Source organism: Streptomyces sp. NPDC006655, assembly GCF_040703965.1.
GTDB lineage: Bacteria > Actinomycetota > Actinomycetes > Streptomycetales > Streptomycetaceae > Streptomyces.
Genome location: NZ_JBEYJU010000075.1, coordinates 1 through 45,401, shown reverse-complemented (window position 1 = coordinate 45,401; position 45,401 = coordinate 1). Strand labels below are relative to the sequence as shown.

Here is a 45,401-nt window from a genome sequence, read left to right as displayed (position 1 = left end):
GCCGTCGTTGTTGCGGTCGGCGCCGGTGTGGTCGGAGATCATGAAAAGACCGCCGCCGTTCTTCACGAAGTTCATGATCGCGGTCTTCTCGGCGGCCGTGAACTTGGTGTTGGGCTCGGGCAGCACCAGCGCGTCGAACTTCGAGAGGTCGGTCGTCGAGGAACCGCCGTAGGTCAGGGCGCTGGTGGCGGTCTTCAGGCTGTAGCCGCCGGTCTTCTGGAGGGCCACGCCCCAGGACGAGAGGGCGCCGGTCCAGTCGGTCTCCGAGGACGGAGAGGAGTTCTGGGCGAGCGGGTCGGGCTTGCTGGTGGAGATGATCCAGTCCGCGTTGCCGGCCTCCTCGGCGTGGCCGTCGTCGAACAGGACGCGGTAGGTGGTGGCCGCGTGGGCGGGGGCCCCGGTACCGACCTGGAGGGCGGCTCCGGTGACGAGCAGCCCGAGCCCGGCCAGGGCGGTGGTGAGTCTGTGGCGGGATCTGCTGGATCCAAGCATCCGGCGAACCTCCGTGAAGGGGTGGGGAAGAGGCGGTGCGGGCGCCAACTCTGCGCGCGTAGAACCTGCTCGAGATTTCTACACGCGTCGACTCATTGAAAGGTACATGGCATGTCGGGGTGGTGAACAGAACGCCGCCGCATCAACCCGGCGGGACTGCCCGCGACTTCAGCGGGCAGATTTGAGTGCAGCGAAGTACCCACGAAGAGGGGCGGACATGGAGATCTCGGGCATCATCAGTGCCATCGTCATCGGAATCATCATCGGTGTGCTGGGACGCCTGGTCGTCCCCGGCCGCCAGCACATCGGCATCCTGTGGACCATCGTCGTCGGCATCGTCGCGGCACTGCTGGGGTCGGCGATCGCGGCGGGCTTCGGCGTGGCCGACACCAAGGGTCCCGACTGGATCGAGTGGTTCATCCAGATCGCGCTGGCCGCGGTGGGCGTGGCGGCGCTGGACCGGGCGAAGGCCCGCCGGTAGGTGCGGCACCTGCCCCTGCCCGAGAACGCATCCGGCACCCGTGGGGGCGGCGCGCGCAGGCGCCGCCCCCACGACGGCGCGCCGACGGTCAGCCCAGTTCGAGCGTGGTGACCCCGAAGACCCGCTCGCGCGCGTACTCCCGGACCGGGCCCGTGTACATGCGGGCCGTCTCGAACGAAGGCGTGAACCCGGCCGACTCGGCGAGGGCGAGGCCGGCCGTGCTGGTCTCGGGTACGTCGATGGCGACCTGGGCGCCGGCCGCCTCGGCGGTGAGGGCCGCGAACAGGGCGTGGGCGTCGGCGGCGGTGTCGGCGAAGAGCGGGCCGATGCGCAGGCTGTCGTGGCCCGGGCGGAGCACCCCGTAGCCGGTGAGACGGTCGCCGTCGTGGTGGACGAGCACCGTGTGGCCGGGGGCGGCCAGCCAGGCGGCGAGGAAGCGCGGGCGGGGGGCGGGGTGACAGGTGGCGTCGTACGCCGTGACGGCCGTCCGGTCGGCGGGGCGGGCCGGGCGGACGCCCTCGGGTATCTCCGCCGTCGGGGCGACGCCGGTGAAACGGACCGTGCGGTAGGCCGGTTCGAAGCCGGACTGGCGGTAGTTGTCCTGCTGAGCCACGACGCCGTCCAGTCCGACGGTGCGGTCGCCCGCGTGGGCCAGCGCGGTCTTCCAGGTGGTGAGGCCGTGGCCGCGGCCGCGCAGGTCGGGGCGGACCAGGTAGCAGCCCAGGAAGGCGTAGTGGGCGTCGTAGTTGACGACGGAAATGGCCGACACCGGTTCCCCGTCGATACGGCCGAGGAAGAACCCCTCGGGGTCCTGGGCGAAGAAGGCGGGGCCGTCGGACAGCCCCGGGTTCCACCCCTCGTCCGCCGCCCAGCCGCTGATCACGGGCCAGTCGTCGAGCGTGGCCTGCGTGACGACGAGGTCCTGGGGGGCCGGAGAGGTCATCGATGCGCTCCCTTGCGTGGCGGGGTCGGAGAACGCGGCGGCCGTCACCGCGCCCCGCACCATCCTTCCCGATCACCGAGCCCGACGCCACGCCGGGATCAGGTCGCCGGCATGCTCAACGGGTCACCGTGGAGAGCTTGTTGAGGACCGCGCACCGCGCACGACCCCACCGACCGGACGGGAGCCGCCGCCCGGACTTCGCCGCCGGGCGCCGTGCCGGGTTCGGAGCGAGCCGCCGTGCCGGGTTCGGCGCGAGCCACCGTGCCGGGTTCGGAGCGAACCGCCGTGCCGGGTTCGGAGCGAGCCACCGTGCCGGGTTCGGAGCGAACCGCCGTGCCGGGTTCGGAGCCGGGCGGCCCTCCGGGCCGGCACGGTTCGACCGGCGGGCTCCGGTCGGCCGATGGTCGGGGGTCGGGTGCGGTGGGTGTGGCGCAGGCCCCACCCGGCGGGGTGGGGCCTGTCGGTTCGGGTCGGCTCCGGTCGGCTCGGTGTTTCACACGGGGGCGGTCAGCGGGACCGGTTCGGGCGGAAGCGCCGGTGCAGAGCGGTTCCGGTGAGCAGCAGTGCCGCGGCCGCCGCTGCGGCGGGGCCGGCCAGGTCCGTACCGGTGTGGGCGAGGGCGGCGTCCGTGACGGGCGGCGCCGCCGGGTGGTGCGCCTCGGGGGCCGGGTGCTTCTTGGGCGGCTCGGGAGCGGGCGGCTGCGCGGTCGGCGGCGAGGTCGACTTCGGCGGGCTCGGGTGGTCCCCGGAGTCGTTCACCGAGGTGTTGCCGAGAGCCGGGTTGAGGACGCCGACCACGTCGACGCTGTTGCCGCTGACGTTCACCGGGAGGTCGACCGGCAACTCGATGCCGTTGCCCGAGACCACCCCGGGCGAGTCCTGCTCCGTGCCCCGCGCGTTCGCGCCGCCGGACGTGGCGGTGCCGCCGGACGCACCTCCGGCGGCGCCGCCCTCGCTCGCGCAGGTGTTGCCGGCCGCCGGATTCAGCAGCCCCACCACGTTCACGGTGTCCCCGCACACGTTCACCGGGACGTGCACCGGCAACTCGATGCCGTTGCCGGAGACCACGCCGGGCGAACCGGCCGCGATTCCGTCCGCGCCCGCGTCGGCCCAGGCCGGGACCGCCACAGCCATCGCCCCTGAGGCGGCGGCGACGGCGATCACACCGTTTCGGGTAACCCGTTTCATAGGTTCCCTGCCTTCCAGACATGATTGCGGGCGCTCGCCCGCAACGGTTAAAACGCGGTCGAGCCAGGCGAGTTATGGCTTGCCCACCTTCCACCCCATCGAGTGACATCGATATCGAACCCGTGGCAAAGGTGTGCAAGGGAACGGAAGCGCACGAGCCGTAGCGAAGCAGGGCACCCGGGCCTGCCCGCCCGCCCGGAGGCGGCCCCCGCACAGCCCGCTTATGGTGGGCGAAAGCCCTGTACCCGGTCCGTCACGGAGCGTCCCTGGAGGCCCCCGATGCCTGCCGTGCCCCGTACCCGGTCCGTCCTTCGGCACTGCGTCGGTGCCGGAGCCGTCGCCCTGGCCCTGCTCGGCGCGGGGCTGCCCGCGGCCTCGGTCCCGTCGGCCGACGGCGACCAGCCGGACCTCTCCCGGTTCTACCGACAGAAGGCCAGGTGGACGGCGTGCAAGGACGCCGACCTGCCCAAGGACATGCAGTGCGCCAAGGTCACCGTCCCCCTCGACTACGCGAAGCCGGGGAAGGCCACCCTCGACCTGGCGCTGTCCCGCTACCGGGCGACGGGCAGGTCGCGGGGCTCCGTACTGCTGAACTTCGGCGGGCCGGGTGGCTCGGGCGTCAGCCAGCTGGGGCTGGCGGGCAAGAAGTTCATGGGTCTCACCAACGGCTACGACGTGGTCGGCTTCGACCCGCGCGGCGTCGGCCGCTCCTCCCCCGTCAGTTGCGGCGACGGCACCCCCGAGGCCCCGGACGAGCAGAGCGCGGCCGAGCCCCCGGACGCTACCCACCCGCAGGCCCTGATGAAGCATATGGAGCAGCTGACGGCCCGGTGCACCAGGAACTCCGGGCCGGTGCTCGCCCACATGGGCACCGTGAACGCCGCCCGTGACCTGGACGTCATCCGCCAGGCGCTCGGCGACAGCAAGCTCAACTACCTGGGTTTCTCCTACGGGACCAAGCTGGGCGCGGTGTACGCGGCGCAGTTCCCGCACCACGTGGGCCGGATGGCGCTGGACGGCGTGGACACGCTGACCGAGTCACTGGCCCAGCAGGGCGTGGCCGGCGCCCAGGGACAGCAGACCGCGCTGGACGACTTCCTCGACTGGTGCGTCACCGACCTCGGATGCCCGTTCGGGCAGGACCGGCGCAAGGCCGGGGAGGCGGTCGTCCGGCTGGTCCGCTCGCTCGACAGGGACCCGGTGCCGTCCGACTTCGGCGCCCCCTTCACCGGCCAGGACCTGGTGGGGGCCATCGCGGAGGGGCTGTACGGCAAGGAGCTGTGGCCGCTGCTCGCGCGGGCGCTGGCCTCGCTGATGGAGGACGGGGACACCCGAGGGGTGGAGAACTTCGCGTCCGGCGGCTACGCGGTGCCGCTCGTGCGCAAGACGAAGGCGGGTGCCCGCGGCGGCGGTGGGCTGGTGGCCGGCTCGGACATCCCCGTGGACAACCTGTCGGCGGCGCTGATGGCGATCAACTGCGCCGACGACCCGGACCGGCCGGGCGCCGAGCAGCTCACCAAGGACGTCGCCCGGCTGGACCGGGAGTACCAGCAGGCGTCCCCGGTCTTCGGCAGGTTCCGGCTGACGCAGCTGATGCTGTGCTACGGCCGGCCGCGCGGCACGTCCTTCATCCGGGACCAGGTGAAGGACGTGCCCACGGCACGGATGCTCCTGGTGGGAACGCGCGGTGACCCGGCGACGCCGTACCGCTGGACGATCGAGACGGCGAGGCGGCTCGGGCCGTCGGCCGTGGTGCTGGACAACCGGGGCGACGGCCACACCGGGTACACGTCTTCCCGGTGCGTGCACGGCAAGGTCGACGACTTCCTGCTGTACGGCACGCTGCCGGCCGACGGCAGCTCCTGCCCAGCGGACGACGACACGAGCGGCGCGAGCTCGTCGGGCTGACCGCGGGGTCCGTGCCGGGGAGTTCCGGATGCCTCAGGAGAGGACGAGTTCCGGATCGTAGAGGTCGAGCCAGGCGGCCAGGTCGAGGGTGCGTTCCAGGCCGCGCCGGGAGGCCTGGTCGGCCAGGTCGGGCCGGTGGGCGGCCCGGTCCGCCTTCTCGCGGTCCACGAGTTCGAAGACCCGGTGGCCGGGGCGCGCGAGCAGGTCCTTGACCTGGGCCTGGAGGGCGCGGCCGTACTCCGGGTCCTGGGTGGAGGGGTAGGGGCTCTTCACCCGGTCGTAGACGGTCCCTGGGAGGACGTCCCGGGTGGCCTCGCGGAGCAGGGTCTTCTCGCGGCCGTCGAAGGACTTGAGGGCCCAGGGCGCGTTGTAGACGTACTCGACCAGCCGGTGGTCGCAGAACGGCACCCGGACCTCCAGGCCGACGGCCATGCTCATCCGGTCCTTGCGGTCCAGCAGGATGCGTACGAAGCGGGAGAGGTGGAGATGGCTCATCCGGCGCATGCGGTACTCGAAGTCGCTCTCGCCGTCGAGGCGCAGGACGGCGGAGGCGGCGGAGTGGTACGAGTCGGCGACGTAGGACTCCAGGTCGAGCGACTTGGCGAGGTCCGCGCGCAGGACGTCGGAGTCGTCGCCGAAGTGCCGGGTGAACCGGAACAGCCAGGGGAACGTCTCGGCGTTGCGGGCGCCCTCGTCGAAGAACTGCAGGTAGCCGCCGAACACCTCGTCGGCGGACTCCCCGGACAGCGCGACGGTGGAATGGTCGCGGACGGCCTTGAACAGCAGCAGAAGCGAGGCGTCCATGTCGCCGAAGCCGGCCGGCAGGTCGCGGGCCCGGATCACCCGCTCGCGCACGGCCGGGTCGGCGAGGCTGCCCGCGTCCAGGACGATGTCCTGGTGGTCGGTGCGGGCCAGGCGCGCCACGTCGTGCACGAAGGGCGTGTCGGGGGTGCCACGCAGTTCGTCGGCGACGAAGTTCTCGGTCCGGCCGACGAAGTCGACGGCGAAGCTGCGGACCTTCTCGCCGTGGGAGGCGAGCTGCCGGGCGGCCAGCGCGGTCATGGCGGAGGAGTCGAGGCCGCCGGAGAGCAGGGTGCAGCGGGGCACGTCGGCGACCAGCTGGCGGCGCACGATGTCATCGAGGAGTTCGCGGACGGTGGCGACGGTGGTGTCACGGTCGTCGGGGTGCGGGCGGGTCTCCAGGCGCCAGTAGGTCCGGGTGCGCAGGCCGCGGCGGTCGACGGTGACGACGGTGCCGGGTTCGACCTCGCGCATGCCCTCCCAGACGGCCTGTCCGGGGGTCTTGACCATGGTGAACAGCTCGCGCAGTCCGGTCAGGGCGACGCGGGGGCGGGCCAGCGGGTGGGCGAGGATCGCCTTGGGTTCGGAGCCGAACAGGACGCCGTCCGGGGTGGGATACAGGTAGAAGGGCTTGATGCCCATCCGGTCGCGGATCATGACGAGTTTGTCCTGGCGACCGTCCCAGACGGCGAAGGCGTACATGCCGTTCAGCCGTTCGGCGATGGTGTCGCCCCACTCCAGGTAGCCGCGCAGGACCACCTCGGTGTCGGAGTCGGTGGTGAACTCGTGGCCCTTGGCGAGGAGTTCGCGGCGCAGTTCGGTGAAGTTGTAGGCCTCGCCCGAGTACACCATCGCGACCGTGCCGGCCGGGGTGCGGACGGTCATCGGCTGGCGGCCGCCGGGCAGGTCGATGATCGCGAGCCGGCGGTGGCCGAGGGCGGCGGGCCCCTCGCTCCAGGTGCCCCGGTCGTCGGGGCCGCGGCAGGCCATGGTCTCGGTCATCGCATCCAATGCGCGCGTCTCGGTGGTGAGGTCACGGTCGAAGGAGACCCAGCCGGTGATGCCACACATGCGTTACCTCCTACTGCCGGTTCGCCGGACCACCCACGCCACCTGCGGTTTTACGACGCAACAGATTGCCCGAGCGAACCACTTGTATTCAGCACCTATGCGACGAGCGTGCGCCCGGGCGCCCGGCCGGTCAACCTGGCTGTAACACGGAGCGGCGCTTGTGCCCCTCTCTTTCGGCCGCGCTTTGCCCGCCCGATGACCGCGGACCCGCCCGCACCGGGCCCCGCCCGCCGGGAACCGGCCAAGCGCAAAAAGTTCCCCAAGCGGAACCGGCGCCACGGCTCGCGCCGGGCGCCGGTCATGTGGTGCGCGCCGCCGTCGGGACGGCGCGCTACGCGGCCGGTGTCAGGAACCGGTCGAGCGCCGCCGTCAGCTCGGCGGGCCGCTCCACCGGGAGTTCGTGGCCCGCGTCGATGATCCGGACCTCGGCGTCCGGGTACGCCTTGGCCATCCGCAGCATCTGCCCGACCGGAAGCTGGATGTCGTGGTAGCCGTGCACCATCAGGGTGGGCGCGGTGATCTCGCCGACCCGGTCGAGGACGTCGAAGGCCCGCATGGCGCCGTACAGGGTCATCACGACCTCGCGCGGGGTGCCGGCGGACGAGCGGACGTACTCGCGCACCCGCTCCCGAGGAAACCCCGGGGCGAAGGCACGCTGGATGTTGGCGGCGACGAACAGCCTGAACGGCACCAGCGTCGAGGCGGCCATCAGCAGCCCGCGGCCACGGCTGTACGCCATCCGCCCGATGGAGTTGACCAGGACCATCCGCTCGACCCGCGCGGGGTGCGTGAGCGCGAGGGTCTGGCTGATCATGCCGCCCATGGAGTGCCCGACGGGCACGAACCGATCCACTTCCAGGTGGTCGAGGAGAGCCGTGACGTCCTGCGCCAGCTCGGCGATGGTCCGCACCCCGGCGCCGGTGCTCTCGCCGTGGCCGCGCAGGTCGAGCCGGACCACCCGGCGGCGCGCGGCGAAGTGCTCGGTCTGGTGGTCCCAGCGGTGCCGGTCGGCGGTCCAGCCGTGGATGAGGACCAGGGGCACGGCGGCACCGTCGCGGGGACCCTCGTCGTCGTACGCCAGCACCGCTCCGTCGACTTCGAACTGCGGCATGGGGGCCTCCTGGGGCGCGATCCGGTTACTGCCCGGTACGGTAATGCGCCGCGTGACCCGTCGTCACCGGTCAGCCGGCCTCGACACGGTCACGGAGTGCGCCGGACGGCAGGGCGGAGCAGCACGTCACCCCCGGCCTCGAATTACCCCAAATGCCGCACCGGCGATTCCGCCCTATGGTGCTGGTATGGAGCACGCACTCAGTCCTTCGACCCTCGCCGAGCTGCGCCGCCCGCGCCCCTATCCCGCCGTCTCCGTGCTGACGCCGACGCACCGCCGCGAGCCCGACAACGCCCAGGACTCCGTCCGGCTGCGCAACGTCGTGGCCGAGGCGAAGAAGCAGTTGGAGGCCGATCCCGCGGTCACCCGGGAGCGGCGCTCCGACGTCATCAGGGAACTCGACCGCGCACTCGCCGAGGTGGACCTCACCTACACCGAGGACGGTCTGGTGATCTTCGCCGCGCCGGGCGAGCACCAGGTCTGGTCCCTGGCCCGCAGCGTGCCCGAGCGCGTGGTGCTCTCGGACACCTTCCTCACCCGCAACCTGGTCTCTGCGCACGCCGCGGAACGGCCGTTCTGGGTGCTGTCGATCTCCGCCGACCGCGTCACGCTCTGGGACGGCGGGATCGACCGCGTCACCGAGAGCCGTTGCGGCGGCTTCCCGCTGGTGCGCCGCCAGGTGAACTTCGACGCCGAACGCCTCCAACGGATCGGCGACATGCCCAGCACCTTCCGCGACGAGGACACCAAGCACTTCCTGCGGGACGCGGACACCGCGATGGCCGCGCTGTTGCGCGACGAACCGCGGCAGCTCTACGTCACCGGCGAGCAGGCCGCCCTCTCGCTGTGGGAGGAAGTCGGGAACGTGGCCAGGCACAGCGTCCCCGTACGGCACGGCGGTCTCTCGCACGCCGGTCCGGACGCGGTGTGGCAGGTGATCCGGCCGCTGCTGGAGGCCGAGTCCCGGCGGAGCACCGCGTCGGTGGCCAGGGAGCTGGCGTCCGCGCGCGGTCACAAGACGTTCGCGGCCGGTGTCGACGAGGTCTGGCACAGCGCCCGCGAGGGCCGCGTGCGGCTGCTGGCGGTCGAGGAGAACTACCGCACGACGGTCCGCGACGACGGCGACCACTTGGTCCCGGCGGTGAGCGGCGACCTCGACTCCCGCGAGGACATCGTGGACGAGATCGTCGAACAGTGCCTGGAGACCGGCGCCGAGGTCCGCTTCGTCCCGGACGGCACCCTCGGCGACCAGGACGGCATCGCCGGAGTACTGCGCTACTGACGGCCCCCCTCGCTCGGCCGGCGTCTAGCTAGGCTCTGGGAGCGTGATCGTCGGCCGAAGAGGGAGTGGGGACGTGGCTGAGCTGTTGGGCGTCGCGGTGCTGGGTGCCGGACACATGGGGGCCGACCACGTACGACGGCTCGACCACGGGGTGAGCGGGGCGCGAGTGGCGGCCGTGGCCGATCCCGACCTCGACCGCGCGAAGGACGCGGTGGCCGGCCGGGACGGCGTCACCGTGCACGCGGATCCGCTGGCCGCCCTCGACGCGCCCGGCGTGCAGGCCGTGCTCATCGCCTCCCCCGGCCCGGCCCACGAGGAGCCGCTGCTGGCTGCCTTCGAGCGCGGGCTGCCGGTGCTGTGCGAGAAGCCCATGGTGCCGGACTCCGCGGGCGCGCTCCGGGTGGTGGAGGCCGAGGCCCGGCTGGGCCGCAGGCTGGCGCAGATCGGGTTCATGCGCCGCTACGACGCCGAGTACCGGCGGCTGAAGTCGCTGCTCGACGGCGGCGGTCTGGGCCGCCCGCTGATGCTGCACTGCGTGCACCGCAACGTCTCCTCGCCACCCGGCTTCACCAGCGCCATGCTGATCGACAGCTCGGTGTCGCACGAGATCGACGCGGCCCGCTGGCTGCTCGGCCAGGAGCCGACCGCGGTGACCGTGCTGCGCCCGCGACCCTCGTCGGACGCCCCGGAGGGGCTGCTCGACCCGCAGCTGGTGCTGTTCGAGACCGACGGCGGCGCCCTCGTGGACGTCGAGGTCTTCGTCAACTGCGGCTTCGGCTACCAGGTGCGCTGCGAGGCCGTCTGCGAGCGGGGCAGCGCCCGGATCGGCGAGGACCACACCATGCTGGTCACCTCGGCCGGCGGTGCCCGTGAGGAGGTCGCCCAGGACTATCTGGTGCGGTTCGCCGACGCCTACGACCGCGAGGTGCAGGACTGGGTGGACGCCACCCGGCAGGGCCGGGTCACCGGGCCGGGCGCCTGGGACGGCTACGCGTCCTCCGCCGTCGCCGAGGCGGGGGTCAGGGCGTTGGAGACCGGCCGCCGTACGACCGTCGAACTCGCCCCGCGCCCGGACCTGTACGCGCGCGACGCCGACCGCTGACGCGCGCGGCGCGGCCGCGGTCCTCGGGCGCCGCGGTCGACGCGACCGCAGGGGACAAGCCGGTGCCGTCCGCCCCTTCCTCGTCACCGCGGCGCCCCCCTCACACGCCCCCGAACAGCGCGCTCAGGCCCTCCTCCACGACCGCCGCGACGTCCTCCTCCCCCGGGGCCACCACCTCGTGGGTGCGTTGCAGGAAGCGGAACAGCGCCTGGGTGTCGAACTGGAGCAGCGCGAGACCGTGCGGCGAGTGGAACTCGACGGCCGTACGGCCGGGGCCGCAGGGCCAGATGTGCACGTCCCCGCGCCCGGCGGGGGCTCCGAGGCCCTGGTCGAGGAGCGAGCGGGCGAAGGTCCACGTCACCTCCTGTCCGCCGAGCGTGACCTCGGCCGGGAAGTCCACGAACACGGCCAGCGGGTCACCGGAGGTGTACCGGAGCGTGGCGGGCACCGGGATCTCCTGGTCCTCGGCGGTGATCAGCCGGGCGCGGGCGGGTTGCTCGAAAGAGATGTCCATGCCTGTAGGACTCCGCGGAGGACCTTCGCAGGACGTCAAATCCGGCCAAGGTTGCCGCGGTTGGCCGAGACCCCGACACTGTGAACACAGGCACGTCGAACAACCGCCCGAGCGCGACACGAACGCCCCTGAAAATAGGTCAAGTCACGTAGTCGGCCTACGACGTACCCCCTCCCGCGCGTACGTCTTCCAGGGGGTCCGACCTGCCCGTGAAGACTCTGGCATATGCCAGAAGCACCACCGTATCGTGTGTTGCCAAATCCCTTACAGGGCGTCGCAGGCTGTGCAACAGTCGTAACCGGTCCCCCGCCCGTCCCCGGCCCCGCCGTCCCCGCATCGGAGTGCGTCATGCCGTCCCATGTCTCCGCGGACCGCCCCGCCGCCCAGCCGCCCGGGCGCGGCTCGGTCGAGGCGTTGATAGCGCAGACGCGGCGGCTCAAGGGTGACGTGGACGCCGTACGACGGGACACCCGCGGCGACGGGGCGGACCCCGAGGAGCGGTGGCAGCGGGCGTTGTACGACCTGGCGCTGCATCAGCTCGACGACCTCGACGGGCACCTGGCCCAGCTGCGGGACGGACCGGCGCCGCTGCCGGCCGAGCCGGACCCGGCCGCCGTGCCGCCCTCCCCGTCCGGCTCCGGCTCACTGCTCAGCCGTGTCGGCAGCGCGGAGTGGAACCTCCTGACGGACGAGGCGAGTTGGTCCGCCGAGCTCTACCGGATCCTCGGCCGCGACCCCTCGGCGGCCGCCCTCACGCTCGATGAACTGCCCTCGCTGGTGCTGGACGAGGACCGGCCCCGGCTGACCACGATGGTCACCGGCTGCCTGGTCGACGCCAAGCCGATCGACGGCGAGTTCCGCGTCGTACGCCCCGACGGAGGCGTACGGACCGTCCACATGATGGGCGAGCCCGTGCTCGGCGGCGACGGCAGCACCGCCTCGATGTGGGCCGTCGTGCGCGACGTCAGCGAAGTGCGGCGCAGCCAGCGGACGGTGCACGAGACCCGGGACTCGCTCCAGCGTCACCGGCAGCGCGTCCGGACCGAGCAGCAGTTCGCCGTGGAGCTCCAGGAAGCCGTGCTGCCACCGGGCCGCGGCGCTCTGCGGCTCCCGCGCCGCGGCCCGGGATCCCTGGAGATCGCGGCCCGCTGCCTCCCGTCCGGGAGCAGCGCCCTACTGGGCGGCGACTGGTACGACGCGCTGGAGCTGCCCGACGGCGACACCCTGCTCAGCGTCGGCGACCTCACGGGGCACGGGGTCGCCGTCACCTCGGGGATGGCGATGCTGCTGGGCGCCGTACGCGGGATGGCGATGGCCGGCGCCCCGCCCGCGCACCTCATGTCCCTGCTCAACCAGTTACTCGACGCCACCGTGCAACCCGCGCTGGGCAGCGCCGTCTGCTGCCGCTACCGGCCCGCCACCCGTGTCCTGACCTGGGCACAGGCAGGACACCCCGCCCCGCTGCTGTACAGCGGCGGGACGGGGTGCGTGCTCAGCGCGCCGGACGGCGTGCTGCTCGGCGCCACCTCGGGAGCCGGTTACGGGCAGGCCGAAGTGACCCTGGAGCCGGGCGACCTGCTGCTGCTGTACACCGACGGACTGGTGCCCGGGCACAGCGGCTCGCTGGACGCCCTCCTCGGTCTGGCCCCGCGGTTCGGGGCGGCGCGCACCGCCCAGGACTGTGTCACGGCCGTGGTCGAGGAGTTCGGCGAGTGCGAACGCACGGACGAGGCCTGCGTGCTGATCGCCAAGGTGGGTGAGTAGGGGCGCGGGCGGAGCGGGTGGGTGAGGCGCCTACGCCGGTGCGCTGTTGCCTGTGCCCTTGCCCCTGGTCCTGGGCAGGGCGAGCTTGATCTCCTCCCGCAGTTCCTGGATCTTCGGATAACCGGCGTACTCGGCGGTGAGCCGGTACATCTGGCGCAGCCGGTCCCAGGTGCGGTGGGAGGAGTTCGATCCCATCGACACCAGGGCCAACCGCGCGTAGTGACCCGCCTGTTCGGGGTCGTCCGCGATGAAGCAGGCGGAGGCCATGGACAGGAAGTCGAAGATCTTCGACCGCTCCTGCTTGCTGCCGGCCCTGAGTGCCAGGGCCTTCTCCGCGTAGTGCCGGGCGTGCACGGCGGCGCTCGGGTCGTGGTCGGCCAGCGTCCGGTAGGCCAGGGCCTGCATGCCGTACAGATCCGCTTCGTTGAACATCTGCATCCAGCTCGGCGGCGGCACGTCGCTGCGGTCCGAGACGAAGAGGCTCTCCGCCTGACCGAGGGTGCGGCGCATGGCCTGCCCCCTGCCCATCGACGCCTGTGCCCAGGCCTCGACGGTGTGGAACATCGCCTGGGTGCGCGGCAGCACCTCTTGGCCCGAACCGGAGTGGGCGAGCTTCATCAGGTCGAGCGCTTCGTCGGGCCGGCCGATGTGCACCATCTGGCGAGCCGCTCTGGAGAGCGCCTCCCCGGCACGCGGCCGGTCGCCGCCCTCACGGGCCGCGTGGGCGGCGATGACGAAGTACTTCTGGGCCGTGGGTTCCAGGCCGACGTCGTGCGACATCCAGCCCGCGAGGACCGCGAGGTTGGCGGCGACGCCCCACAGGCGCCGCTGGAGATGGTCGGGGTGACGGTAGGCGAGCATGCCGCCCACCTCGTTGAGCTGCCCCACCACGGCCTTGCGTTGCAGCCCGCCGCCGCGGGCCGCGTCCCAGGCACGGAACACCTCGACGGAGCGCTCCAGTTCCTCGATCTCCTCGGACCCGATGGGGGCGGCCTCGTAGCGGTCGAACCCGGCGGGGTCGGCGTGCAGGGGGTCGTCGAGGACGGGGGCGTCGGCCCGCAGAGTGGGGTCGGTGTGCAGCCAGTCGTACATGGCGGTGGTGAGTACGGATCCCGCGGTGAGCGCGGCACCCGCGCCCACCAAGCCGCGTCGGTTGAGCATGAGGTCCATTCCCGTGAATTCGGTGAGGACCGCGGCGGTTCGTTCGGGCGCCCACGGCATGCCGTCGGGATGTTCCGCTTTCCCGTCGTCCGGCCGTTTTCCCGTACGCCCGTGCCGTACCAGACCGAGGTCCTCGATGGTCACGACACGGCCGAGACGCTCGGTGAACAGGGCCGCCAGCACCCGCGGCACCGGATCGCGCGGGATCTCTCCCGTGTCGATCCACCGCCGCACCCGGGAGGTGTCGGTCGACAGCTGGGGGTGGCCCATGGCCGCCGCCTGCCGGTTGACCAGCCTCGCGAGTTCGCCCTTGGACCAGCCGGCCAGGCCGAACAGATCCGAGAGACGGGTGTTGGGTTGTCCGCTCACGTCAAGCCCCCAGGTTCTCGGCTGAGTTGACAGTAGCCCCGTGCAAGTTGCCGGGCGACTATTCGCCACGGTTCGCCAGGGTGCGCCAGATGGTGTGCCACTGGGCGACGGGTGTCAGGTAGGAACGCGCCACCCCGACCCGGTCGCCACTCGACGGGCCCACTCCCCAGGGCGGGCCCGGGCGGCCGGGACGGGTGGGGCGTGAGAACTTCTCACAGGACTTCTCAGGCAGGCACCGCAGGTACACGAAGGGATCTGTATCACCCATGTACGCAGCATCGTCCTCCGTGTCCGCCCCGCCCCGGCCGCTGCGCCCCCGACCGGCGGGCGGCGGACCCTACCTCGACCCCGCCCGTACGGGGGCCGCCGTCCCGGTCGTGGGCCGGCCACGGCGCCCGGCGGGTCTGGGCACCCAGCCGCTCAGCGGAAGACTCGACCTGTCCGGCCCGCAGGGCGCGCAGCTGCGCACCGCGATCGCGTCGGTGCACCGGATCTGCCCGGAGTTCGCTCCGGTCCAGGTGCTGCGACGCACCGGGCGGTCCGTGATCCTCGTCGGCACGACGGGGCGCAGCACGGCCGTGGCGAAGTGTCTCCTGGACCACTCCCCCGCCTGGGCGGAGCGGAACCGTCATGAAATAGCCGCATACCGCTCGTTCGTCCGGCACCGGCCGCCGATCCGGGTGCCGAGGCTGATCGCGGCGGACCCGGACAACTGCACCCTGGTGATCGAGCGGATGCCCGGCCGGGTGGCGGCGATGCAGCGCCACCCCGCGGAGGCCCCGCCCCGGGCGGACATCCGGGCCGCGCTGGGCGCGATCTGCCGGCTGAACGCGTGGCGGCCGCCGTCGGGCACCTTCGACGCCCCGGTGGACTACGCGGCGCGGATCTCCCGGTACCACGAGCTGGGGCTGCTCACCGACCGTGACATGGGTGACCTCCAGAAACTGCTGCACGGCATCGCGGTCGCGGCGGGCCGCCAGGGAATGGGCCAGTTCTGCCACGGCGACGCCCTGCTCTCGAACATCCTGTTGTCCCCGGCCGGTCCAGTGCTGGTGGACTGGGAGCACGCGGGCTGGTATCTGCCGGGGTACGACCTGGCGACGCTCTGGTCGGTCCTCGGCGACGCCCCGGTGGCGCGCCGTCAGATCAGCCAGATCGCCCAGTCGGCGGGACCCGCGTCCCGTGACGCCTTCCTGGTGAACCTGATGCTGGTGCTCACCCGGGAGATCCGGACGTACGAGACCGCCGTGCAGCGTTCGATGCACGACGCGACCCCGGCGGCGCCGGGCACCTCCCACCCGGGCGCCGCGCCGACCGGCGAGGAACAGCGGCTGCTGCTCCGGCGGCTGCACGACGACTGCCAGCTGGCCCGCCGGGCCGTACGCGCGGCGGTCGGCACTCGCTGACGGGGACGAGGATCCGCGGTGCGCTCAGTGCAACCGCGCACCGCGGATCCCCTGTGTGCCCCCGCGTTCCCCGGGGTACGTCGGAACGGCCGGATGCCTCCGGTGCGAAACTCCCACGATCATCGGATGACATGGGAATTGTCCCTCCTGCGGGCATGATTGACGGGCCGTCGGCAAGCCGGTACCACGCCCCAGGAGGCCGCATTGCGAGGATCCGTCAGCGAGCCACTCCCCGCCCACCACGGCAGACGTACGCGCAGGACGGCGGGCGCCGTCGCCGCCGCGGCGCTGCTGCTGCCGTTGCTGGGCGCGGCTCCGCCCCCGAGCACCGCCGCGTCGCCCGCCGAAGCGCTGCAGCGCGCGTTCGCGTCCGCTGCCACCGAGTACCGCGTGCCGCAGAGCGTCCTGCTGGCCGTCTCCTATCTCCAGTCCCGCTGGGACGACCACGGCGGCGCACCGAGCGTGTCCGGCGGCTACGGGCCGATGCACCTGACCGATGCGCGCACCGCGCTGGCCACCGCGACCGCGCACTTCGCCGACGGCACCGAGGACGCCCGCGGCGACAGCGCGCGTCCGGCCCTGCACCCCCGGGTCAGGGTGCCCGCGGACGCCGTGCTGCCGGCCCGCCTCCGGACGCTGCCGAAGGCCGCCGGGTTGACCGGCATCCCCGCCGAGCGGCTGCGCACCGACCCGGCGGCGAACGTGGCCGGCGGCGCCGCCCTGCTCGCCGCCGCCCAGCGGGAGATGGGCGAACCGCTCAGCGCCGACCCGGCACACTGGTACGGCGCGGTCGCCCGCTTCTCCGGCGCCGACGACACGGCCACCGCGGCGGCGTACGCCAACGACGTGTTCGACGTCCTGCACGCGGGCCAGGCACGCACCACCGACGCCGGTCAGCTCGTCGCCCTGGCCGCGCAGCCGGGCGTCCGGGCCGACACCGGGCAGCTGAGGCTGACCGGGCTGCGCACGACCGCGGCGGACGACACGGAGTGCCCGACAACGGTGTCATGCGAGTCGATCCCGGCACCGTACGCGCAGTTCGGCACCGGCGACTACGGCAACCACGACCTCGGGGACCGACCGGCGTCGCAGGGCATCCGGTACATCGTCATCCATGACACCGAAGGCACCTGGGACGAGACCGTGAAGCTCGTCCAGGACCCGGCCTACGTGTCCTGGAACTACACCGTCCGCTCGACCGACGGTCTGATCGCCCAGCACATCAAGGCCAAGGACGTGGCCTGGCACGCCGGCAACTGGTACATCAACTCCAAGTCGATCGGCATCGAGCACGAGGGCTTCCTCGCCGCGCCGGACGCCTGGTACACGGAGGCGATGTACCGGTCCTCGGCCCGGCTGGTCAGGTACCTCACCGACAAGTACGGCATCCCGCTGGACCGCCAGCACATCCTCGGCCACGAGAACGTCCCGGGCCCGACGACGTCCTCGATCCCCGGGATGCACACCGACCCGGGCCCGTACTGGGACTGGCGCCACTACTTCGAGCTGCTCGAACACCCCTTCAAGCGCACGGCCGACAGGACGGGCGGTCTGGTGACGGTCCTCCCGGACTACACCACGAACCAGCCCGCGTACACCGGCTGCGTCAGCAAGGGCCAGCCGTGCGCCGCGCACGGTTCCGGCGAGGTACGGCTGTACGCCGACCACGACGAGAGCTCGGCGCTGATCAAGGACGTCGGTCTGGGCACCACGCCCACGACCGACGTGAACGACCTCTCCTCCCGGGTCTCCACCGGTCAGCAGTACGCCGTGGCGGACACCTGGGGCGACTGGACGGCGATCTGGTACCTGGGACAGAAGGCGTGGTTCAAGAACGCCGCCACGGATCCGACGGCGGTGAGCGCGGCGGGCCTGGTGGTCACTCCCAAGGCCGGGCTGAAGAGCGTTCCCGTGTACGGCCGTGCCTATCCGGAGGCGTCGGCCTACCCGTCGGGGGTGCCCGCCCAGTCGATCTCCCCGCTGCCGTACACGATCCCGGCGGGCCAGGAGTACGTGGTCGGGGACGCGGTGCCGGGTGAGTACCTCTACGCGACCACCTTCGCCACCGACTCGCACCGGGTCGTGGTGGGCAAGGACCTGTACTACGAGATCCAGTACGGCCACCGGGTCGAGTTCGTCCGGGCGGCCGACGTGGACGTGGTGCCGTCCCCGAGGATCGGACGGCACCCGCGCGGCTGACCGGTCTCAGCCCTGCTGGAAAAGCTCCGCCGGGAGCGGCTTCAGCAGGGCGTACAGGTCGTCCGTGATGGGACGGTCCCAGGCGGCGATGGTCACGAGGACCCCGTCGCTGCGGTCGAACTGGACGCAGGAGACCCGGCTCTCGGAGAGCTTGAGCCGCCGCACGATCAGCAGGTTGTCGCCCTGGAGCACCGGCATGTCCTCGGTGCCCACGACGGTGACGTCCTCGTCGTTCTCGAGGGCGAGGAGGAGCTGGCCGACCTCGAACGGGATCTCGCCCTCCGCCACCTCGCGGGCCGGGGAGCCCTCGGGGAGGTTACCGATGATCATCGCGGGGCCGCGGCCGCCGAAGAGGTCGTAGCGCAGGAAGACGCCCTGGCAGGTGCCGTCGGGAGCGGGCAGCAGCCCGGCACCGAGGTTGCCGGGCCAGTCGCCCGGGTCCATGGCCAGTACGTCGAAGTCGGGGCCGGCGGGAGTGGCGCTGCGGCGACGGAGGAACGACATGCGCTCCATGGTACGGGGCCGCGCGGGCGGCGGGGCCGCGCGGAGGGGTCGGGGTTTCAGTGCCGGGTGCGGGTGGGCGGGGGCTTGTCGCGCAGTTCCCCGCGCCCCTGGGGGACGGCGCCCGATGTCTGCTTCCTGGTCGAGGCCAGTTCGGCGCGGGCCGTGGCCGCCAGGGTGTCCGCTCCGCACCGCTCGGCTGCCTGCAGGCCCTTGCGCAAGTGGTCTGTGTCATGGAGTTCCGCGCCCAGGGCTACGAGGGCGCAGGCCAGTTCGTAGGCGGCCGGGGAACGCTCCAGGTGGGTCACCGCCTCCTCCAGGTACCGCACGCGCGCCTCGCCCGTCGAGACCTCCGCCGCCGTGCGCAGGGCCTGGCCGACGGCCGACGGCGCGCCGAACTGGCGGGCCCGGCGCACCGCCTCCAGCGCCGTGGCGAGGGCGCGTTCCGGTGCCTCGCGGGCTTCGGCCCGGGCCAGGTGGAGCTGCCAGGGGCACCACGCGGGGTTGCGGATGCCGCGGGGTTCGAGGCGGCGGCCGGCCGCGGCGAGCTCGGCCGCCGCGGCCTTGGTGAGTCCGCGGGCGAGCAGCAGTTCGCCGTGGACCGTCTGGGCGTCGGGGAAGACCACGGCCGCCGGGAAGGGCGCCCGGAAGGAGTGGTCCTCGGCCAGCCGGGTGGCCTCCTCGGTGCGGCCCCGCGCGATGAGGGTCTGGATGAGGGTGCCGAGGGCGTACCAGTGGGCGGGCGTGCCGGGTCCGACGCGTTCGGCGAGGCGCAGTCCGGAGCGGGCGAGGTCCTCCGCCTCGGCGAGGCGGCCGCGCCGGTAGCGGAGGTAGCCGAGGAGCGTGTAGGCGAAGGAGAGGTGCCCGCCGCGCCAGCCCTGGCGTTCGTAGTCGGCGATCCCGGCGGCGAAGAGTTCCTCGGTGCGGTCGGGCCGGTCGGCGTACATGAAAGCGAGCGCGACCAGCACCGGCACCTCGAAACCGCGGTCCGCCTCCGCCCAGCCGAGGCCTCCGGCGAGGGCGCGCTCGGCGTGGTGCAGGGCGGTGGCCGCGGGTTCGCCGCGCTGGATGGCGTCCCAGGTGCGCAGTCCGATGATGTACCGCTCGGTGAGGTCGCGGCCCTGGAGGCGGTCGGCGAGCCTGGCCAGGCGGCGGGAGCGGGCGGGGTGGTCGGGTTCGTCGGCGCGGAACGCGTCCCACATGAACTGTTCGGAGAGCATCCGCAGCCGGACCCGGGCGTCATCGGTCAGCCGGATCTCGTGGGCGAGGGTCTCGGACGCCTCGGCGAGGCGGTCGCTGTGGGCGAGGACCTGGGAGAGGCGGTAGACGATGCGGTGCCGCAGGGCGGGCTCGGCGATGGGTTCCTGGAGGGCGGCGCGGAGGTGGTTGACGGTGGTGGCCGGTTCGGTGAGCAGGGAGGCGCTGCCCAGTTCGTGCAGGACGGCGGCACGCTCCTTGGCCGGCGGCGGTTCGCGCAGGGCGCGGGCGAGGTAGCGGCGGGCCGCGTCGGGGGCGCCCGCCCGGAGGGTCTCGCCGGCGGCGGCGCGCAGTTGCCGCACGACCCAGGCGTCGCCCTCGGGGTGGGTCTCCAGGAGGTGCCGGGCGGCGGCGGTGGCGCCCTGGCCGTCGTCGGTCACGCACCAGGCGGCCTGACCGTGCAGGGCGACGCGGGTGGCGGGCGGGATGGCCCGGTAGACGGCGGTGGCGATCAGCGGGTGGACGAACTCCAGGGTCTCGGCGCCGGTGAGGACGCGCGCGCCGCGCAGGGCGTCGGCGGCGTCGGCGGCCTCCTCGTGGCCGAGTCCGGCGACGGCGGCGGCCAGCGCGGGGTGGATCTCGGTGCCGAGGACGGCGCAGGCCCAGGCGAACCGGACGGCTGAGGGGCCGAGACGTTCGATGCGGGCGATCAGGCCGCTGCCCTTGACGGCGGCGGCGAGGTCGCGCAGCAGGGGTGCGCCGGCTTCGGTGGGGTCCAGGCCCCGGTCGTGGACCTTGGCGGTCAGTTCGACGGTCTCGAAGGGGTTGCCGGAGGTGACGGCCCAGCACTCGTGGCAGAAGGCGTCGTCGGCGTGGTCGCCGAGGCTCTCGCGGACCAGACCGGCCACCGCGTCGGCGCTGAGCGGCTCCAGGCCGTGCGGACGGCCGCCTGCCCGGCCGGGCAGGCCCCGGAACGCGTCGGCGTGGTCCGGGAGTTCGTCGGGCCGGTAGGCGACGACGACGAGCAGCGGGAGCTGTTCGGCGCGGGGCGCGAACGCGGCGAGCCAGCCCAGGGATTCGGGGTCGGCCCAGTGCGCGTCGTCGAGGACGAGGACCATCGGGGCCTGGCGCACGACGAGGTGGGTGAGCACCCAGTCCAGTCCGTCGCGCAGGCCCTGCTGGTCGGGCGGGGCGCCCTCGGTGGGGGCGCACAGGCCGAGGGCGGGGCCGACGATGTCGTACCAACTGCCGAGGGAGGCACGGAGTTCCGCTTCGGGCGCACCGGCGAGGCGGGGTTGCAGGAGCTGACGGGCGACGTGGAAGGCGACGCGCTGTTCCTGGTCGCCGCCGCGTGCGGAGAGCACGGTGCAGCCCCGGGCGGCGGCACGCCGGCGGACCTCGGCGAGCAGGGTGGTCTTGCCGATGCCGGCGCGGCCCGCGAAGGCTAGGAGCGCCCCGCGCGGACGGTCGGCCGGTGGTGCGCCGTCGGGGCTCTGCCCGGTGGGCCCGGCCCGTCCGGTGAGCCCGGTGAGTTCGGCCAACGCCTCGTCGACGGCGGCGAGTTCACCCTCTCGCTCGTAGAGCGTCCGTCGGTTCCGCAGGACCCGCTGTCCCATGACCACCCCCCGCCACGGTGGGACGCGAGCGCGGGGAGCCGGCGCGCACCGTGGCTTGCAGGCAGCTCAGCGTACGCCCGACGGCGGTGATCCGCTCCCTACTGACGGTAACTGGCTCAGGGGCTTGACATCACTGCTCGGGTGGCGAAGGAGGTACCACGGCGACCGGGCAGGCGGCGTGCAGCAGCACGGCGTGGGTGACCGAACCCAGCATGCGGGCCGGAGCGAGCAGGCGCCGCCGGTGGCGGCCGACGACGACCAGTTCGGCGCCCTTCGAGGCGGCGACCAGCAGACCGGCCGCGTCGCCGGGCAGCGCCAGGATCTGGGTTCCCACGTTCGGGTGATCCTTGAGGTGGGGGGCGAGGAAGCCCTCGGCGAGGGTGCGGGTCTCCCGTGCGATCTCGCCCTGGTCGACGGCCGGCGGGACCAGGTTGCCGACCGCGATCCAGGACTGCACCGGCCAGGGATAGCCGGCGATCACCTGGAGCGGGGCGCGGCGCCAGGCGGCCTCCGCGTAGGCGAAGGCGAGGGTCGCCCCGTCGGGGCTGTCCACGTCGAGGCCGACCACGACCCGGGGCCCGGGGTCGGCCGGCAGTTCCTCGTGCACCTCCCGGCCGGGCCGCGGTACGACGACCACCGGGCACCCGGCGTCGCGGGCGGCGGCGATGCCGTTGGAGCCCAGCAGCAGGCCGGTGAAGCCGCCGCGGCCCCGGGAGCCGAGCACGAGCAACAGGGCGTCGGCGCCCAGTTCGGGCAACAGCGCGGCGGGGGCGCCCTCCAGGGCGACGTACTCGACGGCGGGTGTCCCGGCGACGGCCCGCAGCCGCTCGCGGACCTCGTCCAGCACCGGGTCGCCCGCCGCGTCGGGCTCTGCGGCGACCAGGACGTCGGGCTGTCCCCAGGCGGCGTACTGACGGACGTGCACCACGCGCAGCGGCGCGTCCCGCTGCCGGGCCGCGGTCACCGCCCAGTCCAGGGCGCGCAGGCTGTCGTCCGAACCGTCCACCGCGGCGATGACCGGCGCAGTGCTCATCGTCCCTCACCTCCGGAATGCGACCTTCCGTTCCGAGGTCAGCCTGTCGCAGGCGGCGGCCCCGGAACGGCTCTGCCGGTCACGTGTCCGGAAATCCTTTGCTCAGGTGAGGTCGAACTCGCCCTCCCGGGCGCCCGACACGAAGGCACCCCATTCGGCGGGAGTGAAGATCAGGGAAGGGCTCTCCGGCCGGCCGCTGTTGCGCATCGCGATGAATCCCTCGACAAAGGCGATCTGGACATCCCCCCGGCCACGGCTGCTGGACTGCCAATCGGCCCCGCTGAGGTCCAGCTCCGGCTTGTCCCAGCCCCGTGCCGGCTGCTGCTGGATGGTGCTCTCGGCCACGTCCGTGCTCCTCCCGAATTCGTCGTCCGCGGGCCAGCCTAGCTTTCGGTTCCGGCACTCAACAGGCCACGTCGACGGCTCCTTTCAGGAGTCCGGGGCCTCCGCGCCCACCAGCCACATCGAGAAGAACTGCGAACCGCCGCCGTAGGCGTGCCCGAGCACCCTGCGCGCGCCGTCCACCTGGTGTTCTCCGGCCTGGCCGCGGACCTGGAGGGCCGCCTCGGCGAACCGGATCATGCCGGAGGCGCCGATCGGATTGGTGGAGAGCACCCCGCCCGACATGTTGACGGGGAGGTCACCGTCGAGTTCCGTCACCCCCGATTCGGTGAGTTTCCAGCCCTCCCCCTCGTCGGCGAAGCCGAGGTTCTCCAGCCACATGGGTTCGTACCAGGAGAACGGCACGTACATCTCGACGGCGTCGATGTCCCGGCGCGGGTCGGCGATCTGGGCCTGCCGGTAGACGTCCGCCGCGCAGTCCTTCCCGGCCTGCGGCGACACGGCGTCCTTGCCGGCGAACAGGGTGGGCTCGCTGCGCATGGCACCGCCCAGCATCCAGGCCGGCGGTTTCGGGGAGCGCGCGGCTCCGGCGCGGTCGGTGAGCACCATGGCGCAGGCGCCGTCGGAGGACGGGCAGGTCTCCGAGTAGCGGATGGGGTCCCAGAGCATGGGGGACGCCTGGACCTTCTCCAGGGTGATGTCGTGCTCGTGGAGGTGGGCGTAGGGGTTCTTGAGCGCGTTGCGGCGGTCCTTGTAGGCGACCAGCGAGCCGACGGTGTCGGGGGCACCGCTGCGGCGCATGTAGGCCCGGACGTGCGGCGCGAAGAACCCGCCCGCTCCGGCCAGCAGCGGCTGCTGGAAGGGGATGGGCAGGGAGAGGCCCCACATGGCGTTGGACTCGGACTGCTTCTCGAAGGCGAGGGTCAGCACGGTGGAGTGGACGCGGGCGGCGACGAGGTTGGCCGCGACCAGCGCCGTCGAGCCGCCCACCGACCCCGCCGTGTGGACCCGCAGCATCGGCTTGCCCACCGCGCCCAGCGCGTCCGCCAGGTACAGCTCCGGCATCATCACGCCCTCGAAGAAGTCGGGGGCCTTGCCGATGACGACGGCGTCGATGTCGGCCCACGTCAGCTCGGCGTCGTCCAGGGCGCGCAGCGCGGCCTCGCGGACGAGTCCCGCGATCGAGACGTCCCGGCGCGCCGCGACGTGCTTGGTCTGGCCGATCCCGACGACGGCCACGGGTTCCTTGCTCATCGCGGATCCCCTTCCGAGGCGGGGTTCTCGACCGGATCCCCTTCGAGTACGGCGACCAGGTTCTGCTGCAGACAGGGCCCGGAGGTGGCGTGGGCGAGGGCGCGGTCGGACTCGCCCCGGTGGATGCGGGCGGCGGCCTCGCCGATGCGGATCAGTCCGGCCGCCATGATCGGGTTGGCGGCCAGCGCCCCGCCGGACGGGTTGACCGACACGTCGTCGCCGAGCCGCAGCGCCTTGCGCAGCACGACCTCCTGGGAGCTGAACGGCGCGTGCAACTCGGCGGTGTCCACCGGCCGTTCGAAGGCACCTGCGTTCTCGGCGGCGAGCCGCGCGGACGGCGAGTCGGTCAGGTCGCGCACGCCGAGGCCGTGCGCCTCGATGCGGTGGTCGATGCCCCGGATCCAGGCGGGCCGGGCGCACAGCTCCCGGGCCCGGTCCCCCGCCGCCAGGATCACGGCGGCGGCACCGTCCCCGATGGGCGGGCAGTCGCCGGTGCGCAGGGGGCGTACGAGGTAGTCCCCCTGGGGCACCGGACCCCGCAGCTGCGCATGGGAGTTGGCGGCGGCGTCCGCTCTGCTGCGGGCGCCGACGGCGGCCAGCGCGGACTCGTCGGTCTCCCCCGTGTCGATGAGCGCCTGTGCCTGGAGCGCGGCGAGGGCGACGGAGTCCGGCCACAGGGGCGCCACGTAGTAGGGGTCGAGCTGCCGGGTGAGCACGTCCCGGACCGAGCCGGGCGAGGACTTGCCGTAGGAGTAGACGAGGGCGGTGTCCGCGTCCCCGGTGAGCAGCTTGGTCCAGGCCTCGTAGAGGGCCCAGGCGCCGTCCATCTCGACGTGCGACTCGGAGATCGGCGGCCAGGCCCCCACCCCGTCCAGGGCCAGGGTGAAGGAGAAGGCACGGCCGGCCAGGTAGTCGCTCGAGCCGGAGCAGGTGAAGCCGATGTCGGCGGTCCGCAGGCCGGTCTGTGCGAGGACGTCGTGCAGCACCGGCATGAGCATCTCCACCTCGGAGAGCTCCTCGCTGGTGCGCCGGTGATCGGTCTGCGCGAAGGCGACCAGCGCTATGTCACGCGTCACAGCAGCTCCTTGTACGTGTCGTAGTCCGCGTCGGGTTCGCCGGTGGGCCGGTAGTGGTCGGGATAGCGGGCGCCCTCGGTCCACACCGGCTCGACCCTGAGGCCCATCCGCACCTGGTCGTAGGGGATGCCGCCGATCCGGCCGTGCAGGGCGAGGCCGGCGCCGTCCAGGGCGATGTGCGCGTAGACGTACGGCACCTCGATGTCGAGGTTCTTCGCCTTGATGTTGACGATGCAGAAGGTGGTGACCGTGCCCCCGGGACCCACCTCGACCTGTTCCGACGTGGCCACCCCGCAGGTGGGACACGCGCCCCTCGGCGGGACGTACACCTTCCGGCAGGAGGGGCAGCGCTCCCCCACGGTCCGCTGCGACGAGAGGGCGTTGATGTAGGCGGTCTGGGCGCGACCGGGCGAGTAGGTGTAGTCGAGGCGGGCGTGGGCGACGATGCCGGTGACCGGTTCCTCGAACTCCCCCGCGTGGACGGTGACGGTGCGGTCCGCACTGTCGTACGGCTCGAAGCAGGCGATGTCGGTGATGGCGCCGGTGCGCTCCTCGGCCCAGCGGATCCGGACCCGCATGCCCGTGTGCACGGCGTCCGGTCCCGGCACGTCGAGGGCGTGCAGCAGGGCGGTGTCGGCTCCGTCGAGCCGGACCAGCACCCAGGCGAAGGGCGTGCCGAGCGGCTGCCCGCGACGGGGTCGGTGGTTCCAGGCCCAGGTGGTGACGGTGCCGGTGGCGCCCACGTGGACGAGGTCGCGGATCTCCTCGGCGGTGACGGGGTCGTACTCGACGGGTGGGACGAGGGTGCGTCCGTCGCCGGTCCTCACTCCGAGGACGACGCGCTCACGCAGCCCGGTGAGAAAGGCGCTCTGCACGGGACCGAGGGAACGGGTGAACGGGAACTCGACGACGAGGGGGGCTTTGAGCACTTCGGGCATGGGGCCGCCTCCTTGAGAAGGTCGATGTGGAGCGCCCCGTCAGGGGCGCTGGGGGTACCCCCGGCCGAAGGCTGGGGGAGGAACTGTGCGACCAGCCACATCCGGCCCGCAGCCTGCGACGCGACTACGACGGCGAACTCACGCACGCTTGTAATCGGGCGCCCGCTTCTCCGCGAAGGCACGCGCCCCCTCCTTCGCATCGGCCGTGTCGAAGATCGGCCACCCGCGTTCGAGCTCCGCCGCCAGCCCGTCGGCCTCCGTCATCTCCGCCGTCTCGTACACGGACGCCTTGACCGCCTCCACGGCGAGCGGCCCGCACGCGTTGACCTGCTCGGCGATCTCCAGCGCCTTGTCGAGGGCACCACCGTCGGGCACGACATGGCCGACGAGCCCGATGTCGGCGGCCTCCCGGGCCGTGTACCGGCGCCCGGTCAGCAGCATCTCCAGCGCGTGGGTGCGCGGGATCTGGCGCTGCAGCCGGACCGTGGAGCCGCCGATCGGGAAGAGCCCCCGCCTGACCTCGAACAGCCCGAAGGTCGCGGACTCGCCCGCGACCCGGATGTCGGTGCCCTGGAGGATCTCGGTACCGCCCGCGACGCAGTACCCCTCGACCGCGGCGATCACCGGTTTGCGCGGGCGATGATGGCGCAGCATCGCCTTCCAGTGCAGATCCGGGTCGGCCTTCAGCCGGTCACGGAGGTGCTCCCCCGCCATGCCCTGCCCGGCCAGCGCCTTGAGGTCCATCCCGGCGCAGAAGGCGCCCCCGGCCCCGGTGAGCACGACGGAGCGGATCTCGTCGTCCTCGTCCGCCTCGATCCAGCCGTCGTACAGGCCGACGAGCATGGAGATCGACAGGGCGTTCTTCGCCTCGGGCCTGTTGAGCGTGAGCACCAGCGTGGCGCCCTCGCGCCGCACGGTGAGGTGTTCCGTACCACCCATGGACCTCTCCCCTCTGCCGGAACGAGAACAGGTTGCAGTAGCGAGGAGGGCACTTCAAGGGTTTTCTGACAGTCAGTCAGATTTCTTCGCGCGAACCCTTCCCACTTGCCGCGCCCTTTGCTCTGATGACCGGCGAACCGACAGGTGCGCCTTTCTTCGTCACGGTTGCCGGGGTCAGGAGGAGCGGTGGAGTACAACCTTGCCGATCTGTTCGAGTCGGTCGTCGACGTGGCCGCGGACCGCGAGGCACTCGTGTACATCGACCATCCGGGCACGGGCGCGGAACGCCGGCTCACCTACGCGGAGCTGGACGCCGCCGCCAACCGCATCGGCCACCATCTCGTCGACAGCGGGATCCGCCCCGGCGAGCACCTCGGGCTGCACCTCTACAACGGGGTGGAGTACCTCCAGACCGTGCTCGGCTGCCTCAAGGCACGGGTCGTACCCGTCAACGTGAACTACCGCTACGTCGAGGAGGAGTTGGTCTACCTCTACCGGGACGCCGACCTGGTGGCACTGGTCTTCGACGCGGAGTTCGAGGACCGGGTCGCGGCGGCGCTGCCCCGGGCACCGAGGCTGCGGCACCTGGTGCGGGTGGGCGAGGCCGCGTCGGGGCTCGAGGCGCTCGCGTTCACCGAGGCCGAGGCCGCGGGCGCGCCCGGCCGCGGGTTCCCGGCGCGTTCGGCGGACGACCAGTTCATCATCTACACCGGCGGCACCACCGGCATGCCCAAGGGCGTGATGTGGCGTCAGGAGGACCTGTTCTTCGCCGGACTCGGCGGTGGCGCGCCGACCGGTGAGCCGGTGCGGCGACCGGAGGAACTGGCCGAGCGGGTCGCAGCGGGCGGCACCGGGATCACCTTCTTCCCCACTCCGCCGCTGATGCACGGCACGTCCACCCTGACCTCGTTCATCGGCTTCAACTTCGGGCAACGCGTCGTGATCCACCGCAAGTTCGTGGCCGAGGAGGTGCTGAGGACGATCGAGAAGGAGAAGGTGACCAGCATGTCCCTGGTCGGCGACGCGATGCTGCGCCCGCTGATCGACGCCCTCGCCGGCCCCATGAAGGGCACGGACTGCTCCGCGCTGTTCAGCGTCTCCTCCTCGGGTGCGATCCTCTCCGAGACCGTCCGCCGTGAGTTCAGCGAACTCGTGCCGAACGCCGTGCTGTTGAACAACTTCGGGTCGTCCGAGTCCGGGTTCAACGGCACGGCGACCGACGACTCGGGGGCGGGCAGCCGCTTCCGGGTCCGCGTCAACTCCCGTACGCAGGTCGTCGATCCCGCGACCCATGAGCCGGTCGCGGTCGGTGAGATCGGCCGGGTCGCCCAGAGTGGCCATGTGCCGCTCGGCTACTACAACGATCCGCGGAAAACCGCCGAGACCTTCTTCGAGAAGGACGGCGTCCGCTGGGTGCTGCTGGGCGACATGGGGACCGTCGACGAGGACGGCGTGGTCACCGTCCTCGGCCGGGGGTCGCAGTGCATCAACACCGGGGGCGAGAAGGTGTACCCGGAGGAGGTCGAGCAGGCGCTGAAGTCGCATCCCGACGTGTACGACGTGCTGGTGGCCGGCGTGCCGGACGCGAAGTGGGGCAGTCATGTGGCGGCGGTGGTGCAGTTGCGCGCGGGGGCGCCGCGTCCGTCGCTGGAGGACATCCAGTCGCACTGCCGCACCCATCTCGCCGGATACAAGATCCCGCGCCAGCTGGTGATCACGGATTCGGTGCAGCGCTCGCCGAGCGGGAAGGCCGACTACCGGTGGGCGCGGGACGTCGCGGTCGCGGCGGACCGGTAGCGGCACCCTCGGGGCGACGGGGCGGGAGGCGGGCGTACTCTTTGCGCGCGGTTGACCCGGTTGGTTGAACGCGGGGTTACGTGCGGCCGTACGCGAGATTGGCGGTCGTGACCTGCGGGTCCGGGCCGTCGCGCCAGCACCGGGCTTCGCACGGAAGGACCTACGGGTGTCGCACCTCACGCCCCCTCGCCAGCAACTGGACACGGACGCGGACGCGCCGGTCCCGGACCGGGCGGAGGCGGCACCACCGGCGCCGACGGACGACCCCGCGCCGGGCGCCGGGCCGGACGGACTCCCCACGGGCGCCCCGGAAGGGGCCGCGCCCGAGGCGGAGGGACGCCCCGAGGCGGAGGGGGACGCAGAGACACACCCCCAGGCACGGACACGGGCCGGGACCGAGGCCGAACCACAGGCAGAGACCGAGGCCGAACCACAGGCGGAGACCGACGCCGAACCACAGACGGAGAGCGAGCCCGAAGCAGCCGACGACAGCCCCTCCTCCGCTTCCTCGGGTCCCTCGGGTCCCTCCGGTCCCTCCGGTTCCTCCGGTTCCTCCGGTCCCTCCGGTGTGCCCGCTGCGCCCGATGCGCCCGCGATCACCGACGTCGACGAGCCGGACGCCGGCCCCTCATCCGCCTCCGCCCCCGCCTCAGCCACGGCCTCGGCCTCGGCCTCGGCTGAATCCGAATCCGCCGCCGGGGGCACCGCCTCCTCCCGCCCCGGCCGGTTCCGGCGGCGTCGGCTTCCGCCGCGTGCCGCGGCCTGGGTGCGGGTGGGTACGCACGTGCTGGCCGGGGTGTTCGTGCTCGTGGCGATCCTCGTGCCCGACCGGCTCGACCGGTTCACCCTCCAGGGCTTCTTCCGCCTCCCCGTCGAGGCCCTCTTCCTCGCGATCCTCCTGCTCGTGCTGCCGGCCAGGGCCCGGCGCGTCGCGGCCGTCGCCGCCGGGTCGCTCATCGGCCTGTCGACGGTGCTGAAGTGCCTGGACATGGGCTTCTACCAGACCCTGGCCCGGCCCTTCGACCTGGTCTTCGACTGGGTCCTGCTGACCGACGCGGCGGACTGGGTGAAGGACTCGTTCGGTCACGCGGGTGAGGTGCTCGCGGTGATCGGCGCGATCGTCCTGCTCATCGCCGTGCTGGTGCTGAGTGCGCTGACGATGGTGCGGCTGTCGAACATGATGGCCCGGCACCGGGCCGTGGCGGTACGCACCACGCTGGTCCTCGGCGTCGTGTGGATCACCTGTTTCACGATGGGCGTGCAGTTCGCCGGTGTCCCCGTCGCCACCAACGGCTACAGCCAGTTCCTCGCCAACCGCGTGCAGTACGTCCGCGAAGGGCTCGGGGACGCCGACGTGTTCAGGAAGCAACTCGCCGTCGACGCCTACGCCAAGACCCCGTCCGGCCAGTTGCTGACCGGACTGCGGGGCAAGGACGTGCTGTTCACCTTCATCGAGAGCTACGGCCGGGTGGCGATCGACAACCCGGCGATGGCACCGGAGATCGACAAGACCCTCACGGAGGGGAACGCCCGGCTCAAGTCGGCCGGTTTCGCCGCGCAGAGCGGCTGGCTGAGGTCACCCGTCACGGGCGCCGGCAGCTGGCTCGCCCACTCGACGTTCCTGTCCGGCCTGTGGATCAAGAACCAGCAGCGGTACCGGACCCTGACCACCGGTGACCACGCGACCCTCACCAAGTACTTCCAGAAGACCGGCGCCTGGCGCACGGTCGGTATCGTGCCGGGCGTGCGCAAGGCGTGGCCCGAGGGCAAGTACTTCGGCCTCGACCACATCTACGACTCGACGCACCTCGGTTACCAGGGCCCGTACTTCAGTTGGACGCCGGTGCCGGACCAGTTCAGCCTGGAGGCCTTCCAGAAGCTGGAGCACGGCAAGAAGAACCGCGACCCGATCATGGCGGAGATCATCCTCGCGTCCAGCCACAACCCCTGGTCGCCCATCGCGCACATCATCGACTGGAAGGACCTCGGCAACGGCAAGATCTTCTACAAGATCAAGAAGGAGGGCACCAACCCCACGGAGGTCTGGAAAAGCGCGCAGCGTGTGCGGACCGAGTACCGCAAGGCGATCCAGTACTCCCTGGACAGCCTGACCCAGTGGATGCAGCGCTACGGCGACGACAACACCGTCCTGGTGTTCCTCGGCGACCACCAGCCGGTCCCCACGGTCACCGGCGGCACCGCCAACAAGGACGTGCCCGTCACCATCGTCGCCCGCGACCCGAAGATCCTCCAGCGTGTCTCCGGCTGGGGCTGGACGGACGGGCTGAAGCCCGCGGACAACGCCCCGGAATGGGCGATGGACCAGTTCCGCAACCGCTTCCTGAAGGCGTTCGGCCCGCAGTCCTGAGCCCGTCGGGGAGGTGGGCCCGGTGCGCGGTGTCACGCCGTCGAGCGAGGCACGGATCTCCTCCGGGGAGACACCGCGGCAGCGGGCCCACCCGGGGCCTCAGGCGTCGGGCCCGAACCGCTCCCGCAGTTCGCGTTTCAGGATCTTCCCGCTCGCGTTGCGGGGCAGCGAGGCCACGAACAGGACCCGCTTCGGTGCCTTGAAGGCCGGCAGCCTCTCCTTCACGTGGGCGATCAGAGCGGCCTCGTCGACCTCGCCGCGCGGCACGACCACCGCCGTGACCGCCTCGACCCACCGTTCGTCGGGCAGGCCGATCACGGCGGCCTCGGCGACCGCCTCATGGGAGTAGAGAGCGTCCTCCACCTGTCGTGAAGCGACCAGTACGCCTCCGGAGTTGATGACGTCCTTGACTCGGTCGACGATCGTGAAGTAGCCGTCGGGATCGCGCACCGCGAGGTCGCCCGAGTGGAACCATCCGTCCCGGAACGCCTCTTCGGTCTCCTCGGGCTTCTCCCAGTAGCCGTCGCACAACTGGGGTGAACGGTAGACGATTTCACCGGGTGTGCCGTCGGGGACGTCCTGGCCGTCCTCGTCGACGACCCGTGCCTCCACGAACAGCACGGTCCGGCCGCAGGAGTCCAGCCGTCCCTTGTGCTCCTCGGGGGCGAGCACGGTGGCCAGCGGTCCGATCTCGCTCTGTCCGAAGCAGTTGAACAGGGCGAGTTCCGGAAGCCGTTCCCGCAGCCGTTCGAGCACGGGCACCGGCATGATCGACGCCCCGTAGTAGGCCTTGCGCAGCCCGCTCAGGTCGCGGGTGGCGAAGTCGGGCCGGTTGGACAGCCCGATCCACACGGTGGGCGGCGCGAACAGGCTGTCCACTCGTCCGGCTTCGACCAGGCCGAACAGCGTGTCGCCGTCCGGGGCGGACAGGATGATGTTCGTGGCGCCGACCGCCAGGTAGGGCAGCAGGAAGACGTGCAGCTGGGCGGAGTGGTAGAGCGGCAGGGCGTGCGCGGGCCGGTCCCCGGCGCTCAGGTCGAGGGCGGCGATCGCGCTCAGGTACTCGTGCACCAGCGCCCGGTGGCTCATCATCGCGCCCTTGGGCAGTGCAGTGGTCCCCGAGGTGTACAGCAACTGCACCAGGTCCTCGGCGCGCGGCTCGGGCCCGTCGTACGGTGCCGCCTCACCGAGCCGGGAGAGCAGCGAGCCCTCGGCGTCCCGGAGCGGCAACACGCTGACGTCTTGCGGGAGTCGTGCGGTCAGGTCGGGGTCGGCCAGCACCAGCGAGCTGCCCGACTGCCGGACGACGTACGCGAGGTCGTCGCCGGTCAGGTTCTGGTTCACCGGGACGTGCACCAGGCCCGCGCGGGCGCAGGCGAGGAAGGCGATCAGGTAGGCGTCGGAGTTGTGCCCGTAGGTGGCGACCCGGTCGCCGCGGCCGGGGCCCTGGCCGAGCAGCACGCTCGCCGCGCGCGAGACGGCGTCGTCGAGTTCCCCGTACGTCCAGCGGCGCTCGCCGAACTCCACCGCCACCCGTGCGGGGGTGCGTCGGGCGCTGCGTCGCAGCACCCCGTCAACCGTACTGCCCTGTCCCTGCGTCATGACCCTTGATCCTCAGTCCGCCGCCCGGGCAGGTCAAGCACCACCGAGCCGCACCCGCACAGCGGCGCTCGACCGCCTCCTTCTGTCCGGAGCTTGTTGTCCGGCATCCAACCCCAGTCCGGACAACGAAACGGCAGTACAGACAAGGGCAGCGGCGGACCGCGGTCTTCGCTACGCCGGCTCACCCATCGCCGTTCGGACGACCGGGCGACCGGACGGCAGCAGGATCGGGAACTCTGGGAAGGATCACCGGTGCAGAACCTCACCGCCATCGCGTCCGGGACGCTCACCACGGCGTTGGCAGTCGTGGCGTTGGGCGCAGGCCCGGCCGGCGCGATCAGGACAATTCCTACTCGCAGATGTGCAAGTGGAAGGACGACGCTCCCTCCTGGAACAACTGCTCATGGCTGGCGGACGGGAAGTTCGCGTACACCGTCCACGACAACGGCACCTCGGGGCGGGGAGTCACGATGTACCGGGAGTACAACTACCACAGCGCCATCGGCGACTGCGTCTCGAGAGGCGAGTTCGTCCGCCTCGCGAACAACTACAGCCCGGCTTCGTCAAAGTGGAACTGCTGACCCGTTCGACCTGTTCAGCAGACCTCAGGCGGGTGGTCTCGGAGGGTTCGGCGAGGCGGGGGACGGCGGCGCAGGGGGCGTACAAGGCCGTGTGTGATCACGTCACAGGCTCATAGGATGGCCGCGGTGTTCCCCGGTGAGCCATAGTCGACAGACACACGACTGCCATGGCGGTGATTCTTTGCCCTCGCGCATAGCCCTCGTCGGCGCCGGCCGCATGGGGACACCTCTGTGTGGGCGCTTCGTGTCGGCGGGCCACACGGTGACCGTTTCCGATCTGCGTCCCGAACGCGAGGAAGCGGTCCGGTCGTCGGGCGCGCACTGGGCGCCCTCCGGCACGACCGCCGCAGCCGGGGCGGATGTACTGGTCACCGTGGTCCCTGGACCCGATGAGGTTGCGGCAGCTCTTCCGGATGGCGTGTTCGCCGCCCTGGCTCCTGGGGCGGTGTGGATCGACATGACGAGCAACGCCCCCGCAGCCGCGCGGGAGTTGCGGGAGCGAGCCGCGGCCCACGGCGTCGAGGTCCTCGAAGCGCCCATGGGCGGCAGTCCGGACGACGCCGAACACGGGCGTCTGCGGCTGTTCGTGGGCGGTTCCGCTGAAGTCCTCGACCGGTGCAGGCCGCTGCTGGAAGCGGTGGCGCCACCGGACCGGATCCGCCACATGGGCGGCCCGGGAACCGGCTACACGACGAAACTCCTCATCAACCTGCTCTGGTTCGGGCAGGCCACGGCGACCGCCGAGGCCCTGTTGCTCGGACGCCGAGCGGGCATCGACCTCGCCGCCCTGCACGACACGCTGGCCGACAGCGCGGCGGCCAGCGACTTCATCCGCCGCGACCTGCCGGCCCTGTTCGCCGGGGACTACCTTCGCTCCTACGGGCTCGACCGCATCCACGACCAGCTCAAGGTCATCACCGGCGAGGCGAGAGACCTCGGCACCCCACACGAGATGGCCGACACAGTGTTGCGCATCCACCGGCTGGCCCTGGAGCGTTTCGGACCCGTGGATGGCGAACTCCTTGCCGTGGCCCTGTTGGAGGAGGCCGCCGGTACCCTGCTGCGCCCCTGACCGTTCGGGCCGGGGCGGCAGCAGTGGTTCGATCCGCGCCCACAGGTCGTCGTCCCGGTCCAGCCACATCCAGGCGTTGCCCGTGGGGCGGGACCACACGTGAGGTGCCCATGGAATTGCAGGGAGCCGTGCGGTGCGTCAACGGTGTGCGGCACAGGCGATTCTGCTTCCGCGTGCTTCCGTGCGCCCCTTTGAAGAAAGGACTCGGGAAACCCTGATACGGCTCAATTGGGCAGGACTCGTCTCGGACGTCACGTCCGAGCCAGAGGCGCTCATTTGCCATGCCGAGCCGCGCAGGAGGTCTCCATGAACCGCGCCGTGCCTGCACAAAAACGAATATGGACGACAGGTACTGCACCCGGCATATTCCCTCTCTTCGGCCACGGTATCGCCTTCTACCGACGGCCGCTGGCGTTTCTGAATTCTTTGCCCGCCTACGGGGATCTGGTCGAGATACGGCTGGGTCCCCAGCGCGCCTGGATGGTGTGCAGTCCCGAGCTGACCCACGAGGTGCTCATGGATCCGCACACCTTCGACAAGGGGGGCCCGTTGTACGACAGGCTCGGCAAGCTGATGGGCGACGGACTCGTCACCTGCCGCCAGCCGACGCACCGGGAGAAGCGCAGACTGCTGCAACCCGGCTTCCGCCCCTCGCACGTGACCGCGTACACCGACCTGATCACCGCGGAGGCCGAGGCGGTGTCCCGCGCCTGGCCCACCGGGCAGCCGGTCGCCGTGACCGAGGCGATGATGTCCCTGACGACCCGCGTGATCAGCCGGGTCCTGCTCTCCGACTCCCTGGACGACACGACCGCCGCCGAGGTCCGGGACTGTCTGACGGACGTCGTGCGCGGCCTGTTCGTCCGCACCGTCGTCCCCGTCGACGCCTTGTTCCGCCTCCCGACACCCGGCAACCGCCGCTACCGGCGCGCGCTCTCCCGTCTGCACGCCGTCATCGACACGGTCATCGCCCGGCGGCGGCGGGGCGCCGTCCGCGACGACGTGCTGGGCACGCTGCTGGCGGCGGCACGCGGGGACGGCGGGACACCTGCCCTCACCGACCAGGAGGTCCACGACCACCTGATCACCCTGCTGCTCACGGGCGCCGAGACCCTGGCCCTCACCCTGGCCAGCGCCTTCGGTCTGCTGGCCGGCCACCCGGAGGCGGAGCGGCGCCTGCACGCCGAGCTCGACGCCGTCCTCCCCGGCGGCCGCCGTCCCCGTGCCGAGGACCTGCCGCACCTCGTCCACACCCGGTGCGTCGTCTCCGAGACGCTGCGCCACTCGTCGCCCGGCTGGCTCTTCACCCGGGTCACCACCGAGGAGACGGAACTCGCGGGGTGCCGGCTGCCGGCGGGAGCCACCGTGCTGTACAGCCCCCACCTCCTCCACCACGATCCGTCGTCGTTCCCCGAGCCGGAGCGCTTCGACCCCGACCGCTGGCTGCCGGGGCGGCCCACCGCGGCCCAGCGCCGCGCGATGATGCCGTTCGCGGCGGGCAGCCGCAAGTGCCTCGGTGACGAGTTCGCCATGGTCGAGGCCACCCTGGCGCTCGCCACCGTCGCCGGGCGGTGGCGGCTGCGGCACCTGCCGGGGCACGTCGAGCGGCGGCCGCGCCCCGGGATCACCATGGGGCCGCGCTCCCTGGTCATGACCTGCGAGCCCCGCACAGCGGCCGCCCACGGCGCGCCGGAATCCCGAACGGCAGGTGATGACGTTGTCGACCACGCATGAGGAAATCCCGCTCGCCGCCGCGGAGGAGAGGGGACCGGTCCCGAACCTCAGGGATCTGATCGACGCCCACCTCCACATGCCGTTCCCGCTCCGCCGCAATCCGCACGAGGCCGAGGCCGCGGGCGGGGTGGAGGCGTGGCTGGGCGAGTGGGGGCTGACCGACGAGCCGGAGGTGGCGGAGATGATCCACCGCACCCGGCCGGCCGCGCTGGCGGCCTGCACGAGCCCTGCCGTGGACGCGGGTCTCCTCCAGATCGTGGCCAACCAGATCGCGTACCAGTTCGTGTTCGACGACCACGCGGAGGCGGTGGGCCGACGCTCCCCGGGCCGCCTGCTGCCCGTGCTGTGCGAGAGCACCGAGATCCTGCGGGACGGCCGGGCGCCCAGCACGCCCCTGGGAGCGGCGCTCACGGATCTCCACCGGCAGGTCCGGGAGCGGTGCACACCCGCGCAGGCCGCGCGCTGGGCCTGGCAGAGCCGCGAGTACGTGCACGGCCTGCTGTACGAAGCCGTGGCGCAGGCCCACCCCTTCCTGCTCGGGACCGAGAACTGCGCCTCGATACGGTCCCTGACCGCCGGGGTCGAGCCCTTCTACCCGCTGTACGAAGCCGCCCAGTCACGCGAGCTGCCCGTCGCCGAACTCCACCATCCCGTCGTACGGCGGCTCAGCCGGCTCTCGGCCGACGTGGCGGTATGGACGGCCGACCTGTTCTCGGCGGTGAAGGAACAGCGCGCGGGCGAAATGATCAACGTGGCCCTGGCCCACCAGCGTCGGCACCGGTGCTCTCTCCAGGACGCGGTCCTGTTGGCCGTCCGGGAGATCAACGGCGCGATCGAGGAGTTCCAGAAGCTCCACGCCCAGATCGAACCGAAGCTGAGTCCGGCCGGTGTCGGCTATCTGGAGGGCATGACCGGCTGGATGCGCGGGTGCTACGACTGGTCCCGCGCCGTACCGCGCTACGCGGATGTGACGTCGGTGCCGGCCGCACCCTAGGCGGCACCGGGAAAACGCCGTTCCCGCCCCTTACCCCTAGGGGCGGGCATTATCCCACTGTCATGTCATGATTCACCCTATGGTGCGTAATCCGTCCTGCCATGTGCCGGTGAGGCGTACGCTCGGCTCCTCCGGGCCGAACGACAGAAAGCGGTACGGCACATGGCGATGGAGCCGCGGCAACCGATCACCGGACGGAGCACGTTGATCGAACGCCGTGAGGAACTTCGGGCTCTCGGCGCCGCATTCCAGGAATTGCGCCGCGCGGCGGACGGTGTGCCCCGAGCGCGGCGCAGGGGGCTGCTCGCATTCAGCGGGGCGGCCGGGCTGGGCAAGACCGCACTCATCACGGAGGCACGGGACCGGGCCGCGGCCAACGGATTCACCGTGTTGTCGGGCAGGGGCGGGGAGAACGAACAGGGATCGGCGTTCCGTGTGGTGCGCCAGTTGATGCAGCCGCCACTGGCCACCATGGACGGGGCGGAACTCCGTGCCTTCCTGGGAAGTTGGTACGACGTCATGGCCGCCGTGCTCGGCCTGGAGGCGCAGGGGGCGGCCCCCGCGCCCGACCCGACCGGGGTCCGCGAGGGCCTCGACTGGGTCATGACGCGACTCGCGGTGCGGAAGGCGCCCGTCGTCCTGCTCGTGGACGACCTGCACTGGGCGGACGCCGAATCCCTGAGCTGGCTGACTTCCTTCGCGTCCCGGATCGACGACCTCCCCTTGCTGGTCGTCACCGCCTACCGGCCCGACGAGGGGCGGTCCGACGGGTGCGCGCCGCGCACCCTCGTCGCGGACCACGGAGACCGGCCCCACGACCTGGCGCTGCTCACCGCCGACGGCGTGGCACAGGTCGTCAGGAACGAACTGGGACCGGCGGCCGAGGACGTCTTCTGCAAGGAGTGCTGGTCGGCAACCGGCGGGAGCCCATTCGAGGCGGTGGAGCTCGCCATCGGGCTCGCCCAGCGGAAGATCCGCGGCACCCAGGACGATCTGCCCGCGATGCGCGAGCTCGCCGCGGCCATCAAGGGGCCGGGACTGATCGACCGTCTGAAGCGGCTCGACACGGCCACCGTCCGTTTCGCGGACGTCGCGGCCGTACTGGGTTCGCCCTTCAAGCCACAGCTCGCCGCGGCCATCGCGGTACTCGGGGACGACGCCGCGGCCGAGGCGACCCGGCAGCTGCGCGCGGCCAGAATCCTCGCCGACGGCCACGGCTTCGACGGAGAGCTGGAGTTCGTTCATCCGCTGATCGCCACGACGATCTACCGGTCCATCCGCCCCGGCTTCCGGGCCGGTCTGCACAACGCCGCCGCCGAGGCCCTGCTGACCGCGGGGTACGGCCCCACAGCCGCGGCGCGGCATCTGATGGAGGTGCCCTGTGAGGGCAGCCCCGAGACGGTCGCATGTCTGCGCGAGGCCGCTCGCGACTACCTTCGCGCCGGGGCCACCGATGCGGCCCGGCGGCTGCTCACGCGCGCCCTGCAGGAACCGCCCCTGCCCGAGGACCGTGCCGCGGTCCTGCACGAACTCGCGTGCGCCACGTTCCTGATCGAGCCGACGGCCACGGTGCGGTACCTCCGCGAGGCGCTGGCGGAACCGGACATCGACCCCGACCTGCACGCCTCTATCGTCTACCGGCTGACGACGGCGCTGGCCCACACCGATCAGATGGCCGAGGCAGTGGCCGTGGCCGCCGAGGAGGCGCGCCAGGCCACGCATCCGCGCGTCAAACTGCGCATGCAGGCGGACCATTTCGTGTGGAGCACCATGCACGCCGGCGATCCCCACTCACCCGCCCGCTCCCGGACACTGACACGTCTCGCCGAACAGTTGCCGGGCCGGAGCCTGGAGGAACGCTACATCCTGGGGTTGCGGGCCTGGGACGCCGTCCTGCGCGGAGAACCGCGCAGCATCGCGCTCACGTACGCCGAGAAGTCCCTGCACGGCGGAATGAGCTGGACCGACGAGAACCGGGGCTTCGAGGTCCCCCTCTCGGTCGCTCTGGTGTTCATGTACGGCGACCAGCCACGGCGGGCCGAGGAGCTGTTCGAGGACGGGATCGCCGAGTGCACGGCCAAGGGCTGGCACGGCTCCCACCTCGCGTTCGGGCAGACCATCGCCGGCTACGTCCGCTACCACCGCGGCTGCCTGACCGAAGCCGAGGACCTGGTCCGGGCGGGCCTGGGCATCGCCGACAAGGTGGAAGGTGTCGTGGCCGCCCGGTGGTACGGCGTCAGCGTCCTGATCCAGACCCTCCTCGCCCGCGGTCGCCTCGCCGAAGCGCGGGCGCTCGCCGATGAGCACCGGTTCGGGGCGAGTGCTCCCAACGCCGTGATCTACCCCGACCCCCGCACCGTGTACGCCGAACTGCTCCTCGCGGAAGGACGGTACGCCGAGGCGGCGCGGCTGCTGGCCTCGGTCGGGGCGTGGCTGGACGGCCGGGGCTGGCGCAATCCGGCGTGGTGCCCCTGGCAGTTGCGGCTCGCGTCCGCGCTCGCCCCGATCTCCCCGGACGAGGCGATCGGTCATGCCCGGGAGGCCGTACGGCGGGCCCGGGAGTTCGGTGCCGCCTCCGCCGTCGGGCAGGCCCTGCACACCCTCGCCGAGGTGACCGGCGGCCCGGCGGCCCTGGAGTTGTACGCGGCGGCCGTCGACCACCTGGAACAGTCACCGGCCGCCTACGAACTGGCCCGTGCCCAGATCGGCCACGGCGCCGCGCTGTCGCGCACCGGACGGCTCCAGGAGGCCGCCGACCGGCTCTACCAGGGTCTGGAGGGAGCCGTGCACTGCGGCGCGGAGACACTCGCCGGCCGGGCCCGGGAGGAACTCTCGGCCGCCGGAATGCGCCCGTTGCCCCTGCGCTACGGCAAGGCGGACACCCTGGACACCCAGGAGCTGCATGCCGCCGAACTGACCGTCCAGGGGCAACCGGCCGCCGTGGTCGCCGAGGAACTGCACCTCACCGAGCAGGGCGTACGGCAGTTGTTGTCCCGCATCTACCGCAAGATCGGTACCGACGCGGCCGGTCTCGGGAAGTTCCTGGAGGGTCAGTCCCGCCCGCGCCCCTGCGACGCCGGGTGCGGTCACACCGGCCGGGTCCGCCCCTCCCAGTAGGGATCCCGCAGCCGCCGCTTGTACAGCTTTCCGTTGGGGTCGCGGGGCATCTCGGCGATGAAGTCCACGGTCTTCGGGCACTTGTAGCCGGCGAGCCGCTCGGCGCAGTGGGCGAGGAGACCGGCCGCGAGGGCGGGACCCGGCTCGTGTCCGGGCGCGGGTTCGACGACGGCCTTGACCTCCTCCCCCCAGTCGTCGTGCGGGATGCCGAAGGCGGCGGCGTCGGCGACGGCGGGGTGGGAGAGGAGCGCGGACTCGATTTCGGCGGGATAGATGTTGACCCCACCGGAGATGATCATGTCGATCTTGCGGTCGCGGAGGAAGAGGTAGCCGTCCTCGTCGAGGTAGCCCAGGTCGCCGACGGTGAAGAAGTCGCCGATGCGGTTCTTCCTCGTCTTGACGTCGTCCTTGTGGTACGCGAAGCCGCCGGTGTTCATCTTCATGTAGACGGTGCCGAGTTCGCCGGGCGGCAGCCGGTTGCCGTCGTCGTCGAAGACGGCGAGTTCGCTGATCGGCCAGGCCTTGCCGACGGTGCCGGGCTTCTTCAGCCAGTCCTCCGCGGTGGCGAAGGCGCCGCCGCCCTCGCTGGCCGCGTAGTACTCCTCCACGCTGGGGCCCCACCAGTCGAGCATGGCCCGTTTGACGTGGTCGGGGCAGGGGGCGGCGCCGTGGATGGCGTGCCGCATGGCGGAGACGTCGTAGCGGGCGCGCACGTCCTCGGGGAGGGCGAGCAGGCGGTGGAACTGGGTCGGGACCATGTGGGTGTGCGTGCACCTGTGGGCGTCGATCAGGCGGAGCATCTCCTCGGGCGTCCACTTGTCCATCATCACCAGGCGGTGCCCGATGTGGAGCGAGGCGCCCGCGAACTGCAGCACGGCCGTGTGGTAGAGCGGCGAGCAGACCAGGTGGACGTTGTCGTCGAAGGGCCGGATGCCGAAGATGCCGAGGAAGCCACCGAGGTAGGCCTCCTCGGGGAGCTTGCCGGGCAGCGGGCGGCGGATGCCGCGGGGGCGTCCCGTCGTACCCGAGGTGTAGTTCATGACCCAGCCGAGCTCACGGTCGGCGGGCGCCGACCCGGGCTGTCCGGCGAGGAGTTCGGCGTACGGGCGGAAGCCCTCGACCTGGCCGACGGCGTACCGGTGGGTGGCGGGCAGGCCGGCCTCGTCGGCGGCCTGCCGTGCGGGGCCGGCGAAGCGTTCGTGGGCCAGCAGGACCTTGGCGCCGGAGTCGGCGACGATCCAGGCGATCTCCGGGCCGACGAAGTGGTGGTTGACGGGGACGAGGTAGAGGCCCGCCTGGGTGGCGGCCAGGTACGCGGTGAGGAACTCGGGCCCGTTGGGCAGGACGACGGCGAAGGCGTCGCCGCGGCGCAGGCCCGCGGCGCGCAGTCCGTGGACGAGGCGGTTGGTGGCCGCGTGCAGGCGGCCGGCGGTCCATTCCTCGCCGTCGGGTGCGACGAGCACCGTGCGGTCGGGGTCGTGGGCGGCCTGGGCCCAGAATCCGGCGGGGGGCGTGCTGGTCACTTGCCGCTCCTTCCGGCGATGCGGTTGATGCGGTCGACGGCCTGCTCGAAGCCCCGGGTGAGGTCGTCGAAGACGGCCTGGACGCTGCGTTCGCTGTGCATCCGGCCGACGATCTGGCCGACGGGGGTGCCGAGCAGGGGCTCGACCTCGTGCTTCTGGATGCGGGTGAGGGCCTCGGCGACGAGCAGGCCCTGGAGAGGCATGGGGAGGGTGCCGGGGCCGGCCGGGTCGTCCCAGGTGTCGGTCCACTCGGTCCGCAGCTGACGGGCGGGCTTCCCGGTGAGGGCGCGGGAGCGCACGGTGTCGCCGGAGCCGGCGGCGAGCAGTTTGCGGGTCACGGCGGGCGAGGAGAGGTCGGCCTCGGTGGCGGTGAGCCACAGGGAGCCCAGCCACACCCCCTGGGCGCCGAGGGCGAGCGCGGCCGCCGCCTGCTGCCCGCTGCCGATGCCGCCGGCCGCGAGGACGGGCAGCGGGGCCACGGCTTCGACGACCTCCGGGGTGAGGACCATGGTGGCGATCTCGCCGGTGTGGCCGCCGGCCTCGTACCCCTGGGCCACGACGACGTCGATGCCGGCGTCCCTGTGTTTCACCGCGTGCCGGGCGCTGCCCGCGAGCGCGGCGACCAGCACGTCCTGGTCGTGGGCACGGGCGATGACGTCGGCGGGCGGCGAGCCGAGGGCGTTGGCGAGCAGCCGGATCGGGTAGTCGAAGGCGACGTCGAGCTGGGTGCGGGCGACCTGCTCCATCCACCCGGTGATGCGCCACCCCGACGCCTCCCCCTCGGCGAGTTCGGGCACCCCGTACTTGGCGAGGGTGTCCCTGACGAACTGCCGGTGTCCTTCGGGGATCATCGCCTCGACGTCGGCCTCGCTCACGCCCTCGACCTTCTTGGCGGGCATGACGACGTCGAGCCCGTACGGTTTCCCGTCGACGTGCGCCTCGATCCAGTCGAGGTCGCGTTTGAGGTCGTCGGGGGCGGTGTAGCGGACCGCGCCGAGCACTCCGAAACCGCCGGCCCGGCTGATGGCCGCGGCCACGGCGGGAAACGGCGTGAAGCCGAAGACGGCGTGCTCGACTCCCAGGGTCTTGCTCAGCTCCGTCTGCATGGGCGCAGGATGCCGCAGCCGGGCGGTCGACGGAAGAGGTTTTCTGATGCTCCGTCAGATTTCCTGGGGCCGCCCGTCGGCGTCCGGTGCCGGTTCAGCCCCGGTCGCGCTCCAGCAGCGCCATCGCCGCGTTGTGGCCCGGCACCCCGCTCACCCCTCCCCCGCGGACCGCCCCCGCCCCGCACAGCAGGACGTTGGGGTGACGCGTCTCGACGCCCCAGCGGCCGGAGCCTTCCTGGGCGTAGGGCCAGGAGAGGTCCCGGTGGAAGATGTTGCCGCCGGGAAGACGGAGGTCGCGTTCCAGGTCGAGGGGGGTCTTCGCCTCGATGCAGGGACGGCCGTCCGCGTCGAGGGCGAGGCAGTCGGTGAGCGGTTCGGCGAGGTGGGCGTCGAGCTGGGCGAGGGTGGACCTGAGGAGTTCGGCGCGCACGGCGTCGTGGTCGGCGGTGAAGAGCCGGGCGGGGGTGTGCAGGCCGAAGAGGGTGAGCGTCTGGTAGCCGCGCTGGACGAGGTCGCGGCCGAGGATCGAGGGGTCGGTCAGGGAGTGGCAGTAGATCTCCGAGGGCGGGGCGGCGGGGAGCCGGCCGGCCGCCGCCTCGGCGTGCGCGGCGGCGAGTTGCTGGTAGCCCTCGGCGATGTGGAAGGTGCCGGCGAACGCCTCGCGCGGGTCCACGGCGGTGTCGCGCAGCCTGGGCAGCCGCTTGAGCAGCATGTTGACCTTGAGCTGGGCGCCCTCGGCGGGCTCCGGCGCCGGGTCGCCGGTGAGGGCGGCGAGCTCCTGCGGGGACGCGTTGACCAGCACGTCGCGGGCGCCGACGACTCCCTCGCCGTCGGCGGTGCGGTAGGCGACCTCGGCGGTCCGGCCGTCGGTCTCGATCCGTACCGCCTCGTGCCCGGTGGCGAGCGCGGCGCCCGCCGAGCGCGCGGCGGCGGCCAGCGCGTCGGTGAGGGCGCCCATGCCCCCGACCGGCACGTCCCAGGCTCCCGTGCCGCCGCCGATGACGTGGTACAGGAAGCAGCGGTTCTGCCGCAGCGAGGTGTCGTGGGCGTCGGCGAAGGTACCGATCAACGCGTCGGTGAGGACGACCCCGCGCACCAGGTCGTCGGTGAAGTTCTCCTCGATCGCGACCCCGATGGGCTCCTCGAACAGCGTCCGCCAGGCCGTCTCGTCGTCGATCCGGCGGCGCAGCTCGTCCCGGGTGGGCAGCGGTTCGGTGAGGGTGGGGAAGACCCGCTCGGCGACCTGGCCCGTCATGCCGTAGAACCGACGCCAGGCCCGGTACTCCTCCTTGCCGCCGGTCAGCCGTTCGAAGGCCTCGCGGATCCGCCGCTCACCGCCGCCGACCAGCAGTCCCGTCGGCCGGCCGGCCCGCTCCACGGGTGTGTACGACGAGATGGTGCGGCCGCGGACGCGGAAGTCCAGGCCGAGGTCGCGGACGATCTTCCTGGGCAACAGGCTGACCAGGTAGGAGTAGCGCGAGAGCTTGGCGTCGACCCCTGCGAAGGGGCGGGTGGAGACGGCTGCGCCGCCGGTGTGGCCCAGTCGCTCCAGTACGAGTACGGAGCGGCCGGCCTTGGCCAGGTAGGCCGCAGCGACCAGGCCGTTGTGGCCGCCGCCGACGATGACTGTGTCGTAGGTCCGGGACGCTTCGGTGGCAGGGGGCATGGTTCTTCGTAACACGTGATGATCTAGGTGGGTAAGAGGCGTGCCGGTCCGTTCCACGGGCGGGGTCGGTTCGCGGGTGCCGGAACGTGTCTCACCGGTCCCGGCCGGAGGCCCGCCGCTGACGCAGTACCGCCACCCTCCGGTACAGCTCGACCGCCTCGGCGCCCCGGCCCAGTTGCTCCAGGCAGTGCGCCTCGTCGTTGCGGCTGGCCAGGGTGTCGGGGTGGTCGGGGCCCAGCACCCGTTCCCGGGCCACGGCCACCCGGCGGTACTCGGTCAGCGCGTCCGTCCAGCGGCCCAGCCAGCCGAGGCTCACGGCCACCTCGCGGCGGCTGACGAGGGTGTCGGGGTGGTCGGGGCCGAGGACGCGCTCGCGGATCGCGCGGACGTCGCGGGACTCGGCGAGGGCTTCTTCCCAGCGGCCCTGGCGGCCGAGGTTGACGCCGAGTCCGTGGCGGGCGCGCAGGGTCTCGGGATGGGCCGGGCCCTGGACGCGGGTGCGGTCGTCGATCAGGGCACGGTAGAGCGTGAGCGCGTCCGCGCTGCGGCCGAGGCGCCCCAGGCTGATGCCGACCTCGTAGCGGGCGGCGAGGGTGTCGGGGTGGTCGGGGCCCAGCACCCGGGCGCGGGCCGCGGCCACGTCCTGGGCCATCCGGTACGAGTCCTCCAGCCGGCCCAGTCTGCTGAGGTTGAAGGCGAGGTTGTGGCGGCAGCGCAGGGTGTCGGGATGGTCCGGGCCCATCAGCCGCTGCCGGGCCGCGAGGACCGCCGCGTACACCTGGTGGGCTTCGAAGTGGCGGCCCAACTGGCCGAGCACGTAGGCCGTCTCCTGCCGGGTGGCGAGGGTGTCGGGATGGTCGGGGCCGAGCACGTGCTCCCGTGCCCGGGCGACCTCGGTGTACTCGCGCAGGGCGTCGGCGGCGCGGCCGGTGCGGCTGAGGGTGAAGGCGGTCTCGTAGCGGCTGGCGAGGGTGTCGGGATGGTCGGCGCCGAGGAGGTGGGCGCGTTCGGCGGCGACCGCGCGGTGGATCCGGCCGGCCTCCGCCCAGCGTCCGAGCCGGCCGAGGCCGAGCCCGGCGTTGTGGCGGCCGACGAGGGCGGCGACGGCCCCCGGAGGCGGGACGGCGACGGCCCCCGGAGGCGGGACGGCGAC

Annotated in this window: 33 protein-coding genes and 1 pseudogene; 14 read left to right on the top strand and 20 right to left on the bottom strand. The window is 72.3% G+C overall.

The genetic code is table 11. The features are described from left to right. A pseudogene (locus tag AB0958_RS32605) lies at positions 1-492 on the bottom strand (hydrolase); the annotation flags it as partial. Between the two features lie 217 nt (positions 493-709). Here AB0958_RS32605 and AB0958_RS32600 point away from each other — a divergent pair. Then, positions 710-973, top strand: a complete 264-nt coding sequence (locus AB0958_RS32600; RefSeq protein WP_132887654.1) for a GlsB/YeaQ/YmgE family stress response membrane protein — start codon at positions 710-712, stop codon at positions 971-973. An 88-nt stretch (positions 974-1,061) separates the two neighbouring features. Here the strand turns inward: AB0958_RS32600 and AB0958_RS32595 are convergent, their stop codons facing one another. Next, a complete protein-coding gene (locus AB0958_RS32595) occupies positions 1,062-1,916 on the bottom strand; it encodes a GNAT family N-acetyltransferase (RefSeq protein ID WP_366894076.1) in 855 nt (284 codons plus the stop codon). 507 nt (positions 1,917-2,423) lie between these two features. Beyond that, the gene (locus tag AB0958_RS32590) at positions 2,424-3,104 is read right to left on the bottom strand and encodes a chaplin (protein WP_366894075.1); all 681 of its coding nucleotides are present in this window, start codon (positions 3,102-3,104) and stop codon (positions 2,424-2,426) included. Positions 3,105-3,383: 279 nt separating this feature from the next. On the opposite strand from AB0958_RS32590, the gene AB0958_RS32585 reads away from it, so the two are divergent. Continuing rightward, complete coding sequence (locus AB0958_RS32585) at positions 3,384-5,012, top strand: alpha/beta hydrolase (protein WP_366894074.1); 1,629 nt, start codon at positions 3,384-3,386, stop codon at positions 5,010-5,012. Between the two features lie 33 nt (positions 5,013-5,045). Here the strand turns inward: AB0958_RS32585 and asnB are convergent, their stop codons facing one another. Further along, positions 5,046-6,884, bottom strand: coding sequence for an asparagine synthase (glutamine-hydrolyzing) (gene asnB, locus AB0958_RS32580; RefSeq protein WP_366894073.1), 1,839 nt, complete (start codon positions 6,882-6,884; stop codon positions 5,046-5,048). A 331-nt stretch (positions 6,885-7,215) separates the two neighbouring features. After that, complete coding sequence (locus AB0958_RS32575; RefSeq protein ID WP_366894072.1) at positions 7,216-7,995, bottom strand: alpha/beta fold hydrolase; 780 nt, start codon at positions 7,993-7,995, stop codon at positions 7,216-7,218. Positions 7,996-8,182: 187 nt separating this feature from the next. On the opposite strand from AB0958_RS32575, the gene AB0958_RS32570 reads away from it, so the two are divergent. Further along, complete coding sequence (locus tag AB0958_RS32570) at positions 8,183-9,277, top strand: chemotaxis protein (protein WP_366894071.1); 1,095 nt, start codon at positions 8,183-8,185, stop codon at positions 9,275-9,277. 73 nt (positions 9,278-9,350) lie between these two features. Next, positions 9,351-10,379 (top strand): Gfo/Idh/MocA family oxidoreductase, encoded by a 1,029-nt coding sequence (locus tag AB0958_RS32565; protein WP_366894070.1) that lies wholly within the window; start codon positions 9,351-9,353, stop codon positions 10,377-10,379. A gap of 100 nt (positions 10,380-10,479) precedes the next feature. Here the strand turns inward: AB0958_RS32565 and AB0958_RS32560 are convergent, their stop codons facing one another. Continuing rightward, on the bottom strand, positions 10,480-10,893 hold the full coding sequence (locus AB0958_RS32560; RefSeq protein ID WP_358986696.1) for an SsgA family sporulation/cell division regulator: 414 nt from the start codon (positions 10,891-10,893) through the stop codon (positions 10,480-10,482). A gap of 348 nt (positions 10,894-11,241) precedes the next feature. On the opposite strand from AB0958_RS32560, the gene AB0958_RS32555 reads away from it, so the two are divergent. Further along, entirely contained in the window at positions 11,242-12,657 is a 1,416-nt protein-coding gene (locus tag AB0958_RS32555; RefSeq protein WP_366894069.1) for a SpoIIE family protein phosphatase, read from the top strand. Positions 12,658-12,687: 30 nt separating this feature from the next. Here the strand turns inward: AB0958_RS32555 and AB0958_RS32550 are convergent, their stop codons facing one another. Beyond that, positions 12,688-14,187 carry a hypothetical protein gene (locus tag AB0958_RS32550; RefSeq protein ID WP_366894068.1) on the bottom strand — a complete coding sequence of 500 codons (1,500 nt, stop codon included), beginning with the start codon at positions 14,185-14,187 and terminating at the stop codon, positions 12,688-12,690. 266 nt (positions 14,188-14,453) lie between these two features. On the opposite strand from AB0958_RS32550, the gene AB0958_RS32545 reads away from it, so the two are divergent. Next, positions 14,454-15,593, top strand: coding sequence for an aminoglycoside phosphotransferase family protein (locus AB0958_RS32545; protein WP_366894067.1), 1,140 nt, complete (start codon positions 14,454-14,456; stop codon positions 15,591-15,593). A gap of 204 nt (positions 15,594-15,797) precedes the next feature. Continuing rightward, positions 15,798-17,792 carry a peptidoglycan recognition family protein gene (locus tag AB0958_RS32540; protein WP_366894066.1) on the top strand — a complete coding sequence of 665 codons (1,995 nt, stop codon included), beginning with the start codon at positions 15,798-15,800 and terminating at the stop codon, positions 17,790-17,792. Between the two features lie 6 nt (positions 17,793-17,798). Here AB0958_RS32540 and AB0958_RS32535 read toward each other — a convergent pair whose 3' ends face one another. The 8 genes from AB0958_RS32535 to AB0958_RS32500 form a co-directional block, all read right to left on the bottom strand. Further along, positions 17,799-18,296, bottom strand: coding sequence for a hypothetical protein (locus AB0958_RS32535; RefSeq protein WP_366894065.1), 498 nt, complete (start codon positions 18,294-18,296; stop codon positions 17,799-17,801). Positions 18,297-18,352: 56 nt separating this feature from the next. After that, on the bottom strand, positions 18,353-21,106 hold the full coding sequence (locus AB0958_RS32530) for an AAA family ATPase (RefSeq protein ID WP_366894064.1): 2,754 nt from the start codon (positions 21,104-21,106) through the stop codon (positions 18,353-18,355). A 130-nt stretch (positions 21,107-21,236) separates the two neighbouring features. Then, positions 21,237-22,139 carry a universal stress protein gene (locus tag AB0958_RS32525; RefSeq protein ID WP_366894063.1) on the bottom strand — a complete coding sequence of 301 codons (903 nt, stop codon included), beginning with the start codon at positions 22,137-22,139 and terminating at the stop codon, positions 21,237-21,239. Between the two features lie 102 nt (positions 22,140-22,241). Further along, on the bottom strand, positions 22,242-22,484 hold the full coding sequence (locus AB0958_RS32520; protein WP_132887637.1) for a DUF397 domain-containing protein: 243 nt from the start codon (positions 22,482-22,484) through the stop codon (positions 22,242-22,244). Between the two features lie 84 nt (positions 22,485-22,568). Further along, complete coding sequence (locus AB0958_RS32515) at positions 22,569-23,735, bottom strand: thiolase domain-containing protein (RefSeq protein WP_366894062.1); 1,167 nt, start codon at positions 23,733-23,735, stop codon at positions 22,569-22,571. Next, entirely contained in the window at positions 23,732-24,811 is a 1,080-nt protein-coding gene (locus tag AB0958_RS32510; RefSeq protein WP_366894061.1) for a thiolase domain-containing protein, read from the bottom strand. Before AB0958_RS32510 ends, AB0958_RS32515 begins: the two co-directional genes overlap by 4 nt. Then, complete coding sequence (locus AB0958_RS32505; RefSeq protein WP_366894060.1) at positions 24,808-25,749, bottom strand: OB-fold domain-containing protein; 942 nt, start codon at positions 25,747-25,749, stop codon at positions 24,808-24,810. Before AB0958_RS32505 ends, AB0958_RS32510 begins: the two co-directional genes overlap by 4 nt. Positions 25,750-25,887: 138 nt before the next feature. After that, a complete protein-coding gene (locus AB0958_RS32500; RefSeq protein WP_366894059.1) occupies positions 25,888-26,688 on the bottom strand; it encodes a crotonase/enoyl-CoA hydratase family protein in 801 nt (266 codons plus the stop codon). 186 nt (positions 26,689-26,874) lie between these two features. On the opposite strand from AB0958_RS32500, the gene AB0958_RS32495 reads away from it, so the two are divergent. Next, positions 26,875-28,485, top strand: coding sequence for an acyl-CoA synthetase (locus AB0958_RS32495; protein ID WP_366894058.1), 1,611 nt, complete (start codon positions 26,875-26,877; stop codon positions 28,483-28,485). A 766-nt stretch (positions 28,486-29,251) separates the two neighbouring features. Further along, positions 29,252-30,853 (top strand): sulfatase, encoded by a 1,602-nt coding sequence (locus AB0958_RS32490; RefSeq protein WP_366894077.1) that lies wholly within the window; start codon positions 29,252-29,254, stop codon positions 30,851-30,853. 99 nt (positions 30,854-30,952) lie between these two features. Here AB0958_RS32490 and AB0958_RS32485 read toward each other — a convergent pair whose 3' ends face one another. Then, the gene (locus AB0958_RS32485) at positions 30,953-32,455 is read right to left on the bottom strand and encodes an acyl-CoA synthetase (RefSeq protein ID WP_366894057.1); all 1,503 of its coding nucleotides are present in this window, start codon (positions 32,453-32,455) and stop codon (positions 30,953-30,955) included. A gap of 359 nt (positions 32,456-32,814) precedes the next feature. On the opposite strand from AB0958_RS32485, the gene AB0958_RS32480 reads away from it, so the two are divergent. The 5 genes from AB0958_RS32480 (at position 32,815) to AB0958_RS32460 (ending at position 39,953) form a co-directional block, all read left to right on the top strand. After that, complete coding sequence (locus AB0958_RS32480) at positions 32,815-33,036, top strand: hypothetical protein (protein WP_366894056.1); 222 nt, start codon at positions 32,815-32,817, stop codon at positions 33,034-33,036. 136 nt (positions 33,037-33,172) lie between these two features. Then, positions 33,173-34,108 carry an NAD(P)-dependent oxidoreductase gene (locus AB0958_RS32475; protein ID WP_366894055.1) on the top strand — a complete coding sequence of 312 codons (936 nt, stop codon included), beginning with the start codon at positions 33,173-33,175 and terminating at the stop codon, positions 34,106-34,108. Positions 34,109-34,414: 306 nt separating this feature from the next. Next, positions 34,415-35,842 (top strand): cytochrome P450, encoded by a 1,428-nt coding sequence (locus tag AB0958_RS32470; protein ID WP_366894054.1) that lies wholly within the window; start codon positions 34,415-34,417, stop codon positions 35,840-35,842. Continuing rightward, positions 35,820-36,836, top strand: a complete 1,017-nt coding sequence (locus AB0958_RS32465; protein WP_366894053.1) for a (-)-alpha-amorphene synthase — start codon at positions 35,820-35,822, stop codon at positions 36,834-36,836. The genes AB0958_RS32470 and AB0958_RS32465 overlap by 23 nt, the downstream gene beginning before the upstream one ends. Positions 36,837-37,040: 204 nt before the next feature. After that, the gene (locus tag AB0958_RS32460) at positions 37,041-39,953 is read left to right on the top strand and encodes an AAA family ATPase (RefSeq protein WP_366894052.1); all 2,913 of its coding nucleotides are present in this window, start codon (positions 37,041-37,043) and stop codon (positions 39,951-39,953) included. Here AB0958_RS32460 and AB0958_RS32455 read toward each other — a convergent pair. From AB0958_RS32455 to AB0958_RS32440, 4 genes are all read right to left on the bottom strand, one after another. Continuing rightward, positions 39,923-41,476, bottom strand: a complete 1,554-nt coding sequence (locus AB0958_RS32455) for an acyl-CoA synthetase (RefSeq protein WP_366894050.1) — start codon at positions 41,474-41,476, stop codon at positions 39,923-39,925. The two genes, AB0958_RS32460 and AB0958_RS32455, sit on opposite strands and share 31 nt — an antisense overlap. After that, positions 41,473-42,582, bottom strand: coding sequence for a nitronate monooxygenase (locus AB0958_RS32450; protein WP_366894049.1), 1,110 nt, complete (start codon positions 42,580-42,582; stop codon positions 41,473-41,475). The genes AB0958_RS32455 and AB0958_RS32450 overlap by 4 nt, the downstream gene beginning before the upstream one ends. 94 nt (positions 42,583-42,676) lie before the next feature. Continuing rightward, the gene (locus AB0958_RS32445; RefSeq protein ID WP_366894048.1) at positions 42,677-44,248 is read right to left on the bottom strand and encodes an NAD(P)/FAD-dependent oxidoreductase; all 1,572 of its coding nucleotides are present in this window, start codon (positions 44,246-44,248) and stop codon (positions 42,677-42,679) included. A 91-nt stretch (positions 44,249-44,339) separates the two neighbouring features. Further along, the coding region (locus AB0958_RS32440) for a tetratricopeptide repeat protein (protein ID WP_366894047.1) at positions 44,340-45,401 on the bottom strand (1,062 nt) is incomplete at its 5' end.

Excerpts from the sequence above, each read along its gene's own strand:
- AB0958_RS32500 (WP_366894059.1), bottom strand. The coding sequence starts at position 26,688 with ATGGGTGGTACGGAACACCTCACCGTGCGGCGCGAGGGCGCCACGCTG.
- AB0958_RS32600 (WP_132887654.1), top strand. The coding sequence starts at position 710 with ATGGAGATCTCGGGCATCATCAGTGCCATCGTCATCGGAATCATCATC.
- AB0958_RS32575 (WP_366894072.1), bottom strand. The coding sequence starts at position 7,995 with ATGCCGCAGTTCGAAGTCGACGGAGCGGTGCTGGCGTACGACGACGAG.
- AB0958_RS32555 (WP_366894069.1), top strand. The coding sequence starts at position 11,242 with ATGCCGTCCCATGTCTCCGCGGACCGCCCCGCCGCCCAGCCGCCCGGG.
- AB0958_RS32570 (WP_366894071.1), top strand. The coding sequence starts at position 8,183 with ATGGAGCACGCACTCAGTCCTTCGACCCTCGCCGAGCTGCGCCGCCCG.
- AB0958_RS32470 (WP_366894054.1), top strand. The coding sequence starts at position 34,415 with ATGAACCGCGCCGTGCCTGCACAAAAACGAATATGGACGACAGGTACT.
- AB0958_RS32595 (WP_366894076.1), bottom strand. The coding sequence starts at position 1,916 with ATGACCTCTCCGGCCCCCCAGGACCTCGTCGTCACGCAGGCCACGCTC.
- AB0958_RS32585 (WP_366894074.1), top strand. The coding sequence starts at position 3,384 with ATGCCTGCCGTGCCCCGTACCCGGTCCGTCCTTCGGCACTGCGTCGGT.
- AB0958_RS32450 (WP_366894049.1), bottom strand. The coding sequence starts at position 42,582 with ATGCAGACGGAGCTGAGCAAGACCCTGGGAGTCGAGCACGCCGTCTTC.
- AB0958_RS32560 (WP_358986696.1), bottom strand. The coding sequence starts at position 10,893 with ATGGACATCTCTTTCGAGCAACCCGCCCGCGCCCGGCTGATCACCGCC.
- AB0958_RS32545 (WP_366894067.1), top strand. The coding sequence starts at position 14,454 with ATGTACGCAGCATCGTCCTCCGTGTCCGCCCCGCCCCGGCCGCTGCGC.
- AB0958_RS32505 (WP_366894060.1), bottom strand. The coding sequence starts at position 25,749 with ATGCCCGAAGTGCTCAAAGCCCCCCTCGTCGTCGAGTTCCCGTTCACC.
- AB0958_RS32525 (WP_366894063.1), bottom strand. The coding sequence starts at position 22,139 with ATGAGCACTGCGCCGGTCATCGCCGCGGTGGACGGTTCGGACGACAGC.
- AB0958_RS32480 (WP_366894056.1), top strand. The coding sequence starts at position 32,815 with ATGTGCAAGTGGAAGGACGACGCTCCCTCCTGGAACAACTGCTCATGG.
- AB0958_RS32590 (WP_366894075.1), bottom strand. The coding sequence starts at position 3,104 with ATGAAACGGGTTACCCGAAACGGTGTGATCGCCGTCGCCGCCGCCTCA.
- AB0958_RS32485 (WP_366894057.1), bottom strand. The coding sequence starts at position 32,455 with ATGACGCAGGGACAGGGCAGTACGGTTGACGGGGTGCTGCGACGCAGC.
- AB0958_RS32530 (WP_366894064.1), bottom strand. The coding sequence starts at position 21,106 with ATGGGACAGCGGGTCCTGCGGAACCGACGGACGCTCTACGAGCGAGAG.
- asnB (WP_366894073.1), bottom strand. The coding sequence starts at position 6,884 with ATGTGTGGCATCACCGGCTGGGTCTCCTTCGACCGTGACCTCACCACC.
- AB0958_RS32445 (WP_366894048.1), bottom strand. The coding sequence starts at position 44,248 with ATGCCCCCTGCCACCGAAGCGTCCCGGACCTACGACACAGTCATCGTC.
- AB0958_RS32515 (WP_366894062.1), bottom strand. The coding sequence starts at position 23,735 with ATGAGCAAGGAACCCGTGGCCGTCGTCGGGATCGGCCAGACCAAGCAC.
- AB0958_RS32465 (WP_366894053.1), top strand. The coding sequence starts at position 35,820 with ATGACGTTGTCGACCACGCATGAGGAAATCCCGCTCGCCGCCGCGGAG.
- AB0958_RS32535 (WP_366894065.1), bottom strand. The coding sequence starts at position 18,296 with ATGTCGTTCCTCCGTCGCCGCAGCGCCACTCCCGCCGGCCCCGACTTC.